Consider the following 57,671-nt stretch of genomic DNA (forward strand, 5'->3'; position numbering starts at 1 on the left):
TCCAGCAGATGCTGTATCGCATGCTGGCCACGCTGGCCGGCTGTCTGGCGCTGGCTGCCGCCGTCATCTGGCTGGGCATGGCGCGCATGTTGCAAGGGCTGGCGGTAATGCGTGATGCCATGCGCAGTGTGGCCAGCGGCTCGGGCGACCTGACCTTGCGCCTGCCGGTGAAAGGCTAGGATGAGCTGGCGGAAATTGCCCAGGCGTTCAACCAGTTTGTCGCCGCGCTGCAGCAGATGTTCACCAGCGTGCGCCAGCATGCCGAATCGCTGGCCGACACGGCCAAACGGCTGGACCAGAGCGCCGGCCAGATTGCCGATGATTCGCGCATTCAGTCCAGCGAGCTGGCCAACACCGCCGCCACCATTGAGCAGGTGACGGTGAGCATCAACCAGATTGCCGAGCATGTCGGCGAAACCGAAGCGCTGGTGGCGCAGTCGCGCCAGGGCTCGGTCAGTTCGCAAGAAGGCATGCAGACCGTGGCACAGGAAATGCAGGCGGTGGTGAGCGCCATCACCACGCTGCAAACGGTGATGTCCGGGCTGTCGAGCAAGTCCGAGGCGATTCGCGGCATCGTCAACACCATTCACGACATTGCCGAGCAAACCAACTTGCTGGCGCTAAATGCGGCGATTGAAGCCGCGCGCGCCGGCGAGCAGGGCCGTGGCTTTGCCGTGGCTTTGCCGTGGTGGCCGACGAGGTGCGCAAGCTGGCCGAGCGCACTGCTGCTGCCACGGTAGAGATTGCCGGCATCATGGATCAGGTAATCGACCAGACTGGCGATGCGGTCAGTCATGTGGGCGCCACCCAGCAACGGGTCAGCCACAGCATGACGCACACCGAAGACGCCGCCCTGCGGGTGGCGGCGGTACGCGAACGCGCCGACGACATTGCCCAGCGCATGGCCCATATCAAGCTGGCCACCGCCGAACAGGGCAGCGCCACCCACGATATGGCGCGCAGCGCCGAACGGGTGAACGTGAAAACCCATGAAACCGACACCCATTTGCAGGACATGTTGCACACCATCCATGGTCTGCTGGAAAGTGGCGAAGCGTTGAAAACCCTGGTGGCACGCTTCCGGCTGTAGGACGATTTACGTCAGCATGTGGCTCAGCGTGTGACAACGCTGGCCGCCAGTCTGGCCATTGAATGGCGTCATGTGTGCTTTATTGAGTGGAAAACAGCCATTTTGTTAGGGACGCGCTGAACAAACCAACATCTGGCTTAAGGCGAGCCACGCAGCCTACATCAATTCAGCAGTGAGGCGTCGATGAGTAAAAAACACCAGCCCCATCGCCAGTTTCAGTCAGAAGTCACGCTATCTCACAGCAAATTCCCTCATTTTGTCTCTTCAGGACGCATTTTTGGCATTGCGAGCGCTCCAGGACTTGCCAATCAGCAGATTCGCCAATCCAAAGAGCGTGTACAGCCGCGCCGTGTTCTTCGCCAGCCCACGGTAGGACACCTTCTTCATGCCGAAGAGGTTCTTGATGATCTTGAATGGATGTTCAACCTTGGCCCGGATCCTGGCCCTGGCCTGTTCGATCCGCTCCTGCAGTCGCCCAACCGGCGTATCCGGCAACGCCTTGCGCTTGCCCGGACGCATGGCAATTTCCCATTGAATCTTGAGCCCCTGGTTCTTCTCCCGCTTCTCAACACCCTGGTAGCCGGCATCGCCAACGCCAAACTGTTCTTCTCCATGCAGCAAGGCATGCGCCTGGGTGACATCGCTGACGTTGGCTGACGTGGTGACCAGGGTATGCACGATGCCCGTTTCAGCATCCACTCCAATGTGCGCCTTCATGCCGAAGTACCACTGGTTGCCCTTTTTGGTCTGATGCATTTCAGGATCACGCTCACCGCTTCGATTCTTGGTCGAGGACGGCGCAGCAATGATGGTGGCGTCAACAACCGTGCCTTCCTTGAGGATCAGGCCCTTCGCGGCCAGTAGGGCGTTGATGGTCTCGAAGATGCGCTCGGTCAGCTGGTGCGTTTCCAGCAGGCGGCGGAACTTGAGCAGGGTGGTGGCGTCTGGTGCAGACTCCCGCGACAGGTCTATGCCAACAAATCCCCGGATGGCCTGGCTGTCATAGATGGCGTCTTCGATGCCTTCGTCTGAGAGTCCAAAGCATTGTTGGGCGATGTACATTCGCAGCATCCGCGCGACGCCAATCGGTGGTCGGCCCCGGCCTGTTCCTTTTGGGTAGAAGGGCTCAATCTGCGCGACCAAGGCGGCCCAGGGCGTCACTTTGTTGATCTCGTCAAGAAACCGGTCACGCCGAGTGACCTTCTTCTTTGTCGCGTATTCCAGTTCGGAAAAGCTGGCTTGCTTTGTCATGTGACCATCCACGTTCAATGTGCTGATGTTCGCAGATCAGGAGGCTTCGAGCCAGCTGTCGGGGAATAAATCAGCGCATCCTTAGCAAGATGGCTGTCTCATGCTTTGATTTTCGGTTAGAAAGCACATAAAATATACGTATGTATGAACTGAATGTTGTGATCACGCAATATATCACATGGCATATTGCAAGATCACTCTGTGACGATAATAGCTTGCTATTATCAAAATTTTTTCCTATTGGTTCATTCGGCTTTCCTGGTTTTTTGTGGTAAAGGCCAGATTTTTTCTGCCATCTTGTGAACGCCAGCCACCCGGGTGGCTATTATTTTTTATGCTAGTGTTAATAATATTAAACACTGGCACTGGATCACCGTATTGATTCATCTGAAATGCATCAGGTCAGCCTGATGCCAGGCGTAGCATGCGCACGCAGATGGCGGATGTCCCCACGCCTCGCCATCTGCGCGTATGATCAAATCGTTATCACCCTATCATCCTGCGAGCTCCAGCATGCCTGACACTGCCTTGTTCTGGTTTGTCTTCGCCGCTCTGGTGGCGATGGCCGAAGTGTTTTCCGGCACGTTTTACCTGCTGGCCGTGGCGCTCGGTCTGGCCGGCGTGGGGGCCATGCTGGCCTTGGGGCTGGGCCTGTCGGCCGGGCTGGCGCTGGGGGCGGGCCTGATGCTGCTGGGGGTGGCCGGCGTCTGGCGCTGGCGGCAACGCAGCATCCTGAGCTCACCCACCGTGATGGATCTGGACCTGGGCGCTGAAGTGGCACTGGTCAGCTACCAGACCGGCAATCCGCACCATGGCCGGGTGCGCTATCGCGGGTGTGAATGGGATGCGCAACTGAGCTTTGCCGGCTCCCCACCACCAGTGGGCAGCCTGGGGAAGATTACCGGCCATGAGGCCAATTGTTTGCTGGTGACCTTGCCCAGCACGGAAAGTGAGCAGCCAACATGATGAATTTTTTGTGGGAGGTGGACGATATGGTGTTCTATCTGGTGGTGTTTGTGCTGATTGGCGTGGTGATCAAGAGCGCAGTGCTGGTGATTCCGCAGCAGCACGCTTATGTGATTGAGCGGCTGGGCAAGTATCACGGCACGCTGACCGCCGGGTTGAACCTGATCATCCCGTTTGTTGACCGGATTGCCTACCGGCACACGCTCAAGGAAGTGCCCTACGATGTCGAGCCGCAGGCGTGCATCACCCGTGACAACTCGCAGGTGAAAATCGACGGGATTCTGTATTTTCAGGTGACCGACGCCAAGCTGGCCTCGTATGGTACATCCGACTACGAAATGGCGATTGAGCAACTGGCCAAAACCACCCTGCGCTCGGAAGTGGGCCAGCGCGATCTGGACAAGCTGCTGGAAGAGCGCTCGGCGATCAACAACGCCGTGGTGTCGGCGCTGGATGAAGCCTCGCTGGGCTGGGGGGTGAAGGTGCTGCGTTATGAGGTAAAGGACATCGTGCCGCCGGAATCGGTGCTGCAGGCCATGGAAATGCAGATTACTGCCGAGCGGCGCAAGCGTGCGCTGATTGCCCAGTCTGAAGGCGAGCGCGCTCAGGCGGTGAACGTGGCCGAAGGGCAGAAGTCGGCCATGGTGGCGCAATCCGAAGGCGACCGTCAGGCGGCAATCAACCAGGCCAGCGGCCAGGCCGAGGCGATTCTGATGGTGGCGCAAGCCAATGCCGAAGCCATCCGCCTGGTGGCGCAGGCACTGGAACAACAAGGCGGCGACCGCGCCGCTGCGCTGAAAGTGGCCGAACAGTATGTGGCGGCGTTTGGCAATATTGCCAAAACCGGCACCACGGTGGTGATTCCGAGCAATCTGGCCGACCTGGCCGGGCTGGTGCAAGGTGCGCTGGCAGTGTTGCCGAAAAAATCGTGAGTGCCAGGCGGGGCGTGGCGGTCACCGCGCCCCCTGACCGGCTGCCGGTGCTGCCGGTTTTTTTATTTTCAAAACAATAGTTAAAAACTACCAAATCAAAAGATAAATATAATTTAATCTATTGCCGCCGCCTGCGGCATACTGCAACCATCCTTTCTTACCCCCGCACAGGAGCGCATGATGAACTTGTTCAACCGTCGCCGGGTCAGCCGGTGGATCAGCCTGAGCGAAGTGCTGGCCGGGCTGGTTCGGATGTAGCCGCCATCCTTGGCCCCCTACACCGGCAGGCCATCCGCCTGCCACCGTTCCCCGATGCCCTGTTTTTCCGGAAGGATTTTTTATGGATTCCCCTCAACGTTTGACCCTGGGCCGCCGGCTGGCGCTGGGTTTTGGCCTGATTTTACTGCTGATGGTCAGCATCACCCTGATTGGCATCCAGAAAGTGAACTTCATCGACCGCAGCCTGGAGCAGGTCACCGACGTTAACGCTGTCAAGCAGCGTTACGCCATCAACTTTCGTGGCAGCGTGCACGACCGCGCCATTGTGCTGCGCGATGTGGTGCTGAACACCGATCCGGCCCAGCACAGCGCCATGCTGGCCGAAATTGACCGGCTGGCCCAGTTCTATCGCCGTTCGGCCACCGAGCTGGAGCCGTTGCTGCAACGCGACCAGGACAGCAAGGAAATTGCCATGTGGCAGGCGCTGCAGGCGGTGGAAGCGCACACCCTGCCGCTGATGACCCAGGTGACCCAGGCGCAGGCCAGTGGCCAGAGCGAGCAGGCACGCAGCGTGCTGCTGAACCAGCTGCGCCCGGCGTTTGTTGACTGGCTGGCCAAGATCAATGCGCTGATTGACTACCAGGAACAAAAAAGCCAGGCCACCACCCCGCTGGCGCGGGCAGTGGCAACCAATTTCCAGAGTCTGATGCTGGTGCTGTGCGGGCTGAGCCTGCTGCTGGGGGTGGGGGTGGCGCTGTGGATCAGCCGTCAGTTGTTGCACAGCCTGGGCGGCGAACCGGCGCAGGCGGCGGCCGTGGTCACCCGGATGGCCGGCGGCGACCTGCGTGAAACCATTGTGGCCCGTTATCCTGACAGCATGCTGTCGGCCGTGGCGCAGATGCAGGAAAAACTCAAGGCGCTGCTCAGCGACATGCTGGCCTCGTCGGAAGAACTGGACAGCCGCGCCCGCCATGTCACCCAGGCAGCCCAGGAAGCGCAGCAGGCCGCCGCCCAGCAGTCCGATGCCTCGGCTGCCACCGCCACCAGCATCGAGCAGGTCACCCTGAGCATCCATCAGGTGGCCGATATTGCCCGGCAAACCGAAAGCAACTCGGCGCACACCGCTGCGCTGTCAGAAAAAGGCCACCAGGCCGTGCGCACCGCCGCCGCCGAAATCGAGCGGATTGCCAGCTCGGTGCAAGGCTCGTCCGAGCATATGCGCCTGCTGCAACAACGCTCGCAGGACATCGGCAGCATTGCCGGGGTGATTGGCGAAATTGCCGCGCAAACCAACCTGCTGGCGCTCAACGCCGCGATTGAAGCCGCCCGCGCTGGCGAGCAGGGCCGGGGGTTTGCCGTGGTGGCCGACGAAGTGCGCAAGCTGGCCGAACGTACCGCCACCGCCACCGCCGAAATTGGCCGGATGATCGACGTGATCCAGCACGACACCCTGCAGGCGGTCAGCACCATGGACACCGCCGTGGAACAGGTAGAAAACGGCCTGGCCCGCGCCACCGACGCCACCAGCGTGCTTGACCAGATTCACCATCAGGCGCTGGATTCGCTCAAGCGCGTGCGCGAAGTGGCGCAAGCCACCGACCGTCAGGTCAGCGCCATTGGCAGCATTGCGGTGAATGTCGAGCAGATTGCCCGCATGTCGGCGGAAACCAGCACGCTGATGCAGCGCAGCAGCCGCGCTGCCAGCGAGCTGGAACAGATTTCCGCCACCCTGCGCGGACAAACGCGCAAGTTTCGGGTGAGTTAACCCGAATAAGGCTGCCCCGCCCTGCATGCAAAAGTACAGCCTGGCCAGGAAATGGAATAAGATAGGCGCAGATTGTTTGCGCACAGGAATGGATCAAGGGTGAAGACGCGTATCTGGAAAGGATCGCTGGCGGGGGTGCTGGGCTTGGGGGTGGCGTATAGTGGCGCTGCCTACTGGACCGGCCTGGAAGCTGAGCGGACATTGGCCAAGCAGCACGAAATGATCGTGAGCCTGCCGATTTTCAAGGTCAAATCGCATCAGTATGAGCGAGGCTGGTTCTCGTCCACCGAAACCACCGAACTGGCGTTCAACGAACGCTTCTTCAAGCCGTACCTGAGCATTCTGCCCGAGGCTGCCAAGGGCGCGCTGTCGGGCACGGTGAAGTACGTCAACCACATCCAGCACGGCCCCTTGCCGGATGGCCGCCCGGCCCGGGCCGTGGTGACCACCCAGTTCATCATGTCCGACGACACGCGCAAAATGCTGTCGCGGTTTTTTGGCGACAAGGAACCCATCACCGTCACCAACCGGCTGAACTTTACCGGCGGGGGCGAGCTGAATGTCAGCGTACCATCGTTTGACTACGAGGAAACCCTGGCCGGGGTCAAGATCAAATGGCAGGGCATGACCACCAAGGTAGGCTACGATTCCGGCTACACCCAGTACAGCGTGGATGCCCGTTTGCCTGGCATGGTGCTGGATGCCGCCACCAAGGGCCACTTTGAATTTGCCAACCTGGCCTATCAGTCGGACAACCGGCCAGGCGAAACCGGTGCCGGGGTGGGCAATAAAGAACTGAGCGTGACCCGGGTCAAGCTGGAATCCAAAGAAAGCATTCCGTATGAAATCAAGCTTAACCAGCTGATTTCGCTGCTTACCCGCATCCGCATTGGCGAGTTTATCAACCCGGCAGGGGAAATCAGGCCATCGCAGGCCGATCTGGTTGACCTGAAATACCAGATTGTCAGCAGCGAGGAAAAGCAGTTCATCAACACCCGCGCCAGGTTCTCGTTTGCCAAGCTGGAAGTCAACCGGGTGCCCTACGGCCCGATGCGGCTGGACCTGTCAGCCAACCACCTGCACGGCCCCAGCCTGCTGAAGCTGGAACAGGCGTTTGCTGATATTCAGGTGGAAGGCGTCGAGCCAGCCAGGCTGCGTCAGCAGTACCTGGACGCCATTACCCTGCAGGGCGGGCCGATTCTGGAAAACGACCCGCGCCTGGTGATCAACGACTTTTCGCTGAAACTGCCGGCAGGTGAAATCACCCTCACCGGCAATCTGGCCCTGAACGGCTACAAGAAGGGCGACCTGGACAACCCGCGTGTGTTTGTCAACAAGCTGGACGCCCAGGCCAAGCTGGCCATGCCACGGGAAACCCTGCAGGATCTGGTGGTGGCACAGGCGCGTAATCTGTTCATGGTAGACGCCTCGGCAGAAAACCCGCCGTCCGTGCAGGAAATCGACGAACTGGCCAAAAACCTGCTGGCCAGCCAGCTGGACGTATGGTCAGAACAAGGCTACGTCAAACTGGACGGCAGCCAGGTGCTCACCTCGGCAGAATGGAAAAACGGCCAGTTGAAGGTGAACAACCATGTGGTCAACCTGCCGCCCGCACCGGAAACCGTCGCCCAATAAACCCCACCTGAACAAAAATCCGCCTCCCCGCGAAAGCGGGGAGGCCGTTTAATGCCATCGGGTTAATGCCATCAGGACCGCGCGCATGTATGCCATTCTCCAGAACGCCCCCGGTGGAAGTGACAGTCTGTACTGGGGTGAAGCCGCCCTGCCCGAACCCGGCCCTGGGCAGCTGCGGGTGCGGGTGCGCGCCTGTGGCGTGAATCGCGCCGATATTGTTCAGCGCGAAGGCCGCTACCCGCCGCCAGCAGATGCCTCGCCCATTCTGGGTCTGGAACTGGCCGGAGAAGTTGACGCGCTGGGGGAAAACGTCAGCGGCTGGGCATTGGGCGATGCCGTGCTGGCGCTGGTGCCTGGCGGCGCTTATGCCGAGTATGCCTTGGTCAATGCCGACGAAGCCCTGCCCAAACCGGCCAGCTGGAGCTGGGCACAGGCGGCGAGTGTGCCGGAAGCCTGGCTCACCGCCTGGTTGAATCTGATCGAAGTGGGCCAGTTACACGCCGGACAAACCGTGTTGATTCATGCCGGAGCCAGTGGCGTGGGCGCAGCGGCCATCCAGCTGGCGCGCTGGCGTGGCGCAACCGTGGTGGCCACCTGCGGCAGCGCAGACAAAGCCGCCTTCTGCCAGCGGCTGGGCGCACACCAGGTGGTGAACTACCATGAAGCGGCATTTGCCGACACCGTACGCGCGCTGGGCCGTGCCGATCTGGTGCTGGACTGCGTGGGCGGCAGCTATCTGGACGCGCATCTGAGCTGCCTGAAAACCGATGGCAAGCTGGTGCTGATTGGCGTCATGGGCGGTGCCCAGGCCATGCTGAACCTGGGCCTGCTGCTGGTCAAGCGCATCAGCCTGATTGGCTCTACCCTGCGCAGCCAGCCGCTGGCGCACCGGGCCGCACTGGCCCGTCAGCTACAACAGCAACTGCCCTTATGGGATGCCGGGCTGTTTCAGTGGACACTGGACCGCACATTTGCCCTGCCCGATGCCGCCCAGGCGCACGCCTGGCTGGAAGGAAACCATAATCAGGGCAAGGTTGTGCTGCTGGTGCCCTGATCCATTCGGCTACCAAACGCTGTGGATGCACCTGGATTCCCGCGCAGGCGGGAATCCAGGTGCATCCACAGCGCGCTGACTATCCGACAACGCTCAACACCCACCGCGCACGCTGTAGCGCGGTCTGGGTTCCCGCCTGCGCGGGAACGACACGTCAGGTGAAACGCATGCCGAAAGCGGTCTAGCTGCCAGTCATTTGCTTCATATCATCGTGACTGGCTACTAGGGGAAACGCTGAAAAAATCGTCATTCCCGCGCAGGCGGGAATCCAGAAGGTTGATTTTGCTGGGTTTTGCTTCTGGCAAAAACGATTTTTCTACATCAATCAAACCTCCCTTTCTTACGTATTGCCGCGACTGGACTGGCAAAACCGGTCGGTCAGCACAATCTCTTCCAGCGCCAGCGGGCCGCTGCGCGGGTAAGCAGGCTGGGTGGCCTTGCCAATTGCCACAAACATGGCAATGACGTGATCCGCCGGCAGATTGATCAGCTTGCCCACCGCATCAAAATCAAACCCATCCATCGGACACGAATCGTAGCCCATTTCCTGCGCCGCCAGCATCAGCGTTTGCGCGGCAATTCCGCACGAGCGCATGGCCTCATCGCGTTGCACTTGCTCGCGGCCCCGGTAGTAGCCATCCAGCATCGGCAGCATGGCGTCCTGCACCGGCTGGACCGCATCGCGCCAGTAGCGTTGCGGGGTTTTTTCCCAGGCTTTGAGGTCGGCGGTCAACACCACCAGCAGCGAGGCATCAGTCACCTGCGCCTGGTCAAACGCGGCAGCGCGCACCTGCTGGCGCAGCGCCGGATCGCGCAGCAGCACAAAACGCCAGTTCTGGATATTGAACGCAGTAGGTGCCAGCTTGGCCAGGCTGAACAGCTGGGTCACTTCGGCATCGCTGATCACGTGGCTGGCATCGAAGGCCTTGATCGAGCGGCGATTGTGGATGGCGGTAGAAACCTTCATGGACAACACTCCCAAAATACATGCATACCGGTTGGTATGTATGAAGACAAAAAAATCAACCCGGCTGTAGCTGCCGGATATAGCACTTCAGTTGCTCGATCGACGCCACAAACACTGGCATCGAACGCATGTTTTTCGCCACACTGACACAGCCTTCCCACGCCGCCACAATAAACAGCGCCGCCGCGTGACAATCCACCGTCGGCAACAGCTGCCCCCTGGCCTGCGCCAGCTGCAACAGCGCTTCCACCCGACCCTGCCAGCAGGTGACAATCGCCGTAAGGTGCAGGCGAAACTCCTCGTCTACCGCGCTCATTTCCTGCATCAGATTATTCAGCGGGCAACCCAGCCGCACCGACGTCTCATCCCAGCCTTGCACTTGATCAAGCAGCTGCAGCAAAACATCCAGCGGACGGGCATGGTCGGCAGGCACATTCAGCGCATCCAGCACCCCCAGCCGCAATGCCAACGCCACCCGTTCATCCACCACCGCCAGGCCCAGGGCTTTCTTGCCAGGAAAATAATGGTACAGCGCGCCTTTGGTCAGCCCGGTTTCCGCCAGAATGGCCGACACACTGGCCGCCTGAAACCCCTGAAGGCGAATCTCGGCAAACGCGGCATCCAGAATGCGCTCGCGGGCCAGTTCTTCTTTGCCGGAAAGAGGGGAGGGGGAGAGGGTCATGGGCGAGATTACATACCAATCGGTATGGTGGGGTCAAGCGGGGTGGATCAATCTGGCGAGCAGGGGCAGGTTGCCAGCGCATCGGCGATTGCTTTCGGCAAAACACGCAATCAGCGCGGCATCGGCCAGATCGGTCTTTTGCCGGGTCAGCAGGGACTGACCAAATGCCTTGATTTACAAAAGATTTCCCACGCTCACGTGAATTAATGCATTTCGCATTCTGTCAGCAAGTCGAGGCAGGACGGCCCATCTGCGTATCAAGCTCGAAGCCTTGGGACAGCCTCTCTGCTTCGTATTAGGGATGATGATTTTTTCAGCGTATCTATAAAACAACGGAATATTCCGGTTAAACTTTCTCTTTACACCGGGATCAAGACCGGGTTTTTATTGCATGGGGGCCGTCGTGCCAGTCACAAGCAAGCGTATTTTCATCTCCAGTACCTCCATTGACCTGCCGGAACACCGGCAAAAGGTGATCGACGCCTGCAATCAGCTTGGCCTGATGCCTGACGGTATGGAACACTGGCCAGCGGCGGATGCCAAGGCGCTCGACTTCTGTCTGGACAAGATCAATCAGGCCGATGTCTTTGTCGGCATCTATGCCCATCGCTATGGCTGGATACCGCCGGGGGAAAGCAAGTCCATCACCGAACTGGAGTACGACCGGGCGGTGGAGAGGGGGATTCCGCGCCTGCTGTTCCTGATGAGCGACAATCACCCGGTACGTCCCGGGCAATGGGAAACCGGGCCACAAGCCGATGCTCTGAAAGCCTTCAAGCAACGCCTCGAACCCTCCCGCGTCCGCGCCACCTTCGATAACCCCGACCAGCTCCGCGCCGAAGTCTTGCATGCCCTGTCGGCACACGCCAAATTCGACGATGGCGGCCACGACGACTTCCGCATCGATCTCACCCACCTCCCCGCCGGCGCCGCCCACTTCCTTGGCCGTGACGACGAACTCGCCACCCTCGACGCCGCCTGGGACTCGGCTGGCACAACTGCTCTGGTCGAATTCATCGCCCCCGGCGGCACCGGCAAAACCGCGCTGGTCAAGCGCTGGCTGGAAAGGATAAAACAGGACAATTGGCGCGGCGCCTGTCGGGTGTTTGCCTGGAGTTTCTACAGCCAGGGCAGCGGCGACGAGCGCAATGCTTCGGAAGACGTTTTTCTTGCCGAGGCCATCAAATTTTTTGGCGTTGCCGTCGAAGCCAGCCTGAACCCCGCCGACAAGGGCCGGGCGCTGGCCGAGGCGGTTGTGGCTCGCCGCAGCCTGCTGGTGCTGGATGGCCTGGAGCCGCTGCAACACCCGCCCGGCCCGCTGGCCGGCGAGCTGCGCGCCCCTGGCCTTAAGGCCTTGCTCACCCATCTGGCGACTGCCGGCCACCCCGGCCTGGCGCTGCTGAGCAGCCGGGAGGCGCTGAAAGACCTGGACGAATGGGTCAACAGCCCGAGCAGCGCCGCCCGGCGCATCGACCTGGGCAATTTGAGCGACGCCGACGGCGCGCGCCTGCTGCACGCCGAAGGGGCCAACAAGGCCGGCAGCGCCCCCATCGCTGACGATGATGCCGAACTTAAAGAAGCCAGCCGGCAGGTCAAGGGCCACGCCTTGACGCTGAGCTTGCTGGGCAGCTATCTGGCCTTGGCCCACGAGCACGACATCCGTCAGCGCGACCAGGTGGATTGGGCCGAGGCGAATGCCGAAACCAAGGGCGGCCATGCTTTTCGGGTAATCGCCGCTTATGAGCGCTGGTTTGCCGGTGCGGGCAAAGCCCCCGAACTACTGGCGGCGCTGCGCTTGCTGGGTTTCTTCGACCGCCCGGCCACCCAGGAAAACCTGGCCGCGCTGCGCGCCGCCCCGGTGATCAAGGGGCTAACAAACGGGCTGTTCGTCAAACCCGAGGGCTGGTTCAAATTCCTCAAACAGCCAACCCAAGCCATTTCAAAAGAACAATGGAACGCCACCCTCAAACGCCTGCAAACCCTGCGCCTGCTGGACGTTGACACCGCCAGCGGCCGCCTCGACGCCCACCCGCTGCTGCGCGAATACTTTGCCGCTGCGCTGAGCAAGCACCAGCCGGAAGCCTGGCAGGAAGGCCATCGCCGGCTTTACCAGCAACTCAAAGACAGCGCGCCGCACCGCCCCGAAGGCCTGGCTGGCCTGCACCCGCTCTACCAAGCCGTGGTGCATGGTTGTCGGGCGGGTTTGCACCAGGAGACGCTCGATGAGGTGTATTACGACCGCATCCTGCGCGGCTCGGGGCCGGAAGGCTTCTACAGTAGCAAGAAGCTCGGTGCCATCGGTGCCGACCTGGGGGCGGTGGCCTGTTTCTTCGTTCAGCCCTGGCGGCAGTTGGTGCCAAGTTTATCGGCAGGCGACCAAGCCTGGCTGCTCAACGACGCGGCCTTCAGTCTGCGCGCCCTGGGCCGGCTGGCGGAGGCGCTGGAGCCGATGCGGGTTGGGGCGCAGATGTGGGTGAAGCAAACGGACTGGAAAAATGCCGCCGCCAACTACAGCAATCTTTCCCAACTGCAATTGAGCCTGGGCGACATCGCGCAGGCCGTGGCTGATGCGGAATGCTCGGTGGACTACGCCGACCGCAGTGGCGATGCCTTTCAGCGCATGGCCAGACGCACCACCCTGGCCGGTGCCCGCCACCAGCAAGGCGAGCAAGCTGCCCGCAACGGCTTCGCTGAGGCCGAGGCCATGCAGGCCGAGCGCCAACCCAAGTACCCGCTGCTCTACTCGATGCAAGGCTTCCGGTATGGCGAGCTGCTGCTGGCCGAGGCCGAGCGGGCCGCCTGGGGCGGACCGGCAGTGGAAGAGGGCAGCGAAGGCTGTGCAGAAGTAGCGAAGCGAGGCCGAAAGATGTTCGAGTGGCGGGTTTCCGGTGATCCGCTCCTCGACATCGCCCTCGACCACCTGACTCTCGCCCGCTGCGCCCTCTACGCCGACCGGCTGCATGGCCGCCGCCCCGGCGACGAAGCTCAGCAGCACACCGACGCCGCCGTCGCTGGCCTGGGCCAAGCTGGCGAACAAGAGTTCATTGTCCACGGCCTCCTCACCCGCGCCTGGCTGCGCCACAGCCTGAACGACCTCCCCGGCACCCAAGCCGACCTGGCCGAAGCCCAGCGCATCGCCGAGCGCGGCGGCATGAAGCTCCATCTTGCCGACATCGCCCTGACCCGCGCCCGGCTGTTCAACGACAAAGCCGAACTCATTAAAGCTCGCAAGCTGATCGAAGCATGCGGTTACGGGCGGCGGCGGGGAGAGCTGGAGGATGCCGAAGCCCGCCTGAATTCTGCAACGGCACCGGCAGGACACTGAAATGCCCAATTCCCTCGAATCCCTCAAACAGCAGGCCGAGGCGTTGGCCCGGCAGGAAACCCAGTCGGCCGAGGCGGTGATAGCCTTGGTCAACAAGCTCAAAAAGCAGGACGAGTTCCCCCCCGCCCGCGAATTGCTCGACCAGGTTCGCCACCGGCTGAGCGCCGACCCGCTGCACACCAAACTCGCCCAAGAGCACGCCCTGTGCACCTACAAGGACGCCAATTTCCCCGCCGACAAGCGCTATCACCAGGCGCTGGCGATTCTGGCGGAAATCGGCCTGGGCGACCCCCAGTGCCGTGACAAGGAAACCCTGGGCCAGGGCGGGGCTATCCACAAGCGCTTATGGGAAACCACCGGCCTGATGGAGCATCTGCACACCGCGCTGGCTTTTTATCGGGCCGGCTGCGCGTGCGGAGTGACTCAGCGAGAGGATTGTTGGGCTGCTCCATCCTGCTTTAGGCGCTTCTCAAATCAACGCATGAAATTCACGCAACACATGCGCAAACTGTGGCAAACGCTGGCGCAAGATCAGCGCGATATACTCGTCTGCGGTCAATGGCGGGCGCTTGAGGCGAGCCCGAACCGTTTGCACCGACATCAGCACCCTGGCTTTATCCAAGTCCCATAGGTCCATCAAGAAATCATCGGGGTTGATCGCCTCAACCCTATGTGGCGCCAGCTTCTCGTCCGGAAAATCCCGCAAGTTGAACGTCACTATCGCATCGGCTTGCCCATGAATGGCCGCTGCCAGCACATGCCTGTCATCGTGATCTGGCAGGTGCAACCGCGACTCCAAGTATTCATACCCAGTAATCAGCGCATCACGGACATGGCTGTCCATCAATGCCCGAGTGCGCTGCAAAGTTTCGGGACACATCGTGGGGTGGTTTTTCAGCGCATTTCTCATCCACTCATCATGAATGCGGGCAGTCCAGCGAGCCCGAAACAGGTCGGTAGTCGCCAGTTGCAACAGGATGTCACGCAATGGCGCCGGGTATAGCACGCAGGCGTCGTAAATGACGGTGAACACGCTCACTCTCCCGCATAGCCCATGCCGGCTTCTTGCGCCATGGCCGCCAACTCATCCAAAGCCTGGCTGCGCTGGCTATCGGTGCGCTGTTTGTAGTCCAGCATATCGCGATACAGCACCCGGCGATGGCGGCCCACCTTGCGATGGGGGATCTTGCCTTCATCCAGCAGCTTGACCAGATAAGGGCGCGACACATTCAGCAGGTCAGCGGCTTCCTGCGTGGTCAGCTCGGCATGCACAGGCGTCAAGGTGACGGCATTGCCACGGGCAATCTCGGCCAGCGCATCCAGCAACAACGGGTAAACCGCCGAAGGCAGCTCGACAGCCTGCTTTTCGCCAGCATGATCAATAATCACAATGCTTTGCGGGGCATGGCAACTGGCCAGATGCACCGACAAGGCGCTGGCGCTTTTGCGAGCGAGCAAGGTTTCTGCTTCGGTGGGAAGAAGCGGCATATCGCGAACAAGCGTATTCATATGTAGTCATCCTGCCAGTCCAGCTGTAGCCACCCAGAAGGACAGCTTTAAAAAATAATTTATTAAATCAATTAGTTAAACTCAGTACTCGGCCAGGGCGCCATCTGCGGTGGGCTTACCCCGCCACATCAATCAATCGAATTATACGAAACAAACGAAATAAACAAAACCCACCCCGCTACGCCACAAAAAATCACCCATCTTGCCCCCCAAACCCAGCCTCATCGCCAAGGCTCCGACGGTGCCCAGCACATTACGGTGCAGCGCCGATGCTGCTGCCCAATCAACGCCGACGCGCGCGGCCAGTTGTTTGTGCTGGCTCGTGCCCCACTCCTGCTCATACGTCAGGGTTGACGCAATATCCTGAATGTCCACCAGTGCGGAGATGACAATTTTTTCCGCGTCCCCTCTAAAACAACGGAATATTCCGGGTAAACTTCTCCATTGCACTGGGGTGAAAAATCGCTCACACGCTCAGCAAAGCGACCCTCAGTCCCTAACCCAACCTGCTGCGCCAGCCATGTTTACTGCAAAACGCCATGACACCCCATCCGCCACCACGCCCTTGCCGCATCTTTATCAGCTACAGCCATCAGGACGAGGTTTGGAAAAACCGCTTGGTCAGCCATCTGAACGTATTGGCCGGCGAAGGGTTAGACGTCTGGGATGACCGCCGAATTGCCGCCGGGCATGACTGGTTGCCAGAGATTGAGCAAGCCATCGCCAAGTGTGATATGGCGGTGCTGCTGATTTCTCGCCATTTCCTGAACTCCAGATTCATCCTCGGCCAGGAAGTGCCACCCCTGCTGCAACGGCGGCGGGAGCAGGGCGTTCGCGTCATTCCGCTGATCGTTGGTCCCTGTCAGTGGGAGCGCATCAACTGGCTGAAGTCTATCCAGGCGTGGCCGACCGATGGCGCGGCGTTGTCCGGCATGACTGAACATCAGGCGGAATCGGTGCTTTCTGATTTGGCTAGGGAAATTGCCGAGCTGGCACCTGTCGGATTCATGCCGGTCGAGGCCCTCCGCATCGACCTCACCCACCTCCCCGCCGGTGCCGAGCATTTTTTTGGCCGTGAGGAAGAACTGGCGGTGCTGGATGCCGCCTGGGCCGATGGCCAGCACAGCCATGTGGTGGAATTGGTCGCGCCCGGTGGCGTTGGCAAGAGTTCGCTGGTCAAGCGCTGGCTGGAGAACTTGGGGCGGGATGGTTGGTGCGGGGCGCGGCAGGTTTACGCCTGGAGTTTTTACAGCCAGGGCACAAGCCATGACCGACAGGCGTCCGACGACGCCTTCCTGAGCGCCGCCCTGGCCTGGTTCGGCGTCGAGCTGGACCCGGCAACGAATCCCTGGGACAAGGGCCAACGCCTGGCCGAAGCAGTGACCGCCTCGCGCACGCTGCTGGTGCTCGATGGCATCGAGCCGCTGCAATACCCGCCCGGCCCGCTGGCCGGCGCTTTGCGCGCGCCGGGCGTCAAGGCGCTGCTGGAATGCCTGGCCAGCGCCGGCCAGCCCGGCCTTTGCCTGGTGACCAGCCGCGAGCGGCTGACCGATCTGGCCCAGTACGAGCGCAACGCCAGCTACCCGGAGGGGGCGGTGCTGCGCCGCCCGCTGGAAAATCTCAACGAGATGGACGGTGCCCGCCTGCTGCATGTTCTCGGCGCCAAGCGGGCCGGCAGCGTGACCGTGGAGGACAACGACGAGGAACTGAAAACAGCCAGCCGCGAAGTGCGCGGCCATGCCTTGACGCTGAACCTGCTTGGCCGCTATCTGGCGCTGACTTACGCAGGCGACATTCGCCAGCGGGCGCTGGTGGACTTCCAGGAGGCCGACAACGAACTGAATGGCGGCCACGCCTTCAAGGTCATCGCGGCTTACGAGCACTGGTTTAGCAACAACGGAAAAAACGGCGAGCGGGAGCTGGCCGCCTTGCGCCTGCTGGGCTTTTTTGATTACCCGGCCGACCTGAAAAGCCTGCGCGCCCTGCGCCAGGCTCCGGCCCTGCCCGAGGTCAGCCGGCACTTGGTCAACCTGACGTCGCCGCAATGGCAAGCCACCTTGCAAAGGCTGGTCGATTGCGGGCTGGCTTTTTACAACGAGGACAACACCACGCTGGATGCGCCCCCGCTGGTGCGGGAATATCAGGCCAAGGTGTTGCAGACAAGCTTTCGCCCGGCCTGGCGGCAAGGGAATAAGCGGCTCTATAAGTTCTTGGCCGACAGCGCCCCGCATCGGCCTGACAATCTGGCCGGCCTGCAAGCGCTTTACCGAGCCGTGGTGCATGGCTGTCGAGCGGGTTTGCACCAGGAGGCGCTCGATGACGTGTATCGCGACCGCATCCTGCGCGGCATGGCGGAGGGTGGCTTTTATAGCACCAGGAAACTTGGTGCCATCGGTGCCGACCTGGGGGCAGTGGCCTGTTTCTTTGTTCAGCCCTGGCAACAGCTGGCGCCAGGCTTGTCGGCAGCCGCCCAAGCCTGGCTGCTCAACCAAGCCGCCTTCAGTCTGCGCGCGCTGGGCCGGCTGGCGGAGGCGCTGGAACCCATGCGAGCTGGGGCGCAGAGAGCGGTGGCGCAAGCTGACTGGCAAAACGCCGCCATCTACTACAGCAACCTTGCCGAACTGCAACTGAGCCTGGGCGACATCGCGCAGGCCATGGCCGATGCCGAACGCTCGGTGGACTACGCCGACCGCAGTGGCGATGCCTTTCAGCGCATGGCCAGACGCACTACCCTGGCCAACGCCCGCTACCAGCAAGGCGAGCGGGAGGCCGCCCGTAATGGCTTCGCCGAGGCCGAGGCCATGCAGGCTGAGCAGCAACCCGAGCTCCCGCTGCTCTATTCGCTGCAAGGCTTCCGGTATTGCGAACTGCTGCTGGCCGAGGCCGAGCGGGCCGCCTGGGGTGGAGCGACTGCAGAAGAGGGCAGCACAGACTGTGCCCAGGTGGCGCAGCGGGCAGCTCAGACCTTACCTATTTCGGAGCGCAATAATTGGCTCCTCGAAATCGCCCTCAACCACCTGACCCTCGCCCGCTGCGCCCTTTACGCCGACCGGCTGCATGGCCGCGCCCCCGGCGACAAGGCCAAGCAGCACACCGAAGCCGCCGTCGCTGGCCTGCGCCAGGCTGGCGCACAAGAGTTCATTGTCCATGGCCTCCTCACCCGCGCCTGGCTGCGCCGCTGCCTAAACGATCTCCCCGGTGCCGAAGCCGACCTGGCCGAAGCCCAGCGCATCGCCGAGCGCGGCGGCATGAAGCTCTTTCTCGCCGACATCGCCCTGACCCGTGCCCGCCTGTTCAACGATAAAGCCGAACTGGCCAAGGCCCGGGCGCTGATTGAGGCATGCGGTTATTGGCGGCGGCGGGAAGAGTTAGCCGATGCCGAAAGCAATTTGTATAGGGCGAATTTCTCTGCTTTTAAAGATGCCTTGCCCGATACGAATAATTATTACCAAGATGGAGACAGATTTACCCCCTCCCCATTTCGCCCATCCGATCCACCAAGAACATTGTCTCCGAAAGAGTTCCTGACCCTTGTGTTCCACCTCGTTATCGGAAATTACGCTGACCCCAGCCTGTTGACTGATCTGAATGCCAATACCTTCAACAATGGCATCGAAAAGTTAGTTAAAGAACTGAAGCGCCCCAACGACCCCAGAGTGATCCTGGATTGGCTGGATAAAGCAGAGAAAGTCCAGCCCGACGAGCTCTGGCTGGCCTGGGCGGCCAACGTCCATGAGGATGCTATCGAACGCTTGAGTGCATCGGTGAGTACATGACAGCAAACACGAATTTTCCCGCTGAGGCTGTTGAACGTTTGGCGAATCGGATCTTGGCTGGTGAGGTTGTTTTTTTTATCGGCGCTGGCTTCTCGCTGGATAGCGAGGGAAACAGCGCAAAGCTACTAATTGCACGATTGCTGGCGCGATTTTATGCCTTGATCGATGCATTGAATGCACTCGGTGGTAAAGAACGTGACAAAGCCGAGGAATTGAAGAAGGAACTTGAACACACCTTCTCGCTGATTGACAAAGACAAGGAGAATTATCCAGAATTGCTTGTAGCGCATTACTACCCTGTCAATGACTGGTTTTGTAGTGCTTTTGGCGAATTGATCAACCATATCAAACGTGAAGATTTAAGTGCGCGCATTGATACGGCAGGGATTAGCTCTGAAGAATACCGGTATCTCCAAATTTATTCTGGTAGCAGCAAACCTATACCACTTATGCCCATAGACCTAGATGATCTGTTGAAATTCTCGTCGGTGTCTGATGCAGGCAAGGCGCTGTTTCTCGATACCATGGGTTTCAACAACCCTGCAGTGATGGGGGGGCAACCGCGTGGTAAAAGTCTCACCCGGGTGAAGAAGAGCTATGGTGACCGCCTGTTGGATCGCCACCATGTGCTGGCCAGGCTGGCGATGGAAGGCTGGTGTCCATTACTGCTGACGACAAACTACGATCTATTGCTTGAAGGTGCTTACCGACTGGCGGGGATGTGGCCGCGAAAAGGCGGCTGTAACAGCCCAAGGCTGGCATATCAGACTTACGGCCATTTCCACCGAATTGCTGCCGCTAGAGATTACTTTGCCAGTGGAGCCGGTCACCGCACGGCACAGATCGTCAAGATGCATGGCTGCGTAGACGCTTATCGTGAATGCCGCAAAGAACAAGAAAAATGGCAGGCTTATTTGCCGGCAATGGTTTTCACTTACCGGGAGATTCAGCACTGGCGTGAGGACGCCTGGTCGCGGGATATGCTACGTTCCATTTTGCGTACGCGAACAGTGGCTTTTTGTAGTTACAGCACCCAAGACCCGGTGATTCATGACACCATTCGTTCGGTTTACGAGGAAATGAATGCTCGCCGGCCAGCACAGAAAAAATGCTTACCCTCAGAGAAGGATCGCCCTGACCCCGCTTTTGTTTTCGATGCCTTCGGCCAAGGGAATTTTCATCAACAGGAAATATTGCGCGCAGCCGCCAAAGTGGCAGGTACTGTCCATCCACCGAGAAATTGCCGTCAGAATCTGCTGGGCTTTCATTTCAAGAGCCATACTGAGAAGGCCTTCCCGAATATCGACGAATTATTTCGCTGGGTCTATCACCGCACTTTGAGACGCCGCCAGCAGCAGGTCTTGGATAGTCAACTGCCTACCGTGCTGGCAGCAATTTTTGGCCACCCCTGTCACCAAGATGAATTGGACGCATTACGTGATCGATTCAAGGATCTTTATGAGTACGAGGAGGCAGAAGCTGCCAAATGGGACAATACAGACGATTCTCGACGTCGTTTTAGTGCGATCTGCGGCTGGAGTGACGGGTTTCATATTCCTTTACTACGTGAAATGGCCGCAGCTGAGATTTTGAGAACTCATCTAGGCAAGGAATTATCGATACGCCAGGATCTTGGTCAGAAAATGGCAGTGTCTTGGTACTGCCCTACTCTGGACCATCCGGACTGGTGCGCGTGGGCGGTGATACTGGAAATGGCGCTGCGCCAGCTTGCCGCCCATTGGCGGAAACAAGCCAATACATGGATGCAATATAGCCCGTGGCTCAAAGCAGAAGCTGGTGACTTGGGCGCTCAAGTGGATATTTCGGCTGGGCCGGATCGGCCGACGCCGGTACGGATCACGATCGGTGTCGAAGATCTGGCCGGTCGCCCCAAGGAAGAAGGTCTGGCCTTGCACAAGCATTTGCACTGGCGCCTCGTTCCGGATGGATTGCCATGGCCACGTCAGCAGGCATGTCCATCAGAAAGCGTTTTTCTTCAGGGTTACGACCGGCACGTGCCGGGCGCCAAGGCACTTTGGGCTTTGGCGCGGAACGACGTGTCCGAAGGGTTTCAAGATATCACCAGCTTCATTCATACCTTGCTGAACGGGAGATTCCAATGACCGACCAGGTTTCCTCCAACCTGTCTGTGGTAGTGGCCGAGCTGGCCAGGAAATTGCGTGATTTCTATGGCGCCATCAAAGTGGAATGCACTGAATTGTGGAGCCTTCAGCACGGCGTGGGTTATGTTGAGAATGCAGTTTTCATTGCGCATTATCATTTTGATGTGACAGCCGATCTGTTGATCTTCGATCCTGCGGTCGGCAGTATTGGCCTTGTTCGGATATTGACTGCAAAGACCGAGCCAAACACGGCCGGGCAGCAAGTGCGTAGCTATGTGGACCAAGCAGCCTATTTGCGCCATCTATTGGTGAACGAGGCGGAACGGCAGTCCAAGCTCGTCCCATCTGTCGAATTGGTGCTGGTCTATCCAGCTTCTGTTGATGCCATCGCCGACAAAGTTGCCGAAGGGCTCAGGGATACCATTACGAGTACAGACCTGCTTGATGGCATAGGCGTCAATACACTCGGCTACCAGTCACAGAAGAATAAGGTTGAATTCGAAGCAGAGGGTTTAGGTCACGCTTTTGCATGGTTGCTGCACGATACCCGTGAATGGTTGCAGACACGGAAAGAAGACCCTTCGGCCACGAGCCAGGCGGTAATGACCAAGTTGGCTATCGATAATTTCCGAACTTTTGGCACGCGGGAACTGGAGCTGCCGAAATACTGCTCGGGGAAACAGAAACGTCCTCGCATCCATCTGGTCCATGGCCAGAATGGCAGTGGCAAGTCCAGTATCGCCGAGGCTATCGAGTTCGCCGTAACAGGCCGCTTACGTCGCCTCGGCGACTCGCAGCTTTACGCCCAAACCTTATGTAACCGCGACACACAAAAAGCCAAAGACGCGCAAGCCAGCGTGACCCTATTCAGAGGCAGTGCTGACAAAGTAGTCCGCAAGATCGAGGAAGCGCCCATTAAGCCCTTGTTAGAGAAGTTCGATGGCCGTGCATTGGTGCTGGATCAGGCAACCATGGATGATCTAAGTCGCGCTGGCGATGCCCGCCGTGCCGCGACCTTGCTGGGGGCTTTTTTTCCAGAGGACTACGAGATTTTTCAGGCCTACGAGCGTGCTGAAAAAAAAGCCAAGGCGGCTCGCTCTGTGTTGTCCGCCGAGCTGGAGAACATTTTCACCGCATTCGATGTAACAACCCTGTCCTTTGCAGAAGATACAAATCTCTTTTCACAATGGCCTGTCTCACGCCTTTGGTCGGAGGACTTCGCCGCTTTTCTGCCGTTGAAGGCAAAAACGCTGGAAGCGCTGGCGCCACAGCTAGGCGATCTTCAAAGCAATCTTCTGTCATGGCTCAAGGCTCCGCCGGACAAGGCAGAGATGCTCGCGGCGATGGATCAAGTTGACGCCGCGCTGGAGGCCTTGCGCCAAAGAGCCGCCTTTCGTCAAGAGAAATTAAGTACGGCAGACAAGGCGTTGAAGCAACTGGCCCACTGGGAACCCAATGATGTCAATCAAAGTACGAGCGAAACGTACACCGAACGGTTGAATCGCTGGTTGCGGCTACATGCCCTGACCGACCTTGCCGACCGACGGTGGGCGGTAGCAAGAACGCTTGAGCAAGCCAAGCCGGCGGAAACCAACATCCTTGAGCCCGGCAGCCCTCTAAACAGCGATCAACTGGCCACATTGAATCGACAACGCATTCAATGGCGTACAGAGCGTGACCAGGCGCGGAGCGAATTGCAGAAGCACCATGCTATCGAAGGTAGTGCGACTTCCCGTGCTTCCGAAGGCAAGAGCACACGCCTGCGGCAGGATGAAATTGCCGCCCTCAATGAGGCTGGCGAATGGTTGGAAGTCGGAGGCCTTCGCCTGAGCGGACTTGGCGATGCGATTGGAAAAGCATTAAAGGAAAATTGCGCGGTGACCGTTGGCGCGATAAGCATTGGTGCGATGGATTGGAAGGAGCGGTTGGCAGCGGCCATCAAAGCGTGCCTGGAGGCGCTTGGCGAGCTCGAGGCTCTTGGCGAGCACTGGCTGGGCGGTCGCCAGCGCCATGAACGCTTGCTGAAAGCGCTGAGGAGCCACCATGAGCTCATGGAGTGGGAAGCAAAGGCAACCAAGCAGTTGACCGCACAATTACAGAAGCATGATTCCTTACTCGGCAAAACGCTGACTGAATTTGCCTACTTGCTGACGCCCGCACGTTGGGCCTATGAAAAACTGAACCTGAAACTGAGTACGAACGATAATGGGCAGCACGTACTCACCATGACTGGGGACGCACCGGAGATAGCATCCGCCCACCGCCTCAATGCAGCTGAGCTTTATAGTGTCGCCCTTGCCATGTTCCTGCTTTGTGCACGCCGGCCGGATAATACGCTGCGGCTTCTGGTGCTCGACGACCCCTTCCTGAATATGGATGAACTGACGGTGAGCACCGTCGCTCGCGCCATTGGCCGGCTGGTCCGACTATGGCCGGACAGCGATGGTTGGCGTCTACTTATTCTTCTGCATCGGGAGTCGGACGTGCGCTGCTTCGCCCGTGAGGTTCCGTGCACGATTCATCGTCTGCCTTGGCTATCACCCAAGCCGCAAGACAGCGGCCAGAAGATCGAAACAGAATTCAGCCGCCATAGCGGCCAGTTGTTGGATATCGATGCGTTGTTGAAGCCGAAGGGGTCTGCCGCTGGCACCACGACGGCCAATAAAAAAACCACTGCGGCGGTCCGGAGCACGCCATGACCCGCATCTTCATCAGCTACAGCCACCAAGACGAAATTTGGAAAGACCATCTGCTCAGCCATCTGAACGTATTGGCCGGCGAGGGGCTGGAAGCCTGGGATGACCGCCGGATTGCCGCTGGGGACGATTGGTTGCCAGCGATTGAGCGAGCCATTGCCGAATGTGATGTGGCGGTGCTGCTGATTTCTCGCCACTTCCTCACCTCAAAATTCATTGCAGGTCAGGAAGTGCCGCCTTTGCTGCAACGCCGCGAGGCGAACGAGTCTCGCGTCATTCCGCTGATCGTCAGCCCCTGCCAGTGGCAGCGCATCGACTGGCTGAAGGTGATACAGGGCCGGCCGCGAGACGGCAAGCCCCTGTCGGGCATGAGCCAGCACGATGCTGACCTTGCGCTTTCCAACCTTGCCGGCGAAATTGCCGATCTCGCCCCATCTGCCACTATCCCCACGCAGCCAACGGCAGAAACGTCGCCGCGCATTGATGTTTCTCATCTCCCAGCCGGCTCCGAGCATTTTTTTGGCCGTGAGGAAGAACTGGCGGTGCTGGATGCCGCCTGGGCCGATGGCCAGCACAGCCATGTGGTGGAATTGGTCGCGCCCGGTGGCGTTGGCAAGAGTGCGCTGGTCAGGCGCTGGCTGGAGAACTTGGGGCGGGATGGTTGGCGCGGGGCGCGGCAGGTTTACGCCTGGAGTTTTTACAGCCAGGGCACAAGCCATGACCGACAGGCGTCCGACGACGCCTTCCTGAGCGCCGCCCTGGCCTGGTTCGGCGTCGAGCTGGACCCGGCCACCCATCCCTGGGACAAGGGCCAACGCCTGGCCGAAGCAGTGGCCGCCTCGCGCACGCTGCTGGTGCTGGATGGCGTCGAGCCGCTGCAATACCCGCCCGGCCCGCTGGCCGGCGCTTTGCGCGCGCCGGGCGTCCAGGCGCTGCTGGAAGGCCTGGCCAGCGTCGGCCAGCCCGGCCTTTGCCTGGTGACCAGCCGCGAGCGCCTGGCCGATCTGGCCCAGTACGAGCGCAACCCCAGCCGCCCGGAGGGAGCGGTGCTGCGCCGCCCGCTGGAAAATCTCAACGAGGTGGACGGTGCCCGCCTGCTGCATGTTCTCGGTGCCAAACGGGCCGGCAACGTGACCGTGGAAGACAACGACGAGGAACTGAAGGCCGCCAGCCGCGAAGTGCGCGGTCATGCCTTGACGCTGAGCCTGCTGGGCCGCTATCTGGCGCTGGCTTACGCAGGCGACATTCGCCAGCGGGCGCAGGTGGACTTCCAGGAGGCCGACAACGCACTGAATGGCGGCCACGCTTTTAAGGTTATCGCGGCTTACGAGCACTGGTTTAGCAACAACGGAAAAAACGGCGAACGGGAACTGGCCGCCTTGCGCCTGCTGGGCTTTTTTGATTACCCGGCCGACCTGAAAAGCCTGCGCGCCCTGCGCCAGGCTCCGGCCCTGCCCGAGGTCAGCCGGCACTTGGTCAACCTGACGTCGCCGCAATGGCAAGCCACCTTGCAAAGGCTGGTCGATTGCGGGCTGGCTTTTTACAACGAGGACAACACCACGCTGGATGCGCATCCGCTGGTGCGAGAATATCAGGCCAAGGTGTTGCAGACGCGCTTTCGTTCAGCTTGGCGGCAAGGGAATAAGCGGCTCTATGAGTTTTTGGCCGATAGCGTCAAGCATCGGCCAGATGATCTGGAAGGCTTGCAACCGCTCTATCAGGCGGTGGTGCATGGCTGCCGGGCGGGGTTGTACCAACAGGCGCTCACCGAGATGTATCACGACCGTATTTTGCGCGGCACGAGGCAGGGCGGCTTCTACAGCACCAAGAGGCTCGGCACCATCGGCGCAGACCTGGGGGCGGTGGCCTGTTTCTTTGTTCAGCCCTGGCAGCAACTGGTGCCAGGCTTGTCGGCAGGCGATCAAGCCTGGCTGCTCAATGAAGCGGCTACCCGCCTGCGTGCGCTGGGCCGGCTGGCGGAGGCACTGGAACCCATGCGGGCTGGGGTGCAGATGCGGGTGCAGCAAGAGGCCTGGAAAAGCGCCGCCATCATCTATAGCAACCTTGCCGAACTGCAACTGAGCCTAGGCGACATCGCGCAGGCCGTGGCCGATGCGGAACGCTCGGTAGCCTACGCCGACCGCAGCGGCGATGCCTTTGAGCGCATGAGCGACCGCACCACCCTGGCCAACGCCCGCCACCAGCAAGGTGAACGAGAAGCGGCCCGCAGCGGTTTTGCCGAGGCCGAGGCCATGCAGGCTGAGCGCCGACCCAAGTCTCCGCCGCTCTATTCGCTGCCAGGCTTTCAGTATTACGAGCTGCTGCTGGCCGAGGCCGAGCAGGCAGCCTGGAGTGGAGCGGCGGAGGGAGAGTCCAGTACAAACTGTGCCCAAGTGGCGGAGCGAGCGGCTCAAACGCTGAAATGGTCCGAATCAACACATGATCTTCTCAGCATCGCCCTCGGCAATCTAACTCTCGCCCGCTGCGCCCTCTACGCCGACCGGCTGCACGGCCGCGCCCCCGGCGACAAGGCCAAGCAGCACAGCGCAACCGCCATCGATCGCCTGCGCCAGGCGAACCAGCAGGATCACCTCCCCCGTGGCCTCCTCACCCGCGCCTGGCTGCGCCACAGCCTGAACGACCTCCCCGGCACCCAAGCCGACCTGGCCGAAGCCCAGCGCATCGCCGAGCGCGGCGGCATGAAGCTCCATCTCGCCGACATCGCCCTGACCCGCGCCCGCTTGTTTAACGACACCGTTGAACTCGCCAAGGCTCGGGCGCTGATTGAGGAATGCGGCTATGGGCGGCGCGTGCCGGAGCTGGAGGATGCCGAAAAGCGGTTGGCCGGCGTCAGCGGCTGAGGGGATTGGCCCGATGACGCCTGAAAACGAGCACCTTGCGGCCGATGCCGACACGCCGGCGAGCTGTCGCTTAGGCATATTGTGCTTGTCGCCTAGCGACGCGCTGATTGATTCAGAAAAATCGTTTTTGCCAAAAGCAAAACCTAGCAAAATCAACACCCTGGATTCATGCCTTTTTGGGAATGACGATTTTTCCAGCGTATCCCTAGGGACGCGCTGATTTATTCAGAAAAACCGTTTTTGCCAAAAGCAAAACCCAGTAAAATCAAAGCCCTGGATTCTCGCCTTCGCGGGAATGACGATTTTTTCAGCGTATCCCTAGTAGCCAGTCACGATGATATGAAGCAAATGACTGGCAGCTAGACCGCTTTCGGCATGCGTTTCACCTGACGTGTCGTTCCCGCGAAGGCGGGAACCCAGACCGCGCTACAGCGTGCGCGGTGGGTGTTGAGCGTTGTCGGATAGTCAGCGCGCTGTGGATGCCCCTGGATTCCCGCCTGCGCGGGAATGACGCGGTGGGGTGCGGCGGATGGTTCGCTGTGTCAAATCAAGATGTTGTGTTGAAATAAATAAAGCAAGACATCCGACGTCGGCTTGCTCGCAGGCACCCTCGTGTTTCAACGTGACTGGCTACTAGCTCTTGAAAGACAAATCCCCCGCCGGTTTCCCGACGGGGGATTTTTTGATTGCGGCGCTCGACCGGTAAAACCGGCCGATTATCACAATTACATCTCGACCGTAGCAGCCTGTTCCACAAACTCCGGAATCTGGTCGAAGTTCATGTAGCGATACACGTCAGCTGCTTTGGCGTTCACCAGCTTGATCTGCTCCATGTATTCCTCAACCGTCACGATGCGGCCGGCCAGCGCGCACATGGCGGCCAGTTCGGCAGAACCGAGGTACACCTGGGTGTCGATACCCAGACGGTTCGGGAAGTTACGGGTGGAGGTGGAGATGGCGGTGGAGCCCTTGCGGATCTGTGCCTGGTTACCCATGCACAGCGAGCAGCCCGGCATTTCCATGCGCGCGCCGGACTTGCCGAGGATGCCGTAGTAGCCTTCTTCGGTCAGGATCAGTGCGTCCATCTTGGTCGGCGGGGCGATCCACAGACGGGTCGGGATGTCGGACTTGCCTTCCAGCACCTTGCCGGCAGCGCGGAAGTGGCCGATGTTGGTCATGCACGAACCGATGAACACTTCGTCGATCTTGGCGCCGGCCACTTCGGACAGCACCTTGACGTCGTCCGGGTCGTTCGGGCAGGCCAGGATCGGTTCGGTGACTTCGGCCAGGTCGATTTCAATCACGGCAGCGTACTGGGCGTTGGCGTCGGCCTTGAGCAGTTCGCCGTTGGCAATCCAGTCTTCCATGGCGTTGATGCGGCGCTTCAGGGTGCGGGCATCCGAGTAGCCTTCGGCGATCATCCACTTCATCAGGGTGATGTTGGAACGCATGTACTCGACCATCGGTTCCTTGTTCAGGGCGACGGCACAGGCGGCAGCAGAACGCTCGGCGGCAGCATCGGACAGTTCGAAGGCTTGTTCGACCTTGAGATCCGGCAGGCCTTCGATTTCCAGGATGCGGCCGGAGAAGACGTTCTTCTTGCCCTTCTTCTCGACGGTCAGCAGGCCGGCCTTGATGGCGTACAGCGGAATGGCGTTGACCAGGTCACGCAGGGTGATGCCCGGTTGCATTTCGCCCTTGAAGCGCACCAGCACCGATTCCGGCATGTCCAGCGGCATCACGCCGGTGGCAGCGGCAAAGGCCACCAGGCCGGAACCTGCCGGGAAGGAAATACCAATCGGGAAACGGGTGTGCGAGTCACCACCGGTACCAACGGTATCCGGCAGCAGCAGGCGGTTCAGCCAGGAGTGGATCACGCCATCGCCCGGACGCAGGGAAACGCCGCCACGGGTGGAGATGAAGGACGGCAGTTCGCGGTGCATGCGCACGTCAACCAGCTTGGGGTAAGCGGCGGTGTGGCAGAACGACTGCATGACCAGGTCGGCGGAGAAGCCCAGGCAGGCCAGGTCTTTCAGTTCGTCGCGGGTCATCGGGCCGGTGGTGTCTTGCGAACCCACGGTGGTCATCTTCGGCTCGCAGTAGGTGCCCGGCAGGATGCCGGTCACGCCGCAGGCCTTGCCGACCATCTTCTGCGCCAGCGAGTAGCCGGCACCGTCGTCAGCCGGGTTTTGCGGCAGGCGGAACAGGGTGGACGGAGCCAGGCCCAGGGCTTCACGTGCCTTGGCGGTGAGGCCACGGCCAATGATCAGCGGAATGCGGCCACCGGCGCGCACTTCGTCCAGAATCACCGGGGTTTTCAGGGTGGTTTCGGCAATCACGGCACCGTTTTTGGTGGCGGTGACCTTGGCGGTGGCGGTATCGATCAGCAGTTCGATTTCATCGCCCATGTCCATCTGGGCGCAATCGATTTCGATCGGCAGCGCGCCAGCGTCTTCCATGGTGTTGAAGAAAATCGGGGCGATCTTGGAGCCCAGACACACGCCGCCAAAGCGCTTGTTCGGCACAAACGGAATGTCTTCGCCAGTGAACCACAGCACCGAGTTGGTGGCGGACTTGCGCGAGGAACCGGTACCCACCACGTCGCCGACGTAGGCGACCAGGTTGCCCTTGCTGCGCAGTTCTTCCAGGAATTTCACCGGGCCGCGCACGCCGGCTTCTTCCGGGGTGATGCCATCGCGCGGGTTTTTCAGCATGGCCATGGCGTGCAGCGGGATGTCCGGGCGGGACCAGGCGTCCGGGGCCGGCGACAGGTCGTCGGTGTTGGTTTCGCCAGTGACCTTGAACACGGTGAGTTTTTGCGAGGCCGGCACTTCCGGACGGCTGGTGAACCATTCGGCGTCAGCCCAGGATTGCAGCACGCCCTTGGCGTTGGCGTTGCCCTTGTCGGCCAGTTCCTTCACGTCGTGGAAGAAATCGAACACCAGCAGGGTTTTTTTCAGGGCATCAGCGGCAATGCCACCCAGCGCGGCGTCGCCCAGCAGGTCGATCAGCGGCTTGATGTTGAAACCGCCGAGCATGGTGCCCAGCAGTTCGGTGGCTTTTTCGCGGGAGACCAGCGGGGAGCTTGCTTCGCCCTGGGCGACAGCGGCCAGGAAAGAGGCCTTGACCTTGGCGGCATCGTCAACGCCAGCCGGAACACGGTGGGTGAGCAGGTCAACCAGCGTGGCTTCCTCGCCCTGCGGCGGGTTCTTGAGCAGCTCGACCAGTTCGGCGGTCTGCTTGGCGTTCAGGGGGAGCGGGGGAATTCCGATTTCGGCACGTTCTGCGACATGCTGACGATAAGCTTCTAGCACAGCTTCATCCTCTCTATCTCAGGCAAGAGTATCTGGTGGGGGTAAAACGTCCCGGCGGGTCTGGAACCCGGAACACCGACTCGAAGCGGAGGCTGCACATGCTGGGCGACGTGCTGCCAGGGGCAGCGGGGCCGTCAGAATGCCGTGGAGCGGGTCCGTGCGGGGGAGGCCTGTCGAAACGGCGTAATTTTATCGGAAAGCGGACTTAATGTGAAGAAAATGCGACACTTTTTCCGGTTTTTTTCACTAATATGTGGTTTTTACCGGGCAACTGCCACATTTTGCCAATTTGCCAGCTTTGTCTTCACCGTACACCCTGCACCCGGATTGTGCCAGGGTTTTTGCCATGAATTCAGCAGCTTGCCTGGCAAGCCCCATCACCATGCTCCGGGGCAAAGCCAGCAGGGGGTACGGGTTTCCCCCAATGGCCAAACCGGCGCATTGCCTGGTGCTGTGTCCGCATTCAATCCGAATGAGAAGTTAGGCTGCCAATTTCACAACCGGTGAGCTTTGATGCTGTGCATGGGCAAGGCAATGCGTGTGACGGAGCCCGGTCATGGCGGCAGGGCAATCGATGGCATTCATGCGATTGCTCTGTGGGACGCAGCACACTGCGTTCCGGAAATTCCGGTTTGTGTACAATAACTGCCTGTTCAATCCGCCATGGCATAGGGTGATGAAATTCAATTTTATTCTGGCCAACACATGGCAAGTCATCTGGGGCCTGCTGGCGCAAAAGGAAGCATGCTGATGTACACCGGCTATCAGAGTGGCTACCTTGCTCACGCGCTGTCGCTTGAGGGGGGGGCTGAGGACGCATTGACACAAACCATCGCCAGCGCCAAGGTAGACATGAATCCTCACCAGGTGGATGCGGCCTTGTTCGCGCTGGCTTCACCGCTTTCCCACGGTGTCATCCTTGCCGATGAAGTGGGTCTGGGCAAGACTATCGAAGCCAGCTTGGTGCTGGCGCAAAAATGGGCCGAGCACAAACGCCGCCTGCTATTGGTTGTTCCCGCTACCCTGCGCAAGCAATGGAGCCAGGAACTGGTCGAGAAATTTTCCCTGCCCTCGCGGATTCTCGAAGCCCGCAATTTCAAAGAAGCGCAAGCGGCTGGCGCAGATAACCCCTTTCAGACGGAAAGCGCCTTCGGCGAACCTGCCGTCGTCATCTGCTCCTATGAGTTTGCCTCACGCAAGCAAGTCGAACTGGCGGCCGTGTCCTGGGATCTGGTGGTGTTTGACGAAGCACACAAGCTGCGCAATTTCTATAAAGGCGAAAGCGCAAAGATCGCCAGCCGGCTTGATGCTGCGCTCAAAGGGCGTCCCAAGCTTTTGCTCTCTGCCACGCCGCTGCAAAACAACCTGCAGGAACTCTATGGCCTGATCGCCATCATCGATCCGCATTTCTTCGGCAACCTCGACGCCTTCAAGGCCCGGTATTGCCGGCCAAAGCTGGAAAATGCCGAATTCGAGCAACTGCGCGACCGTCTGAAAACCATCTGCAAACGCACCCTGCGCCGTCAGGTGCAAGAAACCGGCGGCATCAAATTTACCCGCCGCTACTCGATGACCGAGGACTTTCGGCCATCGCCGGATGAGCTCGAACTCTATCAGCAGGTTTCCGAATATCTTCAGGACGACACCATCCTGTCGATCAAACCCGGCGCTCGCCATCTGGTCACGCTGGTCATCCGCAAGATTCTGGCCTCGTCCTCCTTCGCCATCCAGGGCACGCTGACTACCATGATCGAGCGGTTGGAAAAACAGCTGCCGCTGACTGACGCGCTGAACGATTACGACGCCATCGCCGATCTGGCCGATGAAGAAGGCATTGACGAAGAAGACACCGTCGATCCTGCTGCCCTGGCTGCGGAAGTTGATCAACTCAAGGGGTTTCGCCGCCTGGCTGACAGCATTGCCCGTGATGCCAAGGCTGACGCCTTGCTGCGCGTTCTCGGCAAAGCCTTCGATTTTGCCGAACGGCTGGGCGGTAAGCGCAAGGCGGTTATTTTCACTGAATCGGTGCGCACCCAATCGCAACTCAAGCAACTTCTTCAAGATAATGGCTACACCGGCAAAATCGCCATGCTTAATGGCAGCAATGCCGACCCGGACTCCAAAGCCATCCTGAAAAACTGGCTGAAACAGCATGAAGGCAGCGGTCGTATTTCTGGTGCCAAGACAGCTGACATGAAAGCCGCCCTGGTTGATCACTTTCGCGAAGCGGCGGAAATTCTTATCTGCACCGAAGCCGGCGCCGAAGGGATCAACCTGCAATTCTGCTCGCTGCTCATTAATTACGACCTGCCGTGGAACCCGCAGCGGGTCGAGCAGCGGATTGGCCGCGTCCATCGTTACGGGCAAAAAAACGATGTTGTCGTGGTCAATTTCATTAATAAGGGCAACCGGGCTGACCAACGGGTTTTCGAACTGCTCAGCGAGAAATTCCAGCTCTTTGAAGGCGTCTTTGGTGCTTCTGATGAAATTCTCGGCAGCATCGAATCCGGTGTTGACATCGAGCGTCATATCCACGAGATTTATCAGCGCTGCAAGAACACCGATCAAATCGATGCCGAATTCGACCAGCTACAAGCCAAATTCAAAGCCGAACTCGACGCCCGTACCACGGAAACCCGCCGCTCGGTACTGGAAAATCTTGACGTCGATGTCGTCAAACACCTCAACCTGACCAAGGACAAGACCGAACAGCACGTCAACGACTATCAGGAAAAGCTGCTGTTGCTCGCCCGCATGATGCTGCCCAAGGCGCAGTTCGACGCCCATCGCTTTTTGCACGACGGTCACTGGTACGACGTGCGCTGGCAGAAGGCCGAAAGCGCCCACGCTCGTTTCCTGCGCCCCAACGAAGGACTGGGTGCCACACTGCTTGCCGAGGGCAAGGCGGCCCTGGAAGCGCTGCCGGTCGCCACGCTTGAGTTCGATCTTGACCATACCCCCAACGGCCAGCATTCCCGCCTCCGCGACTTCGCCGGTCAATCAGGTGAACTGCGGGTGGAAAAACTCGCCCTCACCACCGCCCGGCAGCGCATCGAACACCTGCTGGTCGCCGCTTGCAGCGACAGCGGCAACGTGCTGGACAGTACACAGGCCGAACGCCTGCTTACTCTGCCGGCTCGCCTGCTCGATGCGGCGGACACCTCGCTGAATGAAGCCAGGCTGGCCGAACTCCTGGCACAACAGGCCAGCCATAAGCTCGACGACGCATTGCGATTGAACGAACGCTACTTCACCGAAGAAAGCGAAAAACTCGACAGCTGGGCCGAAGACCGACGCATGGCTCTGGACATCCGCATCAAGCAACTCGACCAGGAAATCAAGGAAGCCCGCAAGGCCGTCCGCCAGTTGGCCTCACTGCAAGACAAGCTCAACATCAAGCGCGCCATCAAGCAGCTTGAGCAAGAACGCGACCGCGTGATGCTTGACTACCACGAAGAAAAAAAACGCATCGACGCCGAAGAAGATCAACTGCTCAACGAAATCGAAGCCGCGCTGAAACTCACGCCGCAGCGCCAGCGCCTGTTTGCCATCCGCTGGCGCTTGAAAGCCTCATGAGGAAAGCCCCATGATCGATACCACCGACCTCATCCGCGAACTCCTCTACCAGGTCCGGCTCGGCGAAGATTCCGCCTACGAATTCAAGAGCATTGCCATCAAGGGCAAGAAGGTCGAACAGCCGCACCGAGACAGCGTCGCCGACGAACTCGCCGCCTTCGCCAACGCGCGTGGCGGCATTCTGGTGTTGGGGGTGGCCGACAAAACGCGGGAAGTCGAAGGCATCGCCCGCGAAGACCTCGACACCGTAGACTTGTGGCTGGCCAACATCGCCAGCCAACTCGTCGATCCGCCGTTACCCATCGAAACCCGGCTGGTCGAAATCCCCAACCGCCAGGGCGAAGCCAAACCCGTTGTCTGGGTGCGCGTCGCCAAGAGCGTTTTCGTCCACCGCAGTCCGAGCGGCTACTACCACCGCGTGGGCTCCAGCAAGCGGGAAATGTCACCGGAACTGCTGGCCCGGATATTCCAGCAGCGCAGCATGGTGCGCCTGATCCGTTTCGACGAGCAGCTTGTTCCCCAGGCCGAAAAGGAAGCCATCGCCCCGGAACTCAAGGTCCGCTTCCTGCGCGGTGACCTGCCGGAACAGACGCAGCTCAAGAAGCTCTACCTGATCGGCGACGACGAAAGTGGTACAACGCGGCTCACCGTCAGCGGCGTGCTGCTGCTTACCGCGCGCCCGGCAGATTTTCTTTCATCGGCCTACGTCCAGTGCGTTGCCTATTCCGGCACTGAGCGCAATGCCGAATACCAGCTTGACGCCCAGGACTGCGATGGCCCGGTGGATGAGCAAATTCGCCTTGCTTTCCACTTCGTCAAACGCAATATGCGCACCGAAGCCGTCAAGCGCCCCGGCCGCATCGACATTCCGCAATACGACCTGGCCGCCGTGTTTGAAGCCATCGTCAATGCCGTTGCCCACCGCGACTATTCGATGCACGGCGCGCGCATCCGCCTGCACCTGTTTGCCGACCGCCTCGAACTTTCCACCCCCGGCGGCCTGCCCAACAGCCTGACCATCGACAGCATGGACGCCAACAGCATCACCCGTAACGAAACCCTGGTGAATTTGCTGTCGCGCTATTATCCTGCCGACCCGGTCAGCAAACGGCAGAACCTGATCGAACGGCGTGGCGAAGGTGTGCCCACGATTTTGAACGCCAGCGAAAAGCTGTCGCTACGCCGACCGCTGTACCAGCAGCTTGATCACACCGAACTCAAGCTCACCATTTACGCCGCCAGCCGCGAGAAAAACGGCCTGGTGGCGCAGTTCACCGCAGAAGAATAAGCCACTGATGACCACCCAGACCAAACTCGAACTCACCTGGCCCGGCAAACACAAGCGCCCACGGCTCGAACCGCGCATCCTGCTCGAAGACAAGGCGCTGTCGCACCACGCCGCGCCGCGCACCGCCCCCGATCTGGTCGAACAAGCCGCCGACGCAGCGCCGACCGCCTTCGACGACAACCTGCTGATCCAGGGCGACAACCTGCTGGCGCTGAAAGCGCTGGAAGGCAAATACGCCGGCAAGGTCAAATGTGTATTCATCGACCCACCCTACAACACCGGCAGCGCCTTCACCCACTACGACGACGGGGTGGAGCATTCGATGTGGCTGACGCTGATCCGCGACCGGCTGGAAATCATCCGGACGCTGCTGGCGGAGGATGGCTCGTTGTGGATCACGATTGACGACAACGAGGCGCACTACCTGAAGGTGGTGTGCGATGAGATCTTTGGACGGAAAAATTTCGTAGCGACTTGCGTATGGGAGAAAGACAAAGGTGGGCGCGGAGATGCCGACATCTCCCTGTCACATGACAACATACTTGTATATGCGAAAGAGCGTGCGCTTTGGTCGGACTACCGGAATTTGATGCCGCGTACAGAAACACAGCTTGGAAGATTTAAAAATCCCGACAATGACCCGCGAGGCGCTTGGCGCCAGGGGGATGATGGAACAGCAAAGAGTGGGACTGAAAAGCAGCGATTCCCAGTCACATTACCATCGGGAAGAATTGTCACCCCGCCGCCCGGTCGATACTGGGCCTTTTCAAAGGAAACTCTGGCTACAGCAAGGGTGGAAGGACGAGCCTACTTTGGTACCGATGGTGACCGGCTCCCGATTATCAAACGCTATCTCACTGAAGTACGTGATGGAGTTGCTCCGCGGACCTGGTGGTCAGCGGATGAGGTGGGGACAAATCAGCAGGCAAAACGCGACCATTTGAACAAGCTTCTAACAGACATCGATCCATTCTCCACGCCCAAACCCGAAAGCTTGATTCAGAGAATTGTCCACATCGCCACCAACCCCGGCGACCTCGTCCTCGACTCCTTCGCCGGTTCCGGCACTACTGGCGCCGTCGCGCACAAGATGGGCCGGCGCTGGATCATGGTCGAACTGGGCGAGCATTGCCATACCCACATCGTGCCGCGCCTGAAAAAGGTCATTGATGGCGACGACCCCGGCGGTATCACCAAGGCGGTGGGCTGGCAGGGTGGCGGCGGTTTCCGCTATTACCGTCTGGCGCCCTCGCTGCTCAAGAAGGACAAATGGGGCCACTGGGTCATCAACCCGGAATACAACGGCGAAATGCTTTCCGAAGCCATGTGCAAGCTGATGGGCTTCACTTATGCCCCCAGCCAGTCCAGTTTTTGGCAGCACGGGCGCAGTACGGAAACCGACTTCATCTACGTCACCACTGGCAGCCTCTCGCATGACCAGTTGCGCGTCATCAGCGAGGAAGTCGGCAACGAGCGTTCGCTGTTGATTTGCTGCAAGGCCTTCATGGCCGACGTCACGGCTTTCCCCAACCTGACGCTGAAGAAAATCCCCAAAACGGTATTGCACAAGTGCGAGTGGGACCACGACGATTACAGCTTCAAGATCGACGTACTGGCGGAAGCGGAACCGCTGTCCGAGGAAGAGGATGAGTTCGAACTGAATGCCGGAAATGAGGATGCTGCTGATGCGTGAGACCATCGACGGCAGCCGGGCCGCGCAGCAAATCGCCGCCCGGCTTTCCCTGCGCGGGCCGCAGCGCGAATCCCTGGACATCCTGGCCGGGCTGCTGGAAAAGCTGGAACTCACCAAGGATGCCGACCTGCAACACTGGTTGAAGACCATCCGCGCCCAGTATCCGACGGTGGAAAAGTTCGAGCGCGATTTCCCCACGCTGTGCTTTGCGCTGGCCACCGGCGTGGGCAAGACCCGGCTGATGGGTGCCATCATCGCCTGGCTGTTCATCACCGGGCGCAGTCGGCATTTCTTTGTACTGGCTCCCAACCTGACCATCTACGAAAAACTCAAGAACGATTTTACCCTGGGCCACCCGAAATACGTTTTTGCCGGCATTCCCGAACTGGCGCAGATGGCACCGGTGGTGATTACCGGCGAGGATTACGAAGATGGACGGGGTGTGCGGCTGGATTTTGCCGTGCCGGCAACGTTGACTGGCGACATGTTCGGCACGGATTCAGCACCGCATATCAACATCTTTAATATTTCCAAAATCAACGCTCGCGACAACAAGAAAGGCGCGGCCAAGTCCAGCGTGGCGCGGGTGCGCCGTTATCAGGAATACCTTGGTGAATCCTACTTCGACTACTTGGCCACTCTACCCGACCTCGTGGTGCTGATGGACGAAGCGCACCGTTACTATGCCAGCGCCGGGGCCAAGGCGATCAACGACTTGAAGCCGGTGCTCGGCATCGAGCTGACAGCCACACCCAAGACGGTGGGTGCCAATCCGCGCCAGTTTGCCAACATCGTCTATCACTATCCGCTGTCCCGCGCCTTGCAGGACGGCTATGTGAAGATTCCGGCGGTGGCGACGCGCAAGGACTTCCGCGCCGACCAGGTCAGTGCCGAGCGGCTGGAGGAAATCAAGCTGGAGGATGGCATCCACCATCACGAATTCGTCAAGGTGGCACTGGAAAACTACGCCCGGACTCATGAGCAGCCGGTGGTCAAACCTTTCATGCTGGTGGTGGCACAGGATACGGCGCATGCCTCGGCATTGAAGGCCAAGCTCGAATCCGAAAGCTTCTTCAACGGCCATTACCAGGGCCGGGTGATCGAGGTGCATTCCAACCAGTCCGGCGAAGAGTCCGACGAGGCCATGGCCCGCCTGCTGGCAGTGGAGTATGACGAGAAGACCGAGGTGGTCATCCACGTCAACAAGCTCAAGGAAGGCTGGGACGTCACCAATCTGTACACGATCGTGCCGCTGCGCGCTTCAGCCTCAGAAATCCTCACCGAGCAAACCATCGGTCGCGGGCTTCGCCTGCCCTTCGGTAAACGCACGGGGGTGGAGGCGGTGGACCGGCTGTGCATCATCGCCCACGACCGTTTCCAGGACATTGTCGACCGCGCCAACGACCCCGAGTCGATCATCCGGAAAACCGTCTATATTGGCGCCACAGAAGATGCCGACGTGCCGGACAAGCAGCCACACCTGCTCAACACCGGGTCGGTGCTCGACATCCTGTGTACCGGCCACCAGCCGGAGCAGGATGGAAAAACAATCGATGAGGCCGTCACCGGAACAACACCCGACAAGCCCGTTAGCCCGGAGGAATCCCGCCTGGCAGAACTGGCCTTGCGCGCCGTGCAGCAGGAGGCGGCCAGCCTGCCGTCGAGCAAGGCCTTGAACGATGCCGAGGTACAACAGCGGCTGGTGACCAAGGTCCGCCGCTGGGCCGAGGAAGCCGCCCCGCCGCAGGCCAGCCTGCCGGGGATGGAAGCGGCCAAGCCTGCCAGCCCCGAAGCGCTGGTCTCGCAGGTAGTGCGCCACGTCACCGAGCGCCTGATCGAACTGACCATCGACGTACCGCAGATCACGGTGTTGCCGACGCGCGAAGTCAATTACCGTTTTCAGGAATTCACGCTGGAAGGCTTGGAGAAGATCGCCTACCAGCCAGTCAGCCAGGAATTACTGTTGCTGCATCTGGAAGACAATCAGCAGGCGCGCATCCAGTGGGAAGGTTCCGACGTTCAGGAAATCCGCCCCGAGGATTACATCGTCCGCCAACTGGTCGATCAGGATGCTATCGATTACGACGAACACGCCGACCTGCTCTACGGGCTGGCGGCTCAAGTCGTCGCCCGTCTGCGCGAACATCTGGGCGGCGACGAGGACAAGCTGGAAAACGTGCTGATTTATTGGCAGCGGCAACTGGGTGAATTTGTCTGGGCGCAGATGCAGCGGCATGTCTGGGTCACGCCGACAGATTACATTGGCAAGGTGACTCAGGGTTTTGACGTGCTGAAACCCGCTAGTTTCACGCTGGCCGCCAGCGAATATCCCCGTGATTTCCGCGCTCCCATTACCGACAAGCGCCTGGTGCGCCAGATGGTGTTCAAGGGCTTCCGGAAGTGCTGCTATCCCTATCAGAAATTCCAGTCGGTCGAGGGCGAATGGCGGCTGGCGCAGATACTGGAGGACGAACCGGCTGTCCTCAAATGGATGAAACCAGCACCGGGGCAGTTCCGTATCGAATACCAGAGTGGCAGGAATTACGAGCCGGATTTTGTGGTGGAAACGGCGGATGCCTGCCTGCTCATCGAACCAAAGCGGGCCGACCAGATGGCGCAGGACGATGTGCAGGCCAAGGCGCGGGCAGCACTGCGCTGGTGCGGCTACGCCAATCAACACGTGGCGCAGCATGGCGGCAAGCGCTGGCACTATCTGCTGGTGCCGGATACGGCCATTCAGCTGGGACGCAGCGTCAAAACCCTGTGTTCCGAGTTTGCTTTACCCGGGGAGATATCATGAGCGAGACCCCAACGCACTCCCGGAAATGAGCGCAAGTCAAAAATAGATGTTGCTCTGCAGCAATCCGAGTCAGCCAGAGCGGATATGTCTGTCAAACAAGGCTGTCAGCAAAGATTGCCGAAATTGTCAGTTGCCTTGTGCGCCGGATTCACTCCCCGTGCGTTCGGTAATTCGCAGCAGAATGCTTGTACCGAACCCGATAACCGGGTTTGGTACGATCTGACATTGGTGGCGGAACACCGCACCGGATGATGGTGGTTTTGACAGCCAGCCGGCAGACTCGCACAATCAGACTCTTTGCCTGCTCAGGATTCTGGCCATGACCGCCACCTTGCCCCCGTCACATCTGATTGCCCAACATGTTGCCAGCGCCCTGGCGGAGGACATTGGCCCACGGGACTGGACTGCCGAGCTGATTCCGGCCAATACCATTGCCCGCGCCACCGTGGTGGCGCGCGAAGCGGCGGTGATTGCCGGTCAGGCCTGGTTCAGCGAATGCTTTCGTCAGGTGGACCCGCGTTGCCATGTCATCTGGCGGGTGCAGGAAGGTGAAATGGTGTTTGCCGACACCGAGCTGTGTACGCTGGACGGCCCGGCGCGGGCCTTGCTGACTGCTGAGCGCTCGGCGCTTAATTTCTTGCAAACCCTGTCTTCCACCGCCACGCTGACCCGCCGCTACGCCGATGCAATTGCCGGCTACAAGGCGCGGATCATGGACACCCGCAAAACCTTGCCCGGCCTGCGCGTGGCGCAGAAATATGCGGTGACGGTGGGCGGCGGGGTGAACCAGCGCGTGGGGCTGTTTGACGGCATTCTGATCAAGGAAAACCACATCATGGCCGCTGGCGGCATCCGCCAGGCGCTGGAAGTGGCATCCGCCCTGGCACCCAGCAATGTCAGTGTGCAGATTGAAGTGGAAACCCTGCAGGAAATGGCCGAGGCACTGGATGCCGGTGCCCGGCTGGTGCTGCTGGACAATATGTCGCTGCACGATATGCGCGCAGCAGTGCAACTGGCAGCCGGCTACGCCGAGCTGGAAGCGTCGGGCAATGTGTCGCTGGACACCGTAGCCGCCATTGCCGCCACCGGAGTAGACCGGATTTCCATTGGCAAGCTGACCAAGGACGTGTCGGCGGTGGATTTGTCGATGCGCTTTGCCTTGTAAGCGCGCCTTTCCCAACTGTAATGTGCTTCGCGCCCGGCCACCTGCCGGGCGTTTTCGCCTACAATGCGCGGTTTGTTGAAAGCTTTTATCCATGCCGCCCAAACCCTCTGCCCCTCGCGGGATGAACCAGGCCGAACGCAAGCAGATGGCCAGCCGCTTTGCCGTGGCCGAAGCCGCCTGCCAGACCGCCGATCAGGTGCTGGGCAGTCTGGCCCTGAACGATGACGCCCAGGCGCGCTGGCGCACCATGCAGGTGTACTGGCGCAAGATTCGGCAGGGCAAGGTGCTGGGTGCCGCCGATTTCAATCTGGCTGCCGATGTGTGCCGCAGCGCCCGCCGGGTGCTGCAGGCGATGGAACCCACGCTGCGCTTTGCCGACCCGCGCCTGCAAGCCCTGCTCACCCAGCTGGACGCCATGGCGCAGGCGTATCAGGAAGTTACCGGCAAGCCGCTCTATCTTTGACCATGACGCGCCTGCCTGCGCCGCCCTGCCGGACGGGCGCAATCTGACCTGGACCTCCTACTGATGAAACCGGTTTCTCCGCTGACGGATAAAGACTATCAGCGTTTGTCTGCCACCTTGCAGCGTCTGGCTGCGCAGGGGGCGATGTCGCTGGAAAAAATGGACGGCTTTTTTGCCGCGCTGCTGTGCGGCCCGGAGGCACTGCCGCCCGCCGCCTGCCTGCCGCTGGTGCTGGGTGCGGCGTTTGACGACGACGACAGCTTTACCTCGGCCAAGTCGCTGGAGCAGTTTGTTGCCCTGCTGGGCCGCTACTGGCAGGAAATTTCCCACACCCTGCGCCAGGGCGAGGCATTTCATCCCTGGCTGGAGGCCAATGCCGACGGCGTGGTGCTGGGCAATCAGTGGGCGGATGGCTTTAGCGAAGGCATGCGCCTGTTCAACGACGACTGGGCGCAGGTGTTCGACCATCCGGCGCTGAGCCTGGCGCTGGCCCCCATCATGGCGCTGGCGTTCGAGCACGATCCCGACCCGGACATGCGTCCGTTTCTGGGGGAAGTCACCCAGGCGCAACGCGAAGCCTGGCTGGCGGAAATCACCCCGGCAGTGGGCAGTTTCCATGCGTTTTTCAGCGCCCATCGGGCGGCGCTGGAAGCCGAATACGGCGACGATTAACCCTGTTCATCTAGCCGCCTACGCCGCCCGCTTCAGCACGGCATCCAGCCAGCGGGTGGGTAATACACGCTTCAGCCACCAGAACAGCTGGGTCGGCACGGTCACCCGGTAGCGCGCGGCGGGCCGACGCGCCTGCAGCGCCTGCTGCACTGCCTGCAATACTGCCTCGGCAGGCAAGGTAAATGGCGCGGCTGGGCCGGGTTTTTCCATCCGGTCGATCTGCACCTGATACGCTGCGGCGTGGATGCTGTGCTGCCAATTGACATGATTCATGAACTTTTTCAGCGCATTGGGTCTGAACCGGCTGGTGATCGGCCCCGGTTCGATCAAACAGACATGAATACCCGTACCGGCCAGCTCCAGCCGCAAGGTGTCGGCCAGGCCTTCCATGGCGTATTTGCTGGCGTTGTACGCACCGCGCCAGCGCATGGCGGCAAAGCCCAGCACGGATGAATTAAACAGGATGCGCCCGTGGCCCTGGCTGCGCATCACCGGCAGCACGCGGCTGGTCAGCTCCCAGGCACCAAACAGATTGGTTTCGAACTGGGCGCGCAAGGCGTGGCGGCTGATGTCTTCTGCTGCGCCGGGCTGGCCAAAGCCAGCGTTGTTGAACAGCGCGTCCAGGGTGCCGCCGGTGGCGGCCAGCACGTCGCCCAGCGCCCGGTTGATCGACAGGCTGTCGTCCACATCCAGCTGCAGCGCGTCGTTCAGTCCTTCGCTGCGCAGGCGGGCCACGTCGGCGGGCTGGCGGGCACTGGCAAACACCCGCCAGCCCTGGCGCTGCAGACCATGGGCAACGGTGTGGCCAATACCGCTGGAACAGCCGGTAATCAGGATGGTTTTCATGATGAGCTGCTATATAAGTAATAAGTAATCAGGCGTGGCATGCACCATAGCGTGTTTGCCCGCCAAGTCCAAGCCCCACCCAACCCGATACAGGAGAAATACATTTGGAAACAGGATTGAGTTCCGTGGGTAGCCCACTGATGTACGGCGGCTTTTTTGCCGCCGTTCTGGTGATGGTGCTGATTGACATGTTTGCCCTCAACCGCGCCGGCCAGCACAAGGTGAGCGTGCGTGAGGCGCTGGGCTGGTCGGCCATCTGGTTTACCATTGCCATGCTGTTCAATGGCTGGCTGTGGTGGCATATCCGCAGCGATACTTCACTGGCGCTGGACGAGGCTGCCCGCCATGCGCTGGCCGATCAGAAGGCGCTGGAGTTTCTCACCGGCTACCTGATTGAAAAATCGCTGGCAGTGGATAATATCTTTGTGTTTTTGCTGTTGTTCAGCTTTTTCAAGGTGCCGGATATTTACCAGCGCCGGGTACTGGTGTACGGGGTGGTCGGGGCAATTGTCATGCGTGCGATCATGATTGCCGTTGGCGCGGTGCTGGTGGCCGAATTTGCCTGGATTCTGTATGTGTTCGGGGCGTTTCTGGTGTTTACCGGCCTGAAGATGATGCTGCCGGAAAAAGAGGAAAAAGACGACCTGACCAACAACCCGGTGCTGAAATGGCTGCGCCGCCACCTGCGGGTGACCGAAGAATTCCATGAGGAAAAGTTCTTTATCATCCGCAACGGGGTGCGCTGGGCCACGCCGCTGTTTTTGGTGCTGGTAATGATTGAGCTGACCGATCTGGTGTTTGCCGTGGACAGCATTCCGGCGATTTTTTCGGTGACGCAGGATCCGTTCATCGTGATGACCTCGAATATCTTCGCCATTCTGGGCTTGCGTGCGCTGTACTTCCTGCTGGCCGATATTGCCGACCGCTTCCACCTGCTCAAATACGGCCTGGCTGCCGTGCTGACCTTCATTGGCATGAAGATGCTGCTGCTGGAGGTGTTTCATATTCCGGTGGTGGTGTCGCTGGCGGTGGTGTTCCTGCTGCTGACGGCGTCGATTGTGGCGTCCTTGCTGGTCAGCCGCAAAACCGCCGGGTAAGCGGTCTGCGCTGCTGCTGCTGTTCTGGCTCAAAAAAAACCGGTCCTGTGGACCGGTTTTTTTTCGGGCTGCGTCAAGCGCGACACTCAGGCTGCGCTGCGCAAGCCCAGCGAAAACTCGCGCAGGGCGCGGATGCCGCTGGCTTCGGCGCGGGTGCACCAGTCTTGCAGGTCGTGCAGCAGCTCATCGCGTGAGCGGCTGGAGCGTTCCCACAAGCGGCCCAGCTCCTGGCGCATGGTGTAAATGGTGTGCAGCTTGGGGCTGTGCGCCAGCAGGGTATCCAGCGCTTGGCGATCGCAGTCCGGGGTGTCCTTGGCGTCCTGCTTGAGCCAGATCTTCATTTTTTTCGGCAGGTGAATTCCGTGAAAATCCGGCAGCTTGGCCGAGGCCAGCAGGCGGTCGATTTCGCCGGCGTACTCGGTTTTCAGCTGGCGGGCATACTGCGAGGCCACGGCATAGCGGTTGGTGATGATGGTCTGCAGGGTTTCTGCCGCGAGCGGAGCCACTTGCTGGGTGTCGCCCAGCGCCAGATGCGGGGCCACACGACGCACTTTGGCCAGACGGGCGATTTCCAGCATGCGGATGTACATCCAGCCGATGTCGAATTCGTACCATTTGTACGACAGCTTGGCCGAGGTACCAAAAGTGTGGTGATTGTTGTGCAGCTCCTCGCCGCCAATCAGGATGCCCCAGGGCACCAGGTTGGTGGCAGCGTCTTCGTTCTCGAAGTTGCGATACCCCCAGTAGTGGCCAATGCCATTTACCACACCAGCGGCCCAGAACGGAATCCACACCATCTGCACCGCCCAGATGGCCAGGCCTGCCGGGCCAAACAGCAGCAGGTCAAGACCCAGCATCAGGAAAATGCCCAGGCCGTTGTGCGGGGTGTACAGGCGGTTTTCAATCCAGTCATCCGGTGCGCCATGGCCAAACTTGTCCATGATGCTGCGGTCCTTGCATGCCACCCGATACAGCTCGGCACCTTGCCACAGCACTTTTTTCAGGCCAAGTACCTGTGGGCTGTGCGGGTCTTCCGGGGTTTCGCAGCGGGCGTGGTGCTTGCGGTGAATCGCTGCCCATTCGCGGGTAATCATGCCGGTGGTCAGCCACAGCCAGAAGCGGAAAAAATGGCTGGGCAGCGGGTGCAGATCGAGCGCGCGATGCGCCTGATGGCGGTGCAGGAAGATGGTGACCGAGGCAATGGTGATGTGGGTCAGGCCCAGCGCCACCAGTACATACCCCCACCACGGCAGATCAATCAACCCGTTCAGGTATTCCATTAAAATAAACCTCGCAAAGTGCGCAATAGATCAACTATTTTAGCGTATTTGTCACGTTTGGCGCGCATGCCGGCAAGATTTGCCGCCGTAGCCCGCCGCCAGCTGTTCATTTTTGCCTGCAGGAGCCTGCTGATGTCAATCGCCGACTGGCCAGAAGACCAACGTCCCCGTGAAAAACTGCTGGCCAAAGGAGCCGCCAGCCTGACCGACGCCGAGTTGCTGGCGATTTTCTTGCGCACTGGCATCCGTGGCAAAAACGCCGTCGAGCTGGCGCGGGAGCTGATTGTCCATTTTGATGGTTCGCTGGCCCGGCTGTTTGCCGCCAGCCCGCAGGCGTTTTCAGCGGTGCCGGGGCTGGGGCTGGCCAAGTTCAGCCAGCTGGCAGCCGTGCGCGAACTGGCCGACCGGGCGATGGCCGAGCGGCTGTATCAGGACGACGTTCTGTCCAGCCCGAATGCGGTGCGCGACTACCTGCGCCTGCGCCTGGGCCGCCGCGAGCGTGAAGTGTTTGTGGTGCTGTGCCTGTCGGCGCAAAACCGGGTGCTGGCCATGGACGAGCTGTTTGAAGGCACGCTGACCGAAACCCGGGTGTACGCGCGTGAAGTGGTGCGGCTGGCGCTGCTGCGCAACGCCGCTGCGTTGATCATTGCCCATAATCACCCGTCTGGTGCCAGCGAAGCCAGCCAGGCTGACCGACTGCTGACCCAGCAACTGCAACAGGCGCTGGCCCTGGTGGATATACGCCTGCTTGACCATGTGCTGGTGGCGGGCCATCAGGCGGTGTCGTTTGCCGAACAGGGCTGGATGTAGGCCGCACCCCGCATAGCGTTCACCCGCCAGCCGGGTAACCAGGCCCGGCAGGGGCGCTTACTCTGCCGTGGACTCCCGGCTGCCATGCTTGGCTTCCCAGGCCAGCCGGCGGGCTTCTTTTTCCAGCGCACGGGCGGCGCGGGCTTCGGCTTCGGCGGCTTCCTTCACCTTGCGGGCGGCAATCGACGCGGCCTTGGCGCGGGCACGGGCTTCGGCCTCGGCGGCTTCCTGGGCTTCCAGTTCGGCGCGGCTGGTGCAGGGCCGGGTTTTTTCAAACAGGGCAATGCTTTCCACATGGGCAGTGTGCGGAAACATATTGATGATGCCCGCCGAGCGCAGGGTATAGCCTTTGGTGTTGACCAGCACGCCAGCGTCACGCGCCAGGGTGGCCGGGTTGCACGACACATATACCAGCACGGCAGGCGCGGTGTCTTCGTCCAGTGCCTTGCACAGGGCAATCGCCCCATCACGCGGCGGGTCGATCAGCATCTTGTCAAAACGGCCCAGCGCCGCAAACGATTCTGGCGTGACGTCAAACAGATTGGCCATGCGGTAGCTGACCTGGCTGTCCAGGCCATTGTGGCGGGCGTTGTCGATGGCGCGTTCCACCAGCGACTGGCTGCCCTCCATGCCCAGCACGGTGGCCCCGCTGCGGGCAATCGGCAGGGTGAAATTGCCAATGCCACAAAACATGTCGGCAATGCGCTCGCCTGGCTGTGGATTCAGCAGACGCATGGCGCGCGCCACCATCACCCGGTTGATGCCAGGGTTCACCTGGGTGAACTCGGTGGGACGGTACGGCATCACCACGCGGAAATCCGGCAGCGAGTAGGTCAGCGCCGGGGCATCCAGCGGATAAAACGGGTAACAGGTTTCCGGGCCCTTGGGCTGCAGCCAGGCCTGCAGCGCGCGCTGCGGCGTGCTGTGCGCATCGACAAACTGGCGCAGCAGCGTCTCATCGGCGGCGGTCAGCGGGTCCATGATGCGGAACACCAGCACGTCCACCGCGTCGCCCACCGCCAGTTCCACCTGCGGCATGCGGTCGCTGATTGACCAGCGGGTAATCAGCTGGCGCAGCGGAAGCAGCAGCGCCGAAATCCGTTGCGGCAGGATATGGCATTCGCGCATGTCGGCAATGAAGGTTGAGCGCTTTTCATGAAACCCCACCAGCACGCCGCCTTTTTTCGCCACATGGCGCACCGACAGCCGGGCACGGTGGCGATAGCCCCAGGTGGGGCCGTAAATTGGCGGCAGAATCACTTCCGGCTTGACCCGGCCAATATGGCCCAGGTTGTCTTCCAGCACGCGCTGTTTGTTGGCCACCTGCGCGGAAAACTCCACATGCTGCATCGAGCAGCCGCCGCACACGCCAAAATGCGGGCAGCGCGGTGCCGTGCGCATGAAGCTGGCGTTAAGCACCTGTTCGGTGTCGGCGTTTTCGTAGCTGGGTTTTTGCCGATAGCTGCGGTAGGTGACGGTTTCGTACGGCAGCGCGCCGTCGATGAACAGGGTTTTGCCGTCAATGTGGGCCACCCCCCGGCCTTCAAAGTCCAGGGATTCGATACGGGCAATGGGCTGTGGATGTGTCATGCTGGGGAGAAAACCTGAGCAAAAGGTCTATTTTCGCAAAAAACGGCGGCAAGATCAGAAAAATTGGCGCGCCTGCCGGTTTCTGGCTACAGTCCCCTGTATTCCTGCTGATAAAATGTCGGCATTCTCTCCTGATCTTAATCCCCCCATGCGCGCAATGACCATTCGACTTTCGTTGTTCCTCCTGCTGGCCGGCAGCGTACCAGCCCAGGCGGCCAACTTTGATCCCCTGCCGATTCCCACCCAGTCGGTCAGTGGCCGCCAGGTGATCATCAACGTGCCGCAAACCCGCTTGTTTGTGCTGGATGACGGCAAACTCACCCATGTTTTCCCGATTGCCGTCGGCAAAAGCCTGACCAAAACCCCGGTGGGCGAATACAGCGTGACCGGCATCCACCGTAATCCAACCTGGCATGTGCCTGCGTCAATTCAGGAAGAAATGCGCCAGAGCGGCAAGCCGGTGGAAACCGCCGTGCCGCCGGGGCCGGCCAACCCGCTGGGCGCGGTGTTCATCCGCTTTGGCGAACCGCGTCTGGGCCTGGGCATGCACGGCACCAATGCGCCCAACAGCGTGCCGGGCTTTCGCAGCCATGGCTGTGTGCGCCTGCGCAACCCGGATGCGCTCAAGCTGGCCTCGCTGATGGAAAAAGGTGTGCCGGTGACGGTGACCTACCAGCCCGTGCTGCTCAACTACGATGAGGCAGGCCATTTGTGGGTGACCGCCTTTGCCGACCGCTACCAGCACAACACACCGGGCAAGCTGGCGGCACAGGCCAAGGATCTGGCCGAGCGCTGGGCCAATGAAACTGGCCGTCCGCTGGACAGCCGCCGCCTGCTGGCGGCGCTGCAAACCCGAGAAGGCAAGCCGGTGTGCGTGTCCTGTGAGCTGCCCCCGGCGTCCAGCCGCCCGGCGCTGGCCCCGGTCAAGCCGGTGGTGAAACCGCGCCCGGCCTTGCCCGAGCACACCCCACCGGCGGTTGTGGAGCCGTCTACCACCGCTGACATGAGCGGGGCCAGCCAGCCGGCCAGCCTGGTGCCAGTGAATGGCGGTTAACCGCCGTGATGCGTTGCCCCTGGCGGGGTGACGCCCGTGCCTGCATTTGATTCTTTTGATGTCTCTTTTTCTGTACGAGGTCAGCCATGGGCAACCGCCTTTCCCGCATCACCACCCGCACCGGCGACGACGGCAGCACCGGCCTGGGCGATGGCAGCCGCGTTGCCAAGGATTGCCCGAGAATTGCGCTGCTGGGCGAGGTGGACGAGTTGAACAGCCATCTGGGGGTGCTGTTGTGCGAAGCCTTGAGCGACAGCGTGCGTGCGCAGCTGGTGGAGATTCAGCACGATCTGTTTGATCTGGGCGGGGAAGTGGCCGTGCCGGGCCATCAGGCCATTGATGAAAAGCAGGTGTTGCGCCTGGAAGCCTGGCTGACTGGGATGAATGCCGAACTGACGCCCTTGCGCGAATTTATCCTGCCCGGCGGCTGTCGGGCGGCGGCGCTGGCGCATGTGGCGCGCGCGGTGGCGCGACGGGCCGAACGTCAGGCCGTGACGCTGGCCCGCGCTGAAACCTTGTCGGCGCACACCGTCCACTACCTGAACCGCTTGTCCGACGCGCTGTTTGTGCTGGCGCGCAGCCTGAATGTGGCGGCGAGCCAGCCGGATGTGCTGTGGCGGCACGAGCGGGTGCGCCGCCCGGCCAGCCAGTAGGCCCGGTTTATTCGCTGACGGCCACTGCCGCGACAAATTCCCGCTGCAGCCAGCCGGCCACTTGTTCGGCAGCCATTTCCCAGCGGGTGTCCAGCATCATCAGATGGGCGGTATCCGGCAAGACTTCGGCCACCACACCCAGCCGGCAGGCGGTTTCCACCACTTCCTGCGGGCTGATCAGCTGGTCATTGGCGGCCCCCAGCACCAGCGCCGGCACATACGGCAGCTTGCTGGCCGGAAAAAACCCGATCATCGACATATCAAACAACGCCCGCATGGATTCTGCCTGGAATCGGTTCACCCAGCCCATCAGCCGGCCATGGTCGATGTCTGGCGAGAACAGCAGGCGTTGCGCCTGGCCCAGGTCGGGATGGTAACGCTCGCTGGCCTGAAACAGGTTCAGCGCGGCCAGCAGGTCGGGTGCGGTGGTCATCATCCGCCAGGCCGAGCCATTCACCCCAGACGGCGGCACCGAGGCCATCAGCACCACGCCGGCGGGCAGGTCGTGCGGGTACATTTCCAGGTAGCGTTGCAGCACAAAGCCGCCCATTGAGTGGCCAATCAGCACCGGTGGGCGTGGCATTTTTTCTACCACGGCGCGAACATTGCGCACAAAGTCGTCAATGCCCAGCGCCGCCAGCCAGGCATGGCCGCGACTGTCGCCGTGGCCTTCCAGGCTGACGGCGCTGGCATGCCAGCCGCGCTGGGCAAACCAGGGTAAAAAGTGTTCTTCCCATACCCAGGCACCGCAATAGGCACCGTGGACAAACAGCAGCGGCGGCGCGTCGTGGGCGGCGTCGGCGTGATGGCTTGCGCATTCCAGTCCGGGCACCATTACAGCACCTCGGCAGCAAAATCAGCCAGCCGCGAGCGCTCGCCGCGCTGCAGGGTGACATGGCCGGCATGCGCCCAGTTTTTCATCCGGTCAACCACATAGGTCAACCCAGAGCTGCCTTCGGTCAGATACGGGGTGTCGATCTGGGCAATATTGCCTAGGCACACCACTTTGGTGCCGGGGCCGGCGCGGGTAATCAGGGTTTTCATTTGTTTGGGGGTCAGGTTCTGTGCCTCATCAATGATGAGGAATTTGTTCAAAAAAGTGCGGCCACGCATGAAGTTGAGCGATTTCACCTTGATGCGGCTGCGAATCAGGTCGCGAGTCGCTGCGCGACCCCAGTCTCCCCCGTCGTCGTCGGATTTGTTCAATACGTCGAGGTTGTCTTCCAGCGCCCCCATCCACGGGGCCATTTTTTCTTCTTCACTGCCGGGTAAAAAGCCAATATCTTCACCCACCGGCACGGTGACCCGGGTCATGATGATTTCGCTGTAGCGTTTTTCTTCCAGCGTCAGTGCCAGCCCGGCGGCCAGCGTCAGCAGGGTTTTGCCAGTGCCGGCCTGGCCCAGCAGGGTGACAAAATCAATGTCCGGGTTCATCAGCAGGTTCAGGGCAAAATTCTGCTCGCGGTTGCGCGCGGTAATGCCCCAGACCGTGTGCTTGCTGTGGCTGTAATCGGCCAGGGTTTCCAGGGTGACGGTCTTGCCTTCGCGGGCGATGACCCGGGCGGCAAACGGCGGTTCGCTGTCTTGCCAGAGAATTTCATTCAGCAGCAGGCCGGCGCAGCCATTGCCGCTCATCCGGTAATGGCTTTTGCCAGCTTCCTGCCAGGCTTTCAGGTTTTTGCCGTTTTTTTCCCAGAACGCCTGGTCGATTTCGCGGGTGCCGGTGTACAGCAGGTCGGTGTCTTCCAGCACCTTGTCGTTGAAATAGTCTTCGGCGGCCAGCCCCAGCGCCGCCGCCTTGATGCGCATATTGATGTCTTTCGACACCAGAATCACCTGACGCTCGGGCTGGTCGGCCTGCAAAGCCATCACAATGCCCAGAATCTGGTTATCCGCCTTGCCCACCGGCAGGCCATCCGGCAGTTCGCCGTGCAGCGCGCGGGTCTGCAGCACCAGCCGGCCACTGGCCGCCTTGTGACTGGCGGCTTTCAGGCTGATGCCGTCGGCCATTGCCCCGTCAGCGTGGCTGACCAGCTCATCCAGAAAACGGCTGGCCTGGCGGGCATTGCGCGCCACTTCGGTCATGCCCTTTTTGTGGCCGTCGAGTTCTTCCAGGGTAATCATCGGCAAAAACACGTCGTGCTCGTCAAAACGGAACAGGCAGGACGGGTCGTGCATCAGCACATTGGTGTCCAGCACAAACAGCTTGCTCCGGGACTGGGCGTTTTTTTTCTTGGCTGGCATGAAAGTGGGCTTTCCTGTGGGGCGCAACGCCAGCGGGCGCTGCGCGGGGTCAACGGAAACGGGCGGGTGCAAGGCGCCCGACGGCCAGCACAGCGTGCACGGTTGGCGCTACAGGGTTTTTACAAAGGCCAGCACCTCGGCCACATGGCCGGGCACCTTCACCCCGCGCCACTCGCGCAGCAACTGGCCTTCCGCGCCAATCACGAAGGTGCTGCGCTCAATGCCGCGCACCTGCTTGCCGTACATGTTTTTCAGCTTCATCACCCCGAACGCTGCACACGCGGTTTCGTCCGCATCGCAGATCAATTCAAACGGCAGTTCCAGCTTGGCCTTGAAATTTTCGTGCGATTTCAGCGAATCGCGCGACAGGCCAAATACCTGACAGCCGGCGGCCAGAAACTCGGCATGGGCATCGCGGAAGTCCATGCTTTCGTTGGTGCAGCCGGGGGTGTTGTCCTTGGGGTAAAAATACAGCACAACGGGCTTGGTGCAGTCTGACAAGCTGAAAGTGTGCCCGCTGGTGGCCGGCAGGGTCAGCTGGGCAGGCAGGGTCTGGCTCATGGCAACTCCTTGATGCAATGTTGATCGCATAAAAAACCGTGGTTGATTCGGTCTTCCCATCCCCCATAGAATAGCGAAACGCCCTTCCTGTCAATATTCATGCCCAATGTCATCTCTCCCATCCTGCTGGTTTTCCGGGCGCTAGGCCAGTGGCCGGCCCTGCGTCGTGTGCCGGTGCAGCAGGCGCTGGCGCAGCAACTGCAGGGCTGTGGCGTGCAGGCGCTGCCGGGTTTGCTGTGCGCTGGCGTGGCGCTGGGCCTGGTGGCAGTGCAACAAATGCACGGTACGTATGGGGCCAATGTGGAATTCACCCTGCGCACCCTGCTGCAACTGCTGCTCAGCGAACTGGCCCCGCTGCTGACAGCGGTGTTCCTGATTGCGCGCAGCAGTTCGGCCATGGCCGCCGAGCTGGCGGCGATTCGGGTGCAGGGCGAATGGCGTCTGCTGGGCACCATGGGCATTGATCCGCTGGCCTATCTGCTGCTGCCGCGCCTGCTGGCCCTCACCCTGGCCAGCGGCGTGCTGGCGCTGTATCTGTTGCTGACCGCCCAGCTGACCGCCGTGCTGTACGCGCTGGACAGCCCCGACCCGGCCACCCTGTACAGCATGCTCGAACCGCTCAGCGCCGGGCTGATTGCCCAGTGCCTGGGCAAAAGCCTGTTGTTTGGCGCGCTGATCGGGCTCATCAGCTGCGCCAGCGGGGTGGCGGCGCACGGCGACTGGACCGCAATTCCACACGCATCGGCGCGCGCAGTGGTGCGTGCGCTGCTGGCGGTGTTTGCCGCCGATGCACTGTGGGCGCTGCTGCCAGGCCTGTGGAGCGGCGGATGAGCGCGCTGACCCTGCACTGGCCCGGCCACACCCTGACCTTGCATCCCGGCCAGTTTACCCCCTGCCCGCTGGGCGACGCCGACCCGCAGGCGCTGGCTCATGCGCTTGCCAGCGCCCTGCAGGCGCACGGCCAGATCGTGCTTGGCCTGCCGGCCAGCGGCGGCTTGCTGTCGCTGCTCAATGTGGCCGACAACCTCACCCTGGCGGCGCGCTACCATGACCTGGCCGACTGGCCCACGCTGGACCGCCAATTGCCGGCCTTGCTGCAGGCGCTGGCCGTGCCCGAAGCGCGCTGGTCGGCGCTGATGCAGGCCCTGCCGCAACACCTCAGCCACGCCGAACAGCGCGTGGTGCTGCTGTTGCGCGCGCGGCTCACCCCCGGTGCCGCCTGGGTGATAGACAGCGGGTTTTTCAGCCGGCAATCCCCATCAGAGCGCCGCCGCAGCCTGGCGCTGCTCACCCAGGCGCTGCCAGGGCGCTACGCGGTCTGGCTTAGCCACGACACCCCACCCGATGAGGGCGAAGCACAGCATGCACGCCCGACATGAAAGACAGAACTGACATGAAAGCCATCCGTCCATGAATGTGTTGCCACGCGCCCGCCTGAGCGGGCGGCTCTGGCTGTTTATCACCCTGGCGCTGCTGGGCGCGCTGGCGCTGCTGGGCGTGCGCCTGTGGGCACAGGGCTGGTTTGAACCCGGCACGCCAATCCGGCTGTACGCCGCGTCCGGCAGCGACCTCAAGCCTGGCATGCCAGTCAAATTCCGTGCGTTCAAGATTGGCACGGTCGAGCAGATTGCGCTGAAGGACGACGCCCATGTGGAAGTGCAGGTGCGAGTGGAAAACCGCTATCTGAAATTCATCCGCCAGACTTCGCTGGCGCGGCTGAGCAAGGAAGGGCTGATCGGCAACAGTTACATCAGCATTGAAACCAGCGATTTTGCCGCGCCGCCGCTGGCGCGCAATGGCTATCTGGGGCTGATGCCCAGCACTGATCTGGAAGTGATTGCCCGCCAGGTGAAAGAACAGGTGGACCCGGTGATCGAGCAGCTGCATGTGCTGCTGCTCAGCCTGAACCATCCGCAAGGGGCGTTTCAGCGCAGTCTGGGCGATATGGCCCGCTTCAGCGCCGGGCTGAACGACACCCGCCAGCAGCTTGATCGCCTGCTGACGCACAGCGACAGCCTGCTCGACCGCGACGTGCGCGCCGCCGTGCGCAGCAGCGCCCAGGCGCTGGACACGGTGAACCGCGACCTGCCCACGGTGATGCGCCAGCTGAACGCCACCACCCAGGCCACCCAGGCGGCCAGCCAGAGCCTGAACCAAGCCATGCAATCCAGCGCCACCCAGCTGCCCGGCCTGATTCGCGACAGCCGCCTGCTGATTCAGCAAAGCAACGACACCCTGGACGGACTGCGGCAAAACTGGCCGCTGAAACAGCTGAGCGCCCCCCCAGGCCACGACAATGGAGAAGTGCATGGTGCCCAGGACTGACCCCTGGCCAGACCGGATCCGGCCAAGCGGCCCGGCCTGGCTTGGCGCGCTGCTGGCCAGCGGCCTGCTGCTGGCCTGCGCCAGCCCGTCGCGCCATCCGCTGGCCGGCCAGGAAGCCTTTCGTCAGGGTGAGCTGGCCAGCCGTCAGGCGCGCAGCGCGCTGGCGCGGGGCGAGCTTGTGTCGGCGCGGCAACTGACCGAGCAGGCGCGCCAGCACTACCAGCGGCTGGATGCTCACGCCGAGGTGATCGACAGCGAGCTGACGCTGGTGACGCTGGCGCTGCGGCAAAACGACCTGCCCGCTGCACGTGCCGGCCTGGCCGGATTCAGCCACTGGCAGCTGACCCCCGCCCAGCAGCTGGCGCTGGCGGAACGGCAGATCAGCCTGGCGCTGCGTGAATCCGCGCTGCCACGCGCCGCCGACTGGCTGGCGCAGGCCTGGCAAAGCTGCCCGGCCCCCTGCGCCCGTGCGCCCACGCTGAGCCTGTTTGCCGCCCGCCTGGCGGCGGCCCAGGGCCAGCCTGAGCGGGCGCGTCAGCTGGCTGAAGCGGTGTTGCAGCAAGGGGAACATGAAGAAACCGCCACCGCCCACCGTCTGCTGGGCGGCTGGCAAGCACCGGCCCAGGCGGCACAGGCCCTGGTGCATTTTCAGCAGGCGCTGGAACGCGACCGCCTGAACAGCAACAGCGCCGGCCTGCTGATTGACCTGCAAGGCGCGGCGCAGGCCAGCCAGACGCTGGGCCAGACCGCGCAAGCCAGCGAATACCGCCAGCGGGCGGCGCAGCTGCAGGCGGCCATGGCGGCAGCTGCGGCGCGCTAGTCGTCAGTCACGTTGTACAAGGGGGCATGCAAGCGAACCTACGTTGGGAGTCTCTGTTTAACTTCTGTTAAAACAAAACCTTAAATTGTTCAGCGAACCACCCTCCGCACCCCGTCATTCCCGCGCAGGCGGGAATCCAGAGGCATCCACCGTGCGCATCAGGTGTGTGCTCTCACGACCGCTCTGCCATGCTCAACCCCCACGGCGCACGATGTGGTGCGGTCTGGGTTCCCGCCTGCGCGGGAACGACATTTGGGTGGGATTTATACCGAAAGCGGTCTAGGGACGCGCTGATTTATTCAGAAAAACCGTTTTTGCCAAAAACAAAACCCAGTAAAATCAACATCCTGGATTCCCGCCTTCGCGGGAATGACGATTTTTTCAGCGTATCCTTAGCGCATATTCACTGGTGCGGGCTGATACACCGGCACCCGCAACAGCCCGATGGTCAGCGCCACGCCAATCAGCCCCAGGCCCAGTTGCAGCCAGGGCTGGCCTTGCATCAGCACCATCGACAGCGTGATGGAAAACCCCATGCTGGCCAGCGCCATCCAGCGCACCCGGCGCGGAATGCTGCGGTGACGTTGCCAGGTGTCGATCATCGGGCCAAACAGCCGGTGCTTGAGCAGCCAGCCGTATAGCCGTGGCGACGAGCGGGCAAAGCACAGCGCGGCCAGCAGGATAAATGGCGTGGTTGGCAAAATCGGCAAAAAAATCCCGATGATGCCGGCCAGCAGTGCCAGTCCGCCTGCCAGGGCAAACAACCCGCGCTGCCAGCGTGGCCCGGACGGGGCCGTGGGCAAGTCTGACGGGCTCATGGCTGGGCCAGTGGGGTGAAGGTGAGCGCCACCGAGTTGATGCAGTAGCGCTCGCCGGTGGGGGGAGGGCCATCGTCAAACACATGGCCCAGATGGGCATCGCAACGGGCACAGCGCACTTCGGTGCGCAGCATGCCGTGGCTGGTGTCGCGCAGGCGGCGGATCGCCCCCGCGCGGGCTTCCTGCCAGAAACTGGGCCAGCCGCACCCCGCATCGAACTTGCTGTCGGCGTCAAACAGATGCACGCCACAACACACGCAGTGGTAATGGCCGATGTCGGTGCGCCGGTAGTGTTCGCCGCTGAACGGATATTCGGTACCGGCCTGGCGGGTGACGCGAAATTGCTCGGGGGTCAGCCGGGCGCGCCATTCGCTGTCACTGAGCGGGCTGAACGGGGTGTCGGTCATGGGCATGTCCTGCAACAAAAGTAAGGGAATGACTTCCATCATAGCCGATGGGTTCGTGCTGCGTGGCCAGGCGGCGAGGCTCAGCCGTCAGCACAGTGATGTTGCGCCAGCTGGCGGGCAAAGCCACGCAGGGTGTCTACCGAAATGCTGTGGGCCAGGGTGTCCAGCGTGCTGCGTTCCGGGTGGCGGGTGTGGCTGGCCAGCCAGTCCGGCAGTGCAGCCGGGCGCACCAGGGGGTCTTGATAGCGCGGATGGGCGTCCAGCTGGGCGTGCGGGGCAATCAGGATGGCGCTGAGCCAGCACGGGCTGACCCGGCTGCCCTGGCGGTGCGGCCAGGGCAGTTGTCGGGCCAGCTGACGTAAACCGGCCAGATGGCGGGCGCAGCGCGCCAGCGGCGAGGGCAGTTCCTGTTCGCGCCCGTCGCGCAGCACGCTGAACCGGCCCTGGGCGTCCACGCACAGGTCGGCACCGTAATGCGGGCTTTCCAGCACCAGAATATCCAGTTGCCGGTTGATCAGGATATGGTCAATCCACAGCGAGCGGCCATTAAGCTGCAAATGCAGGTCGTGCAGCAGCGCCCAGCGGGTGGTGCCGGCCAGTTCGGCATCCAGGTCGGCGGCGCTGGCGTGCAAGCCGCGCAGATGGGCATGCAGCCCGCGCAGGCGGGCGGCGCTGGCCGGATGGTTGGGGTCGAGGCGCTCACGCTGGGCGGCCAGCCTGGCCTGCAGGCTGTCGGGCGGTTTGACAATCATGCCGATGTCAGCGGGTACGCTGGGTGGGCGCGGCGCTGCTGACGATGTTCACGCCCAGCTGGTACAGCTCGCCGCGCTGCAGCTCGACGCAGCTGACGGCTTCCACTTCGGTGGTGAAGGGGTCGCTGGGCCGGCCACCGATGTCTGGCGGATACACGGTCAGCTCGATGCGTTCGCCCAGCTGCGGCACATACGGGGTGCACACCTGCATGCCGGTAATCCGCACGTCGTAGCATAGCGCCGGGTAGGTTTGCCCGGTAATCAGTGAGCGCAGCTTGCCCTGGCAGTGCGGTGGCACGTCCTTGTTGCCGGCGTGCGCGCCGGAATAGCCGCGTTGCTGGCCGTTATTGTGCCGGGTCACGGGGCAGGCTTCCAGATTGCCAGGCGTCCAGCCAGAACAGGCCGGCCAGGGTTTTGCTGTCGGGCAGCTCGCCCCGGCGCGCCAGCGCCATCACTTCGGCCAGCGGCAGATGCACCAGCTCGACAAATTCGCCTTCATCCAGTTGGCTGGCACCGGCCTGCAGCCCTTCGGCCACAAAGTAGGCAATTTTTTCATTGGAATAGCCAATGCACGGCCAGGCCACCGGCAGGG

Annotated in this window: 47 protein-coding genes and 1 pseudogene (2 of these 48 cut by a window edge); 30 read left to right on the forward strand and 18 right to left on the reverse strand. The window is 61.1% G+C overall.

Annotation, left to right across the window (positions count from 1 at the left end; all coding sequences use genetic code 11):
- The 3 genes in view from BXU06_RS18055 to BXU06_RS18065 are tightly spaced (at most 57 nt apart) and all read left to right on the forward strand, a layout consistent with a single transcriptional unit that may run on beyond the window.
- Positions 1 to 179: the end of a cache domain-containing protein gene (locus BXU06_RS18055; protein WP_150125116.1), read on the forward strand. The gene continues 790 nt to the left of window position 1, outside the view; 179 of the gene's 969 nt are visible here — the last part of the coding sequence; the start codon falls outside the window, past its left edge; it ends in the stop codon at positions 177 to 179.
- A 57-nt stretch (positions 180 to 236) separates the two neighbouring features.
- Positions 237 to 740, forward strand: a complete 504-nt coding sequence (locus BXU06_RS18060; protein ID WP_253189530.1) for a methyl-accepting chemotaxis protein — start codon at positions 237 to 239, stop codon at positions 738 to 740.
- Positions 686 to 1,090: a methyl-accepting chemotaxis protein gene (locus BXU06_RS18065; protein ID WP_253189531.1), complete on the forward strand. Its 405-nt coding sequence runs from the start codon at positions 686 to 688 to the stop codon at positions 1,088 to 1,090. Before BXU06_RS18060 ends, BXU06_RS18065 begins: the two co-directional genes overlap by 55 nt.
- Before the next feature lie 264 nt (positions 1,091 to 1,354).
- Here BXU06_RS18065 and BXU06_RS05700 read toward each other — a convergent pair whose 3' ends face one another.
- A complete protein-coding gene (locus BXU06_RS05700; RefSeq protein ID WP_077297657.1) occupies positions 1,355 to 2,341 on the reverse strand; it encodes an IS5 family transposase in 987 nt (328 codons plus the stop codon).
- 513 nt (positions 2,342 to 2,854) lie between these two features.
- Between BXU06_RS05700 and BXU06_RS05705 the strand changes: the two genes are divergently transcribed.
- The 5 genes from BXU06_RS05705 (at position 2,855) to BXU06_RS05725 (ending at position 8,912) form a co-directional block, all read left to right on the forward strand.
- Positions 2,855 to 3,307, forward strand: a complete 453-nt coding sequence (locus BXU06_RS05705; RefSeq protein WP_077297659.1) for an NfeD family protein — start codon at positions 2,855 to 2,857, stop codon at positions 3,305 to 3,307.
- Positions 3,308 to 3,333: 26 nt separating this feature from the next.
- The gene (locus BXU06_RS05710) at positions 3,334 to 4,239 is read left to right on the forward strand and encodes an SPFH domain-containing protein (protein ID WP_077302688.1); all 906 of its coding nucleotides are present in this window, start codon (positions 3,334 to 3,336) and stop codon (positions 4,237 to 4,239) included.
- Between the two features lie 340 nt (positions 4,240 to 4,579).
- On the forward strand, positions 4,580 to 6,223 hold the full coding sequence (locus tag BXU06_RS05715) for a methyl-accepting chemotaxis protein (protein WP_077297661.1): 1,644 nt from the start codon (positions 4,580 to 4,582) through the stop codon (positions 6,221 to 6,223).
- 99 nt (positions 6,224 to 6,322) lie between these two features.
- Positions 6,323 to 7,858: a YdgA family protein gene (locus BXU06_RS05720; RefSeq protein ID WP_077297663.1), complete on the forward strand. Its 1,536-nt coding sequence runs from the start codon at positions 6,323 to 6,325 to the stop codon at positions 7,856 to 7,858.
- 85 nt (positions 7,859 to 7,943) lie between these two features.
- A complete protein-coding gene (locus BXU06_RS05725; protein ID WP_077297665.1) occupies positions 7,944 to 8,912 on the forward strand; it encodes an NAD(P)H-quinone oxidoreductase in 969 nt (322 codons plus the stop codon).
- 340 nt (positions 8,913 to 9,252) lie between these two features.
- Here BXU06_RS05725 and BXU06_RS05730 read toward each other — a convergent pair whose 3' ends face one another.
- Together BXU06_RS05730 and BXU06_RS05735 are read right to left on the reverse strand one after the other, a co-directional pair.
- Positions 9,253 to 9,879: a nitroreductase family protein gene (locus BXU06_RS05730; RefSeq protein WP_077297667.1), complete on the reverse strand. Its 627-nt coding sequence runs from the start codon at positions 9,877 to 9,879 to the stop codon at positions 9,253 to 9,255.
- A gap of 55 nt (positions 9,880 to 9,934) precedes the next feature.
- Entirely contained in the window at positions 9,935 to 10,561 is a 627-nt protein-coding gene (locus BXU06_RS05735) for a TetR/AcrR family transcriptional regulator (protein WP_077297669.1), read from the reverse strand.
- Positions 10,562 to 10,603: 42 nt separating this feature from the next.
- On the opposite strand from BXU06_RS05735, the gene BXU06_RS18585 reads away from it, so the two are divergent.
- From BXU06_RS18585 to BXU06_RS18075, 3 genes are all read left to right on the forward strand, one after another.
- Entirely contained in the window at positions 10,604 to 10,768 is a 165-nt protein-coding gene (locus tag BXU06_RS18585) for a hypothetical protein (RefSeq protein ID WP_171982121.1), read from the forward strand.
- A 196-nt stretch (positions 10,769 to 10,964) separates the two neighbouring features.
- A complete protein-coding gene (locus BXU06_RS05745) occupies positions 10,965 to 13,886 on the forward strand; it encodes a DUF4062 domain-containing protein (protein ID WP_171982122.1) in 2,922 nt (973 codons plus the stop codon).
- Between the two features lies 1 nt (position 13,887).
- Positions 13,888 to 14,517, forward strand: coding sequence for a tetratricopeptide repeat-containing protein (locus tag BXU06_RS18075; RefSeq protein ID WP_253189593.1), 630 nt, complete (start codon positions 13,888 to 13,890; stop codon positions 14,515 to 14,517).
- 84 nt (positions 14,518 to 14,601) lie between these two features.
- Here BXU06_RS18075 and BXU06_RS18080 read toward each other — a convergent pair.
- From BXU06_RS18080 to BXU06_RS05760, 3 genes and pseudogenes are all read right to left on the reverse strand, one after another.
- Positions 14,602 to 14,925, reverse strand: a pseudogene (locus BXU06_RS18080) (PIN domain-containing protein); the annotation flags it as partial.
- The gene (locus BXU06_RS05755) at positions 14,922 to 15,395 is read right to left on the reverse strand and encodes a helix-turn-helix domain-containing protein (RefSeq protein WP_077297676.1); all 474 of its coding nucleotides are present in this window, start codon (positions 15,393 to 15,395) and stop codon (positions 14,922 to 14,924) included. The gene BXU06_RS05755 and the pseudogene BXU06_RS18080, both read right to left, overlap by 4 nt.
- Positions 15,396 to 15,536: 141 nt before the next feature.
- A complete protein-coding gene (locus BXU06_RS05760) occupies positions 15,537 to 15,845 on the reverse strand; it encodes a hypothetical protein (RefSeq protein WP_150125118.1) in 309 nt (102 codons plus the stop codon).
- Between the two features lie 89 nt (positions 15,846 to 15,934).
- Here BXU06_RS05760 and BXU06_RS05765 point away from each other — a divergent pair, with 89 nt between their 5' ends.
- Genes BXU06_RS05765 through BXU06_RS05780 form a run of 4 tightly spaced genes read left to right on the forward strand, consistent with a single transcriptional unit; the run spans position 15,935 to position 26,851 of the window.
- Entirely contained in the window at positions 15,935 to 19,171 is a 3,237-nt protein-coding gene (locus BXU06_RS05765) for a TIR domain-containing protein (protein ID WP_077297680.1), read from the forward strand.
- Positions 19,168 to 21,294 (forward strand): SIR2 family protein, encoded by a 2,127-nt coding sequence (locus BXU06_RS05770; protein WP_077302690.1) that lies wholly within the window; start codon positions 19,168 to 19,170, stop codon positions 21,292 to 21,294. The genes BXU06_RS05765 and BXU06_RS05770 overlap by 4 nt, the downstream gene beginning before the upstream one ends.
- Complete coding sequence (locus BXU06_RS05775) at positions 21,291 to 23,993, forward strand: AAA family ATPase (RefSeq protein ID WP_171982123.1); 2,703 nt, start codon at positions 21,291 to 21,293, stop codon at positions 23,991 to 23,993. The genes BXU06_RS05770 and BXU06_RS05775 overlap by 4 nt, the downstream gene beginning before the upstream one ends.
- Positions 23,990 to 26,851 (forward strand): toll/interleukin-1 receptor domain-containing protein, encoded by a 2,862-nt coding sequence (locus BXU06_RS05780; protein WP_077297684.1) that lies wholly within the window; start codon positions 23,990 to 23,992, stop codon positions 26,849 to 26,851. Before BXU06_RS05775 ends, BXU06_RS05780 begins: the two co-directional genes overlap by 4 nt.
- A 725-nt stretch (positions 26,852 to 27,576) precedes the next feature.
- Here the strand turns inward: BXU06_RS05780 and acnB are convergent.
- Entirely contained in the window at positions 27,577 to 30,165 is a 2,589-nt protein-coding gene (gene acnB, locus BXU06_RS05785; RefSeq protein ID WP_077297686.1) for a bifunctional aconitate hydratase 2/2-methylisocitrate dehydratase, read from the reverse strand.
- Between the two features lie 744 nt (positions 30,166 to 30,909).
- Between acnB and BXU06_RS05790 the strand changes: the two genes are divergently transcribed.
- From BXU06_RS05790 to BXU06_RS05820, 7 genes are all read left to right on the forward strand, one after another.
- Entirely contained in the window at positions 30,910 to 33,741 is a 2,832-nt protein-coding gene (locus BXU06_RS05790) for an SNF2-related protein (protein ID WP_216352547.1), read from the forward strand.
- A 10-nt stretch (positions 33,742 to 33,751) separates the two neighbouring features.
- A complete protein-coding gene (locus BXU06_RS05795) occupies positions 33,752 to 35,029 on the forward strand; it encodes an RNA-binding domain-containing protein (RefSeq protein ID WP_077297690.1) in 1,278 nt (425 codons plus the stop codon).
- Positions 35,030 to 35,036: 7 nt separating this feature from the next.
- The gene (locus tag BXU06_RS05800; protein ID WP_077297692.1) at positions 35,037 to 36,722 is read left to right on the forward strand and encodes a site-specific DNA-methyltransferase; all 1,686 of its coding nucleotides are present in this window, start codon (positions 35,037 to 35,039) and stop codon (positions 36,720 to 36,722) included.
- The gene (locus BXU06_RS05805) at positions 36,715 to 39,522 is read left to right on the forward strand and encodes a DEAD/DEAH box helicase (protein WP_077302692.1); all 2,808 of its coding nucleotides are present in this window, start codon (positions 36,715 to 36,717) and stop codon (positions 39,520 to 39,522) included. The genes BXU06_RS05800 and BXU06_RS05805 overlap by 8 nt, the downstream gene beginning before the upstream one ends.
- Before the next feature lie 319 nt (positions 39,523 to 39,841).
- Positions 39,842 to 40,687 (forward strand): carboxylating nicotinate-nucleotide diphosphorylase, encoded by an 846-nt coding sequence (gene nadC / locus BXU06_RS05810; RefSeq protein WP_077297694.1) that lies wholly within the window; start codon positions 39,842 to 39,844, stop codon positions 40,685 to 40,687.
- Positions 40,688 to 40,778: 91 nt separating this feature from the next.
- Positions 40,779 to 41,150, forward strand: a complete 372-nt coding sequence (locus BXU06_RS05815) for a hypothetical protein (protein WP_150125119.1) — start codon at positions 40,779 to 40,781, stop codon at positions 41,148 to 41,150.
- 63 nt (positions 41,151 to 41,213) lie between these two features.
- Positions 41,214 to 41,822, forward strand: coding sequence for a UPF0149 family protein (locus BXU06_RS05820; protein WP_077297698.1), 609 nt, complete (start codon positions 41,214 to 41,216; stop codon positions 41,820 to 41,822).
- An 18-nt stretch (positions 41,823 to 41,840) separates the two neighbouring features.
- Here the strand turns inward: BXU06_RS05820 and BXU06_RS05825 are convergent, their stop codons facing one another.
- Positions 41,841 to 42,668: an SDR family NAD(P)-dependent oxidoreductase gene (locus tag BXU06_RS05825; RefSeq protein ID WP_077297700.1), complete on the reverse strand. Its 828-nt coding sequence runs from the start codon at positions 42,666 to 42,668 to the stop codon at positions 41,841 to 41,843.
- 140 nt (positions 42,669 to 42,808) lie between these two features.
- On the opposite strand from BXU06_RS05825, the gene BXU06_RS05830 reads away from it, so the two are divergent.
- Positions 42,809 to 43,765: a TerC family protein gene (locus BXU06_RS05830; protein WP_077297702.1), complete on the forward strand. Its 957-nt coding sequence runs from the start codon at positions 42,809 to 42,811 to the stop codon at positions 43,763 to 43,765.
- Positions 43,766 to 43,851: 86 nt separating this feature from the next.
- Here BXU06_RS05830 and BXU06_RS05835 read toward each other — a convergent pair whose 3' ends face one another.
- A complete protein-coding gene (locus BXU06_RS05835) occupies positions 43,852 to 45,045 on the reverse strand; it encodes a fatty acid desaturase (RefSeq protein ID WP_077297704.1) in 1,194 nt (397 codons plus the stop codon).
- 132 nt (positions 45,046 to 45,177) lie between these two features.
- Here BXU06_RS05835 and radC point away from each other — a divergent pair, with 132 nt between their 5' ends.
- Positions 45,178 to 45,855: a DNA repair protein RadC gene (radC, locus tag BXU06_RS05840; protein WP_077302694.1), complete on the forward strand. Its 678-nt coding sequence runs from the start codon at positions 45,178 to 45,180 to the stop codon at positions 45,853 to 45,855.
- Positions 45,856 to 45,912: 57 nt separating this feature from the next.
- On the opposite strand, the gene rlmD is transcribed toward radC, so the two are convergent.
- The gene (rlmD, locus tag BXU06_RS05845; protein WP_077297706.1) at positions 45,913 to 47,445 is read right to left on the reverse strand and encodes a 23S rRNA (uracil(1939)-C(5))-methyltransferase RlmD; all 1,533 of its coding nucleotides are present in this window, start codon (positions 47,443 to 47,445) and stop codon (positions 45,913 to 45,915) included.
- Between the two features lie 157 nt (positions 47,446 to 47,602).
- On the opposite strand from rlmD, the gene BXU06_RS05850 reads away from it, so the two are divergent.
- On the forward strand, positions 47,603 to 48,499 hold the full coding sequence (locus BXU06_RS05850) for a L,D-transpeptidase (protein WP_171982124.1): 897 nt from the start codon (positions 47,603 to 47,605) through the stop codon (positions 48,497 to 48,499).
- A gap of 86 nt (positions 48,500 to 48,585) precedes the next feature.
- Complete coding sequence (locus BXU06_RS05855; RefSeq protein WP_077297708.1) at positions 48,586 to 49,152, forward strand: cob(I)yrinic acid a,c-diamide adenosyltransferase; 567 nt, start codon at positions 48,586 to 48,588, stop codon at positions 49,150 to 49,152.
- 7 nt (positions 49,153 to 49,159) lie between these two features.
- Here the strand turns inward: BXU06_RS05855 and BXU06_RS05860 are convergent, their stop codons facing one another.
- The 3 genes from BXU06_RS05860 to BXU06_RS05870 form a co-directional block, all read right to left on the reverse strand.
- On the reverse strand, positions 49,160 to 49,987 hold the full coding sequence (locus tag BXU06_RS05860; RefSeq protein WP_077297710.1) for an alpha/beta hydrolase: 828 nt from the start codon (positions 49,985 to 49,987) through the stop codon (positions 49,160 to 49,162).
- The gene (locus BXU06_RS05865) at positions 49,987 to 51,396 is read right to left on the reverse strand and encodes a PhoH family protein (protein WP_077297712.1); all 1,410 of its coding nucleotides are present in this window, start codon (positions 51,394 to 51,396) and stop codon (positions 49,987 to 49,989) included. Before BXU06_RS05865 ends, BXU06_RS05860 begins: the two co-directional genes overlap by 1 nt.
- Positions 51,397 to 51,504: 108 nt before the next feature.
- Complete coding sequence (locus BXU06_RS05870; protein WP_077297714.1) at positions 51,505 to 51,957, reverse strand: peroxiredoxin; 453 nt, start codon at positions 51,955 to 51,957, stop codon at positions 51,505 to 51,507.
- A gap of 99 nt (positions 51,958 to 52,056) precedes the next feature.
- Here BXU06_RS05870 and BXU06_RS05875 point away from each other — a divergent pair, with 99 nt between their 5' ends.
- Genes BXU06_RS05875 through BXU06_RS05890 form a run of 4 tightly spaced genes read left to right on the forward strand, consistent with a single transcriptional unit; the run spans position 52,057 to position 55,102 of the window.
- Entirely contained in the window at positions 52,057 to 52,788 is a 732-nt protein-coding gene (locus tag BXU06_RS05875; protein ID WP_077297716.1) for an ABC transporter permease, read from the forward strand.
- Positions 52,785 to 53,336, forward strand: a complete 552-nt coding sequence (locus BXU06_RS05880) for a hypothetical protein (protein WP_077297718.1) — start codon at positions 52,785 to 52,787, stop codon at positions 53,334 to 53,336. The genes BXU06_RS05875 and BXU06_RS05880 overlap by 4 nt, the downstream gene beginning before the upstream one ends.
- A gap of 31 nt (positions 53,337 to 53,367) precedes the next feature.
- Entirely contained in the window at positions 53,368 to 54,282 is a 915-nt protein-coding gene (locus BXU06_RS05885; protein WP_077297719.1) for an MlaD family protein, read from the forward strand.
- Positions 54,266 to 55,102: a hypothetical protein gene (locus BXU06_RS05890; RefSeq protein WP_077297721.1), complete on the forward strand. Its 837-nt coding sequence runs from the start codon at positions 54,266 to 54,268 to the stop codon at positions 55,100 to 55,102. The genes BXU06_RS05885 and BXU06_RS05890 overlap by 17 nt, the downstream gene beginning before the upstream one ends.
- A gap of 392 nt (positions 55,103 to 55,494) precedes the next feature.
- Here the strand turns inward: BXU06_RS05890 and BXU06_RS05895 are convergent, their stop codons facing one another.
- From BXU06_RS05895 to BXU06_RS05915, 5 genes are all read right to left on the reverse strand, one after another.
- Positions 55,495 to 55,920, reverse strand: a complete 426-nt coding sequence (locus BXU06_RS05895) for a YbaN family protein (RefSeq protein WP_077297723.1) — start codon at positions 55,918 to 55,920, stop codon at positions 55,495 to 55,497.
- Positions 55,917 to 56,327, reverse strand: coding sequence for a peptide-methionine (R)-S-oxide reductase MsrB (msrB, locus tag BXU06_RS05900; protein ID WP_077297725.1), 411 nt, complete (start codon positions 56,325 to 56,327; stop codon positions 55,917 to 55,919). Before msrB ends, BXU06_RS05895 begins: the two co-directional genes overlap by 4 nt.
- An 80-nt stretch (positions 56,328 to 56,407) precedes the next feature.
- Complete coding sequence (locus tag BXU06_RS05905) at positions 56,408 to 57,079, reverse strand: nuclease-related domain-containing protein (RefSeq protein ID WP_077297727.1); 672 nt, start codon at positions 57,077 to 57,079, stop codon at positions 56,408 to 56,410.
- A 7-nt stretch (positions 57,080 to 57,086) separates the two neighbouring features.
- On the reverse strand, positions 57,087 to 57,440 hold the full coding sequence (locus BXU06_RS05910; protein WP_077297728.1) for a hypothetical protein: 354 nt from the start codon (positions 57,438 to 57,440) through the stop codon (positions 57,087 to 57,089).
- Positions 57,424 to 57,671, reverse strand: the end of a protein-coding gene (locus BXU06_RS05915) for an NUDIX domain-containing protein (RefSeq protein WP_077297729.1). It continues 313 nt past the right edge of the window; only the last 248 of its 561 coding nucleotides appear in the window; its start codon lies off the right edge, out of view; the stop codon is at positions 57,424 to 57,426. The genes BXU06_RS05910 and BXU06_RS05915 overlap by 17 nt, the downstream gene beginning before the upstream one ends.

It is taken from the genome of Aquaspirillum sp. LM1 (assembly GCF_002002905.1).
Taxonomy (GTDB): Bacteria; Pseudomonadota; Gammaproteobacteria; order Burkholderiales; family Aquaspirillaceae; genus Rivihabitans.

Excerpts from the sequence above, each read along its gene's own strand:
- BXU06_RS18075 (WP_253189593.1), top strand. The coding sequence starts at position 13,888 with ATGCCCAATTCCCTCGAATCCCTCAAACAGCAGGCCGAGGCGTTGGCC.
- BXU06_RS05705 (WP_077297659.1), top strand. The coding sequence starts at position 2,855 with ATGCCTGACACTGCCTTGTTCTGGTTTGTCTTCGCCGCTCTGGTGGCG.
- BXU06_RS18060 (WP_253189530.1), top strand. The coding sequence starts at position 237 with ATGTTCACCAGCGTGCGCCAGCATGCCGAATCGCTGGCCGACACGGCC.
- BXU06_RS05820 (WP_077297698.1), top strand. The coding sequence starts at position 41,214 with ATGAAACCGGTTTCTCCGCTGACGGATAAAGACTATCAGCGTTTGTCT.
- BXU06_RS05895 (WP_077297723.1), bottom strand. The coding sequence starts at position 55,920 with ATGAGCCCGTCAGACTTGCCCACGGCCCCGTCCGGGCCACGCTGGCAG.
- BXU06_RS05830 (WP_077297702.1), top strand. The coding sequence starts at position 42,809 with ATGTACGGCGGCTTTTTTGCCGCCGTTCTGGTGATGGTGCTGATTGAC.
- BXU06_RS05880 (WP_077297718.1), top strand. The coding sequence starts at position 52,785 with ATGAGCGCGCTGACCCTGCACTGGCCCGGCCACACCCTGACCTTGCAT.
- nadC (WP_077297694.1), top strand. The coding sequence starts at position 39,842 with ATGACCGCCACCTTGCCCCCGTCACATCTGATTGCCCAACATGTTGCC.
- BXU06_RS05715 (WP_077297661.1), top strand. The coding sequence starts at position 4,580 with ATGGATTCCCCTCAACGTTTGACCCTGGGCCGCCGGCTGGCGCTGGGT.
- BXU06_RS05800 (WP_077297692.1), top strand. The coding sequence starts at position 35,037 with ATGACCACCCAGACCAAACTCGAACTCACCTGGCCCGGCAAACACAAG.
- BXU06_RS05730 (WP_077297667.1), bottom strand. The coding sequence starts at position 9,879 with ATGAAGGTTTCTACCGCCATCCACAATCGCCGCTCGATCAAGGCCTTC.
- BXU06_RS05775 (WP_171982123.1), top strand. The coding sequence starts at position 21,291 with ATGACCGACCAGGTTTCCTCCAACCTGTCTGTGGTAGTGGCCGAGCTG.
- rlmD (WP_077297706.1), bottom strand. The coding sequence starts at position 47,445 with ATGACACATCCACAGCCCATTGCCCGTATCGAATCCCTGGACTTTGAA.
- BXU06_RS05770 (WP_077302690.1), top strand. The coding sequence starts at position 19,168 with ATGACAGCAAACACGAATTTTCCCGCTGAGGCTGTTGAACGTTTGGCG.
- msrB (WP_077297725.1), bottom strand. The coding sequence starts at position 56,327 with ATGACCGACACCCCGTTCAGCCCGCTCAGTGACAGCGAATGGCGCGCC.
- BXU06_RS05890 (WP_077297721.1), top strand. The coding sequence starts at position 54,266 with ATGGTGCCCAGGACTGACCCCTGGCCAGACCGGATCCGGCCAAGCGGC.
- BXU06_RS05780 (WP_077297684.1), top strand. The coding sequence starts at position 23,990 with ATGACCCGCATCTTCATCAGCTACAGCCACCAAGACGAAATTTGGAAA.
- BXU06_RS05855 (WP_077297708.1), top strand. The coding sequence starts at position 48,586 with ATGGGCAACCGCCTTTCCCGCATCACCACCCGCACCGGCGACGACGGC.
- BXU06_RS05825 (WP_077297700.1), bottom strand. The coding sequence starts at position 42,668 with ATGAAAACCATCCTGATTACCGGCTGTTCCAGCGGTATTGGCCACACC.
- BXU06_RS05725 (WP_077297665.1), top strand. The coding sequence starts at position 7,944 with ATGTATGCCATTCTCCAGAACGCCCCCGGTGGAAGTGACAGTCTGTAC.
- BXU06_RS05860 (WP_077297710.1), bottom strand. The coding sequence starts at position 49,987 with ATGGTGCCCGGACTGGAATGCGCAAGCCATCACGCCGACGCCGCCCAC.
- BXU06_RS05870 (WP_077297714.1), bottom strand. The coding sequence starts at position 51,957 with ATGAGCCAGACCCTGCCTGCCCAGCTGACCCTGCCGGCCACCAGCGGG.
- BXU06_RS05905 (WP_077297727.1), bottom strand. The coding sequence starts at position 57,079 with ATGATTGTCAAACCGCCCGACAGCCTGCAGGCCAGGCTGGCCGCCCAG.
- BXU06_RS05710 (WP_077302688.1), top strand. The coding sequence starts at position 3,334 with ATGGTGTTCTATCTGGTGGTGTTTGTGCTGATTGGCGTGGTGATCAAG.
- BXU06_RS05765 (WP_077297680.1), top strand. The coding sequence starts at position 15,935 with ATGACACCCCATCCGCCACCACGCCCTTGCCGCATCTTTATCAGCTAC.
- BXU06_RS05835 (WP_077297704.1), bottom strand. The coding sequence starts at position 45,045 with ATGGAATACCTGAACGGGTTGATTGATCTGCCGTGGTGGGGGTATGTA.
- BXU06_RS05700 (WP_077297657.1), bottom strand. The coding sequence starts at position 2,341 with ATGACAAAGCAAGCCAGCTTTTCCGAACTGGAATACGCGACAAAGAAG.
- BXU06_RS05815 (WP_150125119.1), top strand. The coding sequence starts at position 40,779 with ATGCCGCCCAAACCCTCTGCCCCTCGCGGGATGAACCAGGCCGAACGC.
- BXU06_RS05735 (WP_077297669.1), bottom strand. The coding sequence starts at position 10,561 with ATGACCCTCTCCCCCTCCCCTCTTTCCGGCAAAGAAGAACTGGCCCGC.
- BXU06_RS05790 (WP_216352547.1), top strand. The coding sequence starts at position 30,910 with ATGCTGATGTACACCGGCTATCAGAGTGGCTACCTTGCTCACGCGCTG.
- BXU06_RS05865 (WP_077297712.1), bottom strand. The coding sequence starts at position 51,396 with ATGCCAGCCAAGAAAAAAAACGCCCAGTCCCGGAGCAAGCTGTTTGTG.
- BXU06_RS05850 (WP_171982124.1), top strand. The coding sequence starts at position 47,603 with ATGACCATTCGACTTTCGTTGTTCCTCCTGCTGGCCGGCAGCGTACCA.
- BXU06_RS05875 (WP_077297716.1), top strand. The coding sequence starts at position 52,057 with ATGCCCAATGTCATCTCTCCCATCCTGCTGGTTTTCCGGGCGCTAGGC.
- BXU06_RS05805 (WP_077302692.1), top strand. The coding sequence starts at position 36,715 with ATGCGTGAGACCATCGACGGCAGCCGGGCCGCGCAGCAAATCGCCGCC.
- BXU06_RS05795 (WP_077297690.1), top strand. The coding sequence starts at position 33,752 with ATGATCGATACCACCGACCTCATCCGCGAACTCCTCTACCAGGTCCGG.
- radC (WP_077302694.1), top strand. The coding sequence starts at position 45,178 with ATGTCAATCGCCGACTGGCCAGAAGACCAACGTCCCCGTGAAAAACTG.
- BXU06_RS05885 (WP_077297719.1), top strand. The coding sequence starts at position 53,368 with ATGAATGTGTTGCCACGCGCCCGCCTGAGCGGGCGGCTCTGGCTGTTT.
- BXU06_RS05755 (WP_077297676.1), bottom strand. The coding sequence starts at position 15,395 with ATGAATACGCTTGTTCGCGATATGCCGCTTCTTCCCACCGAAGCAGAA.